This is a genomic window from Xanthobacter sp. AM11, from assembly GCF_047444035.1.
Lineage (GTDB): Bacteria > Pseudomonadota > Alphaproteobacteria > Rhizobiales > Xanthobacteraceae > Xanthobacter.
Genome location: NZ_JBLAOA010000001.1, coordinates 1,778,062 through 1,832,827 on the forward strand (window position 1 = coordinate 1,778,062; position 54,766 = coordinate 1,832,827).

Sequence of the window (54,766 nt, forward strand, 5' to 3'; positions counted from 1 at the left end):
GGTGGTCTTTTCCCTGGCCTCGGTGGCGTAGGTGATGGTGTCGCCGGCATAGACCGGCTTCAGCCATCGCAGGTTGGTGAAGCCGGAGGAGGGGCCCACGGTCGGCGCCTTCTCGCCCCGCGCCCGCTGGGCCTCGGCGGTGCGCACGTTGTAGGCGACGAAATATTTCATCCAGGTGGCGGCGGTGTGCCAGCCCGAGGCCACCAGCGCCCCGAAATGGCTGCGCCGCGCCGCTTCCGGGTCCACATGGAAGGGCTGGGGATCATAGGCGCGGGCGAAGGCCAGCATCTCCGGTTCGGTGAAGGTGTGGTGGCCCAGCACTTCCCGGTCGCCCACGGCGATGTCGTCGAAGAAGTTCATGCGAGGCGGGCTCCCGGGTTGCGGCGGCCGATCATGATGACGCAGACCTGCTCCAGCACCACGCTCTTGTCCGGCTTCAGAAGCTCGAAGCGGAAGGTGACGAGCCCCATCTCCGGCTTGCTGCGGGAGGTGCGGCTCTCCAGCACCGTGCGGCGCAGGGTGAGCGTGTCGCCGGGGCGCACCGGTTCCTTCCACTTGTTCTCGGTGACGCCGGGCGAGCCCATGCTGGCGGTGCGCAGCAGGAAGCCGTCGCAGATCAGCCGCATCAGAATGGCGCAGGTGTGCCAGCCGGAGGCCGCCAGCCCGCCCAGCAGGGAGGCCTTGCCGGCCGCCTCGTCGAGATGCATGGGCTGGGGGTCGAACTCGCCGGCGAACGCCACGATCTCCTCCCGGGAGAAGGTGTGCGAGCCGAACGTCTTCACCTCACCGATGATGAAATCTTCCAGGAAGATGTCGGGCAAGGCGGGCCTCCTGTCGTTGGAGTGCGATGGAAGGCGAGGATGACGCAAACGTCAAGGTGGGGGTGGCGGATGAGGTCATATCCCGCCCCCGTCCGGCGCCATGTGCTTCAGCTCGAAGGCCAGCACCGGCGTGCCGTCCGCCCGCCCGGCGGTGTTGCGGCGGTGAAGGATGCTCCAGCCGGGGCGGCTGCCGCTGGGGCGCATGTCCAGGATTTCGGTGAAGAAGACGATGGTGTCGCCGGCGCGCACCGGGGCGGGCCATTTGAGGCCGGTCATGCCGAATCCCACCCCCACCGGCGCGATGGCGGCGGGGTGCGCGGGCGGCAGGGCGTGCGTCGCCGGGCCGTGGGCGCGCACGAACAGTCCCATCCAGACGCACACCGTATGCCAGCCGGAAGCGACAAGGCCGCCGAAGGGCGAGCTCTGCGCCGCCGCCGCGTCCAGGTGGAAGGGCTGGGGATCAAAAGCGGCGGCGAAGCGGACGATCTCCTGCGCGGTGAAGGTGAAACGCCCGATTTCCTGCCGGCCCGCCTTTCCCGGCTGCTCCTGCCCCGCCATCTGCCCGCCCCGCCTCAGTTGGCGAAGCGGAAGTGCAGCACGTCGCCGTCGGCGACCACATAATCCTTGCCTTCCAGGCGGAAGCGCCCGGCCTCGCGGGCGCCGGCCTCGCCCTTGAACTTCACGTAATCGTCGTAGGCGATGGTCTCGGCGCGGATGAAGCCCTTCTCGAAATCCGAATGGATCACCCCCGCCGCCGCCGGCGCCCGTGTGCCCTTGGTGATGGTCCAGGCCCGCGCCTCCTTCGGCCCCACGGTGAAGTAGGTGACGAGGTGGAGCAGGTCGTAGCCGGCGCGGATCACCCGGTTGAGGCCGGGCTCGTCGAGGTCGATGGCCTCCAGATAGTCCTTCTGGTCGTCCGGCGGCAGAACCGCGATCTCGCTCTCGATCTTGGCGGAAACCACCACCGCCATGGCGCCTTCCGCTTTGGCCCGTTCGAACACCTGCGCCGAGAGGGAATTGCCCGCCTTGGCGGAGGCCTCCTCCACATTGCACACATAGAGCACCGGCTTGGCGGTCATCAGGCCGAGCTGGGCGAACAGCTTTTCCTCCTCCGCCTTCACCTCGGCGAGGCGGGCGGGCTTGCCGTCGCGCAGCAGCACCAGGGCGCGGTTCATGAGGTCGAGGATTTCCTTGGCCTCCTTGTCGCCGCCCTTGGCCTTCTTCTCGGTGGCGGTGACGCGTTTCTCCAGGCTTTCCAGATCGGCCAGCATCAGCTCGGTCTCGATGGTCTCGATGTCGTCCACGGGGGCGATCTTGCCTTCCACATGGGTCACGTCGCCATCCTCGAAGCAGCGCACCACATGGGCGATGGCGTCGCATTCGCGGATGTTGGCGAGGAACTGGTTGCCCAGCCCCTCGCCCTTGGAGGCGCCGCGCACCAGGCCGGCGATGTCCACGAAGGTGAGGCGGGTGGGGATGATGGCGCCCGAGCCGGCGATCTGCGCCAGGCTGTCGAGGCGCGGGTCCGGCACCGCCACGTCACCCACATTGGGCTCGATGGTGCAGAACGGATAGTTCGCCGCCTGCGCCGCCGCGGTCTGCGTGAGCGCGTTGAAGAGGGTGGACTTGCCCACGTTGGGAAGCCCGACGATGCCGCATTTGAAGCCCATGGAACCTTATCCGGCTAGAAGATCATTCGGGGAGACGAGGAACGGATTGATGATCCGCATATCACCGATGGCGTGCCCATGGTGGAGGTCCTCGGAGAGAAAATGGCTGCAGCCGAGCCCTTCGGCCGAGGCGAGCAGCATGCAGTCAAACCATGAAAAACGGTGGGCGGTGCGGATGGCCCAGGCCGCCCCGATCGTCTCCGGCACCGGCAGGGCGGCGCAGAAATCCGCCAGCGCCTCGCTGTCCGCGCGCACGTCGGCTTCGGTCAAATAGGGCATCTTACGCAGGGCGACGTGGCAATACTCGCTTATGACCTGGACGTTGATCACCGCGAGGCGCCGGGCCACGAGCGTCCTCAGCCATGCCGCCGCCCGCTCGCGCTTCGCCTGGGCTTTCAGGTCCCGCGTGTAGAGGATCACGTTCGTGTCGAGGAAGAAGCGCGTCATCGTAGAGGTCGGCCCGGGAGGGAATCTTGCCGCTGTCGTCCGAGAACGGGGCGAGCGGACCGGAAAGGAAGGCTTCCATGGCCTCTGCCGGCGTGCGCGTTCGCCCGAGCCGCTGGTCCACCAGCTCGGCGACGAAGCGCGACATGCTCTTGCCCTCCTGCGCGGCAGCGACGCGGGCGCGGGCGAATGTCTCCTCGGGCAGGGTGATGGTCAGGTTCTTCATGGGCCTTATCCGTGAACACGAATTTCGTGCTTTCGTGTCGAAAGGTCAAGCGCGGCCCCCTCACCCCTTCTCGCCCACCCGCTTCTGCTCGCCGAAGCCCTGCGCCTCCAGGAACAGGTGGGCGCGGTTCTGGAATTCGTCGGGGCGGCCGGCGGCCAGGAGGTCGGCGAAATCGGCGCAGGCGTCGCACACGCCGTCCACCCACGGCTTTTCGGACTTGGCGAAGTCGCCGAGCACATAGGGCATCACCATGGCCTTGTCGCCGGGATGGCCGATGCCGAGGCGGATGCGGAAATAATCGTTGCCGCACTGGGCGGTGATGGATCTCAGCCCGTTGTGCCCGGCATTGCCGCCGCCCTTCTTGATGCGCAGCTTGGCGGGGGGCAGGTCCAGTTCGTCATGGAAGACGAAGATGCGGTCGAGGGGGATCTTGTAGAAGCGCTGGGCCTCGGAAACCGCCCGCCCGCTCTCGTTCATATAGGTTTCGGGGAAAAGGGCGATCACCTTCTCGCCGCCGATCTCGCCTTCCGCCGCCATGGACTGGAAGCGCCGGCGCAGCGGGCCGAGGCGGTGGCGCCGGCAGATGGCGTCCAGCGCCATGAAGCCGATATTGTGCCGGTTGCCGGCATATTTCGGGCCGGGATTGCCGAGCCCTGCGAACAGGAACATGTGGCGCCTCCGGCCCGGAAAGGTCGTGCGTGGCTGCGGTCAGAGCAGGCGGAAGGTCAGCCCTTGGCCTCTTCGCCCGCGGCCGGCTCCTCGCCGCCCACCGGGGCGACGATGGTGGCGAGGGTGTCGTCACCCTGGCCGGCCCAGGTCACGCCCGCAGGCAGCTTGAGGCCGGAGAGGTGGAACGAATCGCCGAAGTCGGCGCCGGTGAGGTCCACCTCGATGGCCTCCGGGATGGCTTCGGCCGGGCAGTCGATCTCCACCGAATGGGCCACCACGTTCAGCGTGCCGCCGGCCTTCAGCGCCGGGGAGGCTTCCTGCTTCACGAAATGCACGGGCACTTCCACGGTCACCGTCGCGCCCTTGGAGACGCGCAGGAAGTCCACGTGGATGGGGAAGTCCTTCACCGGGTCCAGCTGGTAGTCGCGCGGGATCACGCGGTGCTTGCTGCCGTCCACATCGATGTCGAACAGCGTGGTGAGGAAGTGGCCGGCATAGATGATCTTGTTGATCTCGATATAATTGAGCGAGATCGTCACGGGTTCCTGCTTCTCGCCGTAGATCACGGCGGGCACGCGCCCGGCGCGGCGCTCGGCACGGGCGGCCCCCTTGCCGGCCCGCGGGCGCGCCACAGCCTTCAGTTCCTTGATGGCAGTCATGGCACTCGTCCTAATCTGGAGTTTCCATCGCAGCGTCCATGTGGACGCGCGATTTCGCCCTGCGGCACGCCTCCAGGGGGGCGCATGCCGAAAGCGAAGGCGCGCTTATAGCGGCGCAGCCCCTCGGATGCAAGGAAAGGGGCGTGACTGAACTTTCAATCTTGGATTTCTCTGATCTATATGTACAATCTAGGCGCGCATAGGGTCGGGGGGGGATTTATGAGTGCACAGGATATTCTCAAAATTGTTGCCGCCTGGGCGCTTCCGCTTTTGTTGGCGTGGTTAGCTGCCAACAGAGATTTCGTCACCAGACGTCCGCAGCTGCTCGCGGCCATCGTGGCGGCAGCGGTATCGGTGGCGACTATTATCACTGCGGTTCAGCTCTTTAATCCGTTGCGGGGTACGATAGTGCTTGCGCGCGAAGTCGGACCGTGCCCTTCCGGCTACTCTGATGAGGACAGGATTATATTGATCCGTTGGCGCAATGCGCCTTCCTTCTTTCAGGTGGCCGGAGACATTCCGACCCGCGGCAACTATGCGGGAAACCCGGATTGGGTAAACGACCACGCTAGGCTTTGCGTTCACCCCTAAGCCGATGGCTACCGCGGCGTGGCGGACTGGCAGGCGCCGGGCGTACCGGCGGGCGTGCCCTGGCCGAACCAGTTGCCGCACTTGTCGCAGCCGGAAACGGCGATGGCCAGCGCGGCGACGGCGGCGAGACGGATGGCGACGCGCATGGCTTCTCCTTGAAACGCGAGCGGCAGATTAGGCGATCCACCGCGGAAGGAAAGGGGCCGCGCCGCCGCGGCCCCGTCGTCCTCAATAGACGATGACGTGGCGCACCACCTCGCCGCGGTCGAGCCGGTCGAAGCCCTCGTTGATGCCGTCCAGCGGCCCGGTGGAGGACAGCAGGCGGTGCACCGGCAGCTTGCCGCGCTTGTAGAGCGCCATGAAGCGGGGAATGTCGCGGGGCGGCACGCAGCTGCCCATGTAGCTGCCCTTGATGGTGCGCTCCTCCGCCACCAGGTGCACCGGCGGCAGGGACACGCGGGCGTTGGGATTGGCGAGGCCGCCGGTGGTGGTGGTGCCGCCGCGCCGGGTGATCTTGTAGGCCAGCTCGAAGGCGGGGGCCGAGCCCGCCATCTCCACCGCATGGTCCACGCCGCCGCGGGTGGCCGCCTTCACCGCCTCCACGATGTCCGGGTCGCTGGCGAGGAAGGTGTCGGTGGCGCCGATCTGGCGGGCAAGGTCGAGCTTGGCGGGGGAGAGGTCGAGGGCGACGATCTGGTCGGCGCCGGCCGCCACCGCGCCCATCACCGCCGAGAGGCCGACGCCGCCGAGGCCCACCACCGCCACGCTCTGGCCCGGCCGCACGCCGCAGGTGTTCACCACCGTGCCCACGCCGGTCATCACCGCGCAGCCGAACAGGGCGGCGTCGATGAGGGACAGTTCCTTGTCGATCTTGATGATGGAGCGGCGCGAGACCACCGCATATTCGCCGAAGCCGGCAATGCCGCACAGGTGGTAGACATCGGTGCCGTCGTCGCAGCGCAGCCGGCGCCCGCCGCCGAGCAGGGTTCCCGCGCCGTTGGCCGCCTGGCCCGGCCCGCACAATTGGGCGCGGCCCTCCATGCAGGACGGGCAGGTGCCGCAGGTGGGCACGAAGCTCATCACCACATGATCGCCGGGAACAAGATCGTCCACCCCGGGGCCGGCTTCCACCACCACGCCGGAGGCCTCATGGCCGAGCACCATGGGCGTCTGGCGCGGCCGATCGCCGTTGATCACCGAGAGGTCGGAATGGCACAGGCCCGCCGCCGCCACCTTGATGAGCACCTCGCCCGCCTGCGGCGGCGCGAGTTCAACCGTTTCAATGCTGAGCGGGCGCGTTTCCGCATAGGGCTTGTTGACCGGGGATGTGCGGAGCACCGCGGCGCGGATACGCATGATATTTCCTCCCGATGATCGAGAATGCCGTAATGACGGGGCGCGGGGCGCAGCGTCAAGCCGGGCGGAGGGCGATTTCGGGCGGCGGAATTTGCGCCCCGCGGACGGAAAATCGCCCCCGGGGGGCCGGGAGGCCGGGCGTCTGTCGCGCCGCCGCGGCCGGGAGGCCGGGCGGGACCCTCAGGCCGCCTCCGCCGTGGCCATGCGGGCGAGCAGCAGGTCGGCGGTCTCGCCGGCCAGCAGGGCCATGTTCGTGTCCTTGGTGATCATGGCCGCGACGATGGCGCCGTCGATGAGCAGGCCCAGCTGGTGGGCGATGCCGTCCGGGTTGCGGGCGCCGGCCTCGGCGGCGAGGCGGGAGAGGGTTTCCAGCACCACCTTCTTGTGGGCGAGGGCGATCTGGCGCAGCCGGTCGTCCCGCTTGTCATGCTCGGCCACCGCATTGATGAAGGGGCAGCCGAAGAAGTGGTCGTCGCCGAACCATTCCCGCAGCACCGGGAAGATGCGGCGCAGCCGGGCCAGCGGTGTGGCCTCGCCCTTGAGCAGTTCGCCCAGGAACCAGTCGCGCCAGGCGGCGCCCTCGCGCTCCAGCACCGCCTCCACCAGGCGCTCCTTGGAGCCGAAGCTCTTGTAGAGGGTGGCCTTGGCGGTGGCGGCCTCGGCGATGACGGCATCCACCCCCACCGCATTGATGCCGTACTGGCAGAACAGCCGGGTGGCGGCCGCCAGGATGCGCTCGCGCGCCTTCAGCCCGCCGTCCCGCGCCTCGCCATCCGGCACCGGGACGTGATGGGGATTGAAGCCCCCCTGCCGGTCTGCACGCATCGTCTTCATCTGCTGCATCTCTCGTCATCACCGTGCTGCAATTGCAGGCAGCAAGACAGACCTTTCTGTCAAATCCAGGCAGGAATCATGCCGCATTTCCCGTCCGGCGGAAAGCCGAAAAGCCTTTGCGAGCTTGGGAAATAAGCGGCGGATGAGTTTTTCCCCCGGGTGACGGCGCATCTGGCACGGCACGTGCATAAGACAGACCGGTCTGTCTGCACGACCCAAGGAGATCTGGATGTCTGCGCCCCAAACCGCTTTGACCGGCTGTCTCGCCCCCGAGCCGACCACCGGCTGCCTCGCCCCCATCGACAAGGACGGCCTGCAGAAGCTGATCGCTGCCGGAATCGCCGACCCCAAGGTCATCAAGACCCTGAAATGCAAGACCGTGGCTGAAGGCCGCTTCCGCCACGCCAATTACATCCGCAACCTCGCCCCCTATATTGTGGACGAGCCCCCGGGCCTGCTCGGCGACGACACCGCGCCGAACCCCTCCGAGGCTTCCCTCGCGGCGCTGGGCTCCTGCCTCGCCGTCGGCCTCCATGCCAATGCGGTGCACCGCGGCTGGACCGTGCGCAAGCTGGAGCTCCAGCTGGAAGGCGACCTCAACATCACCGCCGTGTGGGGCACGGGCGACGTCAGCGAGAAGCCGGTGGGCTTCACCGACGTGCGCGTGAAGGTGGAAATGGAGTGCGACGGCGTGCCGAAGGAAGAGGTGGACGCCCTCATCGCCCACGTCACCAAGTGGTCGCCGGTGGCCAACACCTTCGTGCGCCCCGTGAATCTCGAAGTGACCCAGGGCTGAAGCCAAGACCCGCGCCCGGCATCCGGCCGGGCGCGTCCACCCGCTATCGAGGAAGACATGCCCGTGACTGCTGCCGTGACCGCCCTTTCGCCGCACGTCCCTTCCGCCGCCGCCCTCGATCCCGAGGCGGTGCTGGCGCAGATCGGGAAGATCGCGGCCACCGACCTTTCAGCATGGGCCCGTGCCATCGACGAGGGCACCTATCCGGCCACCCTCATGCACCGCTTCGCCGATGCCGGCGCCTTCGGCCTGCACCTGGGCGAGGGGAACCGGCTCGGCGCCGCCATCGAGGGCATGAGCCGCATCTCCGAGGTGTGCACCTCCACCGGCTTCATGGCCTGGTGCCAGAACACGCTGGTCTGGTACCTCATCAATTCCGAGAATGCGGCGGCGCGCGCCAAGTATCTGGCGGCCGCGGCGGGCGGCCATGTGCTTGGCGGCACGGCTCTCAGCAACCCCATGAAGTCCTTCTTCGGCATCGAGACGCTGAAGCTGAAGGGCACCCGGGTGGAGGGCGGCTACAAGGTGAAGGGCATTCTGCCCTGGGTCTCCAACCTCGGGCCCGACCATTTCTTCGGCGCCATCTTCGCCGTTGACGGCGCCGAGCCGGTGATGGCGCTGATCGACTGCGCCGACCCGGCGGTGACCCTGAAGCCGTGCGAGCCCTTCCTCGCCATGGATGGCACCGGCACCTATGCGGTGCAGGTGCGCGACCTGTTCGTGCCCGACGAGATGGTGCTCGCCCACGAGGCCATGGGCTTCGTGAAGAAGATGCGCGCCGGCTTCATCCTGCTGCAGGCCGGCATGGCGGTGGGGCTGATGCGCGACTGCATCGCCATGATGCGCGAGGTGGAAGGCCCCCTCGGCCATGTGAACCGCTACCTGGAGGTCCAGCCCGACCAGATGGCGGAAACCCTCGCCGACATGGAGGCCGAGGTGGCCGCCCTGTGCGAGACGCCGTTCGACCCCAGCCCGGACTACTGGCGCCGGGTGGTCGGCGCCCGCCTTCTCGCCGGCGAGAAGAGCGTGGAGGCGGCCCACAACGCCATGCTCCATTGCGGTGCGCGCGGCTATGTGCGCGCCCACCGCTGCCAGCGGCGCCTGCGCGAGGCCTATTTCGTCGCCATCGTCACCCCGGCGACCAAGCAGCTGCGCCTGATGCTGGACCAGATGCCGGCCTGAGGGCCGGCCGTGGCCGCCTGAACAACACGCGAGGGGCGCCAAGCCCCCGACCTTCCAGTGCGTCTCGCCGTCCATTCCACGAGAGGGGATCACCATGAGTGCCGTCCTGATTTCGCCGTCCGAACTCTCCACGCTGATCCTGTCCGAGCCCACCGTCGTCATCGACACCCGCGATCCCGCCAGCTACGCCGCCGGGCACATTCCCGGCGCGGTGAACCTGCACGAGATCTTCACCTTCCTCGCCACCTCCACCCCGGAGGGCTATGCCGAGCTCACCGCGAAATTCGCCGATGCCTTCGGCAAGGCCGGCCTTTCCGGCGCCGAGACGGCGGTGATCTACGAGCAGTCCATGAATTCGGGCTTCGGCCAGTCCTGCCGCGGCTATTTCCTGCTCACCTTCCTGGGCTATCCCAAGGTGAAGGTGCTGCACGGCGGCTATTCCGCCTGGGTGGCGGACGGCATGCCGGTTTCCACCGATGCGGCCGAGCCCCGGCCGGCCGTCTTCCCGGTGGATGCGGCGGCGGGCGAAGTCATCATCGACGCCGCCGCCATGCTGGCCGCCGTCGCCGACGCGGGCGTGGCCAAGCTCGACGTGCGCGACGTGGACGAGTGGATCGGCGAAAGCTCGTCGCCCTACGGCAAGGATTTCTGCCCGCGCAAGGGCCGCATCCCCGGCGCCAAGTGGATCGAGTGGTACCGCATGATGAAGCCCACGGCCGACGGGCCGCGCTTCAAGTCGGCGCCGGAGATTCTGGCCGAGTGCGCCACCGTGGGCATCTCCGCCGACACCCCGGTCTATCTCTACTGCTTCAAGGGGGCGCGGGCCTCCAACACCTTCCTCGCGCTGAAAGAGGCGGGGGTGAAGGACGTGAAGATGTATTTTGGGTCCTGGAACGAATGGTCGCGTGATCCGGCCCTGCCCATCGAGGAGGGACATCCGGCCGCGATCTGAACCTGAAGGAGCCAGCGCCCGTGTCCGAGATCACCTGTTACTTCAGCCCGCAGTCGGGCTATGCCTATCTGGGGCACGCGCGCCTCGTCGCCATGGCGCACGAGCATGGCGCCACCATTTCGTGGCGGCCCGTGGACATTCTGAAAGTCTTCGCCGAAGGCGGCTCCACCGCCCCGGCGAAGCAGTCGCCCCAGCGCAACGCCTATCGCAAGCTCGACATCGTGCGCTGGGCGAAGCGCGCGGCCATTCCCATCAAGACCGAGCCGGCCTTCTGGCCCACCGACACCCTGCCGGCCTGCCGCATGATCGCGGCGGCGCAGCTGGAGGGCATCGACCCCGCCGCCCTCATCGGCGCCTGCCTTTGCGCCGTGTGGGCGCGGGACATCCAGATTTCCGACCGGGCCAACCTCATCCGCCTTGCCGGCGAGGTGGGCCTGGACGGCGCGCGCCTCGCCGAGCTGTCGGACGCCGTGGCGGCGGCCGAGCAGGTGGCGCGCAACACCGCCGAGGCGAGCGCGGCCGGGGTGTTCGGCTCGCCGTCCTATGTGGTGGGCGGCGAATTGTTCTTCGGCCAGGACCGGCTGGATTTCGTCTCCGAGAAGCTCACCCGCATGGCGCAGGAGGCAGCACGATGAGTGCGCCCGTCGTCATCGTCGGGGCCGGGCAGGCGGCGGCGCAGGCCGTCACCTCGCTTAAGGCCGAGGGCTTCGGCGGGCCCATCGTGCTGCTCGGCGACGAGCCCTATCTGCCCTATCAGCGCCCGCCCCTCTCCAAGGCCTATCTCGGCGGCGAGATGACCGAGGACCGGCTGGAGCTGAAGGCCCCCAAATTCTATGCGGATGCCGGCGTGGAGGTGCGCCTGGGCGCCCGCGTTTCCCGCCTGCTGCCGGCCGAGGGGCAGGTGGAGCTGGCGGAAGGCGAGCGCATCGCCTACGGCGCCCTGCTCCTCGCCACCGGCACCCGTGCCCGCGCGCTGCCGGTGCCGGGCGCGGAGCTGGCCGGCGTGTTCTCCATCCGCTCCATCGACGACGTGCGGCACTTCCGCGCCATGGCCCTGCCGGGGGCGCGGCTGGTCATCGTCGGCGGCGGCTATATCGGGCTGGAGGTGGCGGCCAAGGCGCGCAAGCTGGGCCTGGACGTGACCGTGGTGGAGGGCCAGCCGCGCCTGCTCGCCCGGGTGGCCTGCGCCACCATCTCCGATTTTGCCTTGGCCCTGCACGAGGGCCAGGGGGTGCGCGTGATCACCGGCATGGGGGTGACGCGGCTTGTGGGCCCCGACCGGGTGAGCGCGGTGGAACTGGCCGACGGCCGGGTGCTGCCGGCCGACCTCGTGCTCTGCGCCGTAGGCGCGGTGCCCAATGCGGAGCTGGCGGCCGAGGCCGGGCTGGCGCTGGAGAACGGCATCCGCGTGGACGCCGCGACCCGCACCAGCGCGCCGGGCATTTTTGCGGCGGGCGATGTTGCCTCTTTTCCGAGCACACTTTATGGGCGCCGTGTGCGCCTTGAATCTGTGCAGAATGCCATTGATCAGGCCAAGGCTGCCGCGAAATCCATCACCGGAGCTGCAGTTGCATACGATCCGATCCCCTGGTTCTGGTCGGATCAATATGATGTGAAGCTTCAGATTGCCGGGCTGCTGGACGGCTTCGACCGCACCGAATGCGAGGGCGATGTGGCCGCCGGCCGTTTCTGCGTGCGGTATTTCGCGGCCGACCGGCTGCTCGCCGTGTGCTCGGTGAACGATCCGAAAAGTCACATGCTGGCCCGCAAGGCCCTCGCCCCGCCGCCGGCCCTGGTGCCCGGCTAGGCGATGGCACGTCCATTGCCCTCTCAGGGCGTCACCTCTTCCCCACCGTGACCGATCCCGCACAGGAGCATTTGATGTCGATGTTCACGAACCCGTTTTCATCAAAGTCGAAGCTCGGCCGCTGCCTGTGCGGGCGGCACGCGTCGGCAGAGGCGCACGCGGCCGCCGAACGCGCCGCCCGGCTCGACGACGAGACCCGCTACAAGGAGGTGGTCGCCTCCGGCCTCATGCGGGCCATGTTCCCGCAGGACGCCCAGCGCCGCGCCTTCCTGAAGGCCGTGGGCGCCTCCACCGCCGCCGCGGCGCTGGCCACCTTCTTCCCGCTGGACGCCGCCACCGAGGCCTTCGCCCAGACCGGCAAGCCGGAGAAGACCGACCTGAAGGTGGGCTTCATCCCCATCACCTGCGCCACCCCCATCATCATGGCCCACCCCATGGGCTTCTATAAGAAGCACGGCCTCAACGTGGAGGTGGTGAAGACTGCCGGCTGGGCGGTGATCCGCGACAAGACCATCAACAAGGAATACGACGCCGCCCACATGCTGGCGCCCATGCCGCTGGCCATCTCCCAGGGCCTCGGCTCCAACCCGATCCCCTTCGTCACCGCCGCCATCGAGAACATCAACGGCCAGTCCTTCACGCTGGGCATCAAGCACAAGGACAAAATGGATGTGAAGTCGTGGAAGGGGTTGAAGTTCGCGATCCCCTACGACTTCTCCATGCACAATTACCTGCTGCGCTACCTGCTAGCGGAAAATGGTATTGATCCCGATACCGACGTGCAGCTGCGTGTCGTTCCGCCGCCGGAGATGGTTGCGAACCTGCGGGCGGAGAATATCGACGGCTTCCTTGCCCCCGACAACGTCGCCCAGCGCGCGGTCTTCGATGGTGTGGGCTTCATCCACTCCCTGTCGAAGACCATGTGGGATGGACACCCGTGCTGTGCCTTCGCAGCGAGCCGCGATTTCATCACCACCATGCCGAATACTTACGCGGCACTGCTGCGGGCCATCGTGGATGCCACCGGCTATGCCTCCAAGGCGGAAAACCGCAAGGCCATCGCCGAAGCCATCGCCCCCGCCGCCTACCTCAATGCCCCGCCGATCGTGCTGGAGCAAGTGCTTGTGGGCAAGTATGCGGACGGCCTCGGCAACATCAAGGATGATCCCAGGCGCATCGACTTCGACCCCTTCCCCTGGGACAGCTTTGCCGTGTGGATGCTGACCCAGATGAAGCGCTGGGGCCAGATCAAGGGCGATGTGGACTATGCTTCGGTGGCCAATCAGGTGTTCCTCGCCACCGATGCCGCCAAGGTGATGAAGGAGATGGGCCTCACCCCGCCCGCCACCACCTCCAAGTCGTTTTCGGTGATGGGCAAGGTGTTCGATCCGGCAAAGCCGGCAGAATACGTCAATTCTTTCGCCATCAAGCGGAGCTGAGCTGATGAAAAGCCTCGGCGTGCGCGCCGGCCTGCTTTCGGTGCTGTTGTTCGTGCTGCTCTGCGGCCTCTGGCAGATGGCCGTCACCCCGGGCGCAGGCTCGGGGCCGGCCCTCGACCCGGAATATGCGAAGCTGATGGGCATCACCACCGCCGGCTCCCAGTCCGCCATGCCGGGGCCCCTCGACGTGGCAGGCAAGCTCTGGGACAACCTGAAGCGGCCCTTCTACGACAACGGCCCGAACGACAAGGGACTGGGCCTCCAGCTGCTTTATTCCGTCGGCCGGGTCTTCATCGGCTACGGGCTTGCGGTGCTGGTGGCGGTGCCGGTGGGCTTCCTCATCGGCATGTCGCCGCTCGCCTACCGGGCGCTGGACCCCTTCATCCAGGTGCTCAAGCCCATCTCGCCCCTGGCCTGGATGCCGCTTGCCCTTTACACCATCAAGGATTCCTCCCTTTCCGCCATCTTCGTCATCTTCATCTGCTCGGTCTGGCCCATGCTCATCAACACCGCCTTCGGCGTGGGGGCGGTGCGCAAGGAGTGGCTGAACGTGGCGCGGACCCTGGAGGTGGGGGCCTGGCGGCGGGCCTTCACGGTGATCCTGCCGGCGGCGGCGCCCACCATCCTCACGGGAATGCGCATCTCCATCGGCATCGCCTGGCTCGTCATCGTGGCGGCGGAGATGCTCGTGGGCGGAACCGGCATCGGCTACTTCGTGTGGAACGAGTGGAACAACCTGTCCATTGCCAACGTGATCGTGGGCATCCTGCTCATCGGTGTCGTGGGCATGGTGCTCGACCTCATCCTGGCGCGCCTGCAGCGGCGCGTCACCTTTCCGGAGTGAGCGCCATGGCGGACACCGCGACGCATCCAAGGTTCATCTCCATCGAGGGCATCGCCCGGCGCTATCCCGCGCCGGGGGGCGGCGCCACCACCATCTTCGAAAACCTCTGGCTGCCGGTGGCGCGGGGTGAGTTCGTCTGCATCATCGGCCATTCCGGCTGCGGCAAGACGAGCGTGCTCAATATTCTGGCCGGGCTGGAGGAGCCTTCGGAAGGCGTGGTGGTGGTGGACGGGCAGGCCATTTCCGGCCCCAGCCTCGACCGTGCCGTCATCTTCCAGGGCCACGCCCTGCTGCCCTGGCGCACCGTTCTGGGCAATGTGGCTTATGCCGTCTCCTCGCGCTGGCGCAAGGCCGGGCGCGCGGAGGTGGAGGAGCGTTCCCGGCGCTTCATCGACCTCGTGGGCCTCAAGGGCAGCGAGCACAAGAAGCCGGCCGAGCTTTCCGGCGGCATGCGCCAGCGCGTCGGCATCGCCCGCGCGCTGTCCATCGAGCCGAAGATCATGCTCATGGACGAGCCCTTCTCCGCCCTCGACGCGCTGACCCGAGGCACGCTGCAGGACGAGGTGCGGCGCATCTGCAAGTCCACCGGACAGACGGTGGTGATGATCACCCACGACGTGGACGAGGCCATCTACCTCGCCGACAAGATCGTGCTCATGACCAACGGCCCCGAGGCGATGATTGCCGAGGTGGTGGCAAATCCGCTGCCCGCCGAGCGCCATCGCGACAGCATCCACCGCGAGAAGGACTATTACACGGTGCGCAACCACCTGGTGGACTTCCTCGTGGCGCGCAGCCGCACCTTCCGCAACGAGGTGCCCGCGGGCTACGACCCGCGCCACCCGCCGCTGGTGCGGCTGGCCGACGAACCGTCGCCCCCGCCCGCCAACACCATTGCCTTCCCCGCCCTGGCCCAGGCGCGCGACTGAAAGCCCGCCCGAGCCGGCGGCGGGCCGCCCGGCGCCGGGCGGGTTCCCGGCGCACGATTCCATGGTCCCGACGCACCCCAAGGTCACGACGAAACCAAGAATGGAGACTAAAGAGCCATGAAGCGCGAACAGCTCACCGAGAAGATCCTCGACATCAAGCGCGAGAAGGGCTGGACCTGGAAGTATATCTGCGACGAGATCGGCGGCATGTCGCCGGTGCTGGTGGTGGGCGCCCTGCTCGGCCAGATGAAGCTGGTGAAGCCGCTGGCGGCGAAGGCCGCCACCCTGTTCGCCCTCTCCGAGGTGGAGGAGCGCATGCTGAACGAGGTGCCCATGCGCGGCGCCGGCACGCCCATGCCCCCCACCGACCCGCTCATCTACCGCTTCTATGAACTGGTGATGGTGAACGGCCCGGCGTGGAAGGCGCTGATCGAGGAGGAATTCGGCGACGGCATCATGTCCGCCATCGACTTCAACATGGAGATGGTGCGCGAGCCCAACCCCAAGGGCGACCGGGTGCAGATCACCATGTCCGGCAAGTTCCTGCCCTACAAATATTATGGCAACGAGCAGGGCATCCCCGACTACGGCTTCAAGGAAAGCTGAGACCAGCGGCCCGTGAGCGGTGCTCACGGGCCGCTGGTCAAGCCCGCGCGGCGCTTGAGCGAACCCGCCTGGCACCGGCAAGGACCGGGGCCGGCGGCCTCAGGCGATCGCCGCGGGTGAAGGCAATGCACAAAAAAGCCCCGCCGGTGCCAGCGGGGCTTTTTGCTTATGGGCTTGCAGGCAGGCCGGTGTGGGTGCCGGCCGCCCCGGGTCGAAGACCAGGGCCGGTGGCGTCAATCGTTGAACAGGGCGGTCTGCTCCGGCGCGGCGGCGCCGCCGTCCTCGGTTGCGCCCTCCTCGGCCCGGTCGGCCCGGGTGCGGAAGCGGCGGCGACGGCGGCCCAGGCGCCCATCGGTGCCCTCGGCAGCGTCGCCGGCCTCCTCGCGGGGGGGCTCGGCCGCGGCAGGCTCGGCTGCCCGCGGTTCGGCAGCGCGGGGTTCCGGGGTGCGCGGCTCGGGTGCGCGGGCCTCGGCGGCGCGGGGCTCCACCCGTTCCTTGATCGTGGCCGGAGCGCCGGTGATGAAGGAGGGCAGGCCCAGGTCCTGCTCCTCCTCCCGCGGCGCGCGGGGGGCACGCGCGGGCTCGGCCTCCTCGCTGCGGGAGGCGCGGGCGGCGCGGGGGGTGAAGCCTTCGCCGCTCTCGTCACGATTGCGGCGGCGGAACTCGCGCGGCTCCCGGGGCTCGCGCGGTTCGCGGGTTTCCCGCGGTTCGCGGGTTTCTCGCGGTTCTCTTGCCGACTCCCGGGGTTCGCGCGTCTCGCGGGGCTCGCGCACGTCCCGGGTTTCCCGCGTCTCGCGGGCTTCACGCGGCTCGCGCATCTCGCGCGATTCCCGCGGTTCGCGCATCTCCCGCGGTTCGCGGGCCTCGCGCGGCTGGTAGGCTTCGCCGCCGTCCTCGTCGCGGTTGCGGCGGAACTGACCCTGGCGGTTGTCCCGCTGGGGCCGGTCGTCGCCGCGCTGCTCACGGCCCTCGCGCCCCTGGTAGGGCTGGTAGGGCTGCTCGTTGCGGGCGTAGGGCTGCGGCGCGTCCAGCCCGCCGATGTCGTCCATCTCCTCGTCCTCGCCCTCGTCCTCGCGGCCGAAGCCGGGAGGGGGCGCGAACTGGCCCTGGAGCGAGGCGATGAGGCGCAGGTAATGCTCGGCGTGCTGCAGATAATTCTCCGCAGCCACGGGATCGCCGGAAGACTGGGCGTCGCGGGCGAGCTGCTGGTATTTTTCCGCAATGTGGTGCGCCGTTCCACGCACCTTCACGTCGGGCCCGTTGGAATCATACACCCGTGTCAGTGGGTTCGAGCTGCGCCGGTTGTTGTTGCGGCCGCGCATTCGCTTCTGCTGACCATTTCTCATGTGGATCGTTCTCTACTCGCTCGGCGCTCACGCCGCCGTCGGCGCCGGCGCCGCGGCGCCGGTTCAATCCGCATCCCGCCGGCCTCTTCGTCCGGTCGCGCGCAGCTGGGGTTTGCAGGGTGATGAACCGTGTCACCGCAAACGCCGCCTGCACCGGCGCCCGCGCTGGTCTGGAAGATGTGAGATCAAAAAATCCGGATCTGTCCGATCATAGAGCCCCGTTCCGCACCCCCCGGCACGGTCGCCCAGTCCATTGTCACGCCATCGGGCATTCGGCCCGCGCGCAGTCAACACCGTGAAGCGATCTCACCGGAGGACAGGCGCCAGGGCGCAGCCGATCTTGCGCGCACCCAACCGTCGCATCCACAGCGACCGAAATGTCCATCTGAATTTCGGAAGCCGCGCTCGCCCCTCAGGACCAGCGCCTCGGTTCGATTCCTGAGACAGACACTAGCCATTTCCCATAGAGGTTCCAAGCGCTTTTTTCGCAGTTGCACGCGCGGCGGGCATGGTGGTGCCCGCCCTGTGTCCATTCTGCCTCAGGGACGAAAGGCGCACAGGGCCCGGGCGATGCCGCCGAGGTCGCGCCGCGCCGGCCCGGCCAGCCGCAGGCCCGACGCGGAAAGGAGCGCCGCCACGTCCGGCTCCTGCCCGGCCCCCAGCTCCAGCACTGCGGCGCCACCCGGGGCGAGCAGGCGCGGCAGGTCGGCGGCGATGGCGCGGTAGGCGCACAGCCCGTCCGCCCCCGCCACCAGCGCGAGGGCGGGGTCGTGCCGGCCCACCTCCACCGGCAGGCCGGCCATGTGGCCGGCAGCGATGTAGGGCGGGTTGGAGACCACGAGGTCGAAGCCGCCGCGCACGCCGGTGCCCCAGTCGCCCACCAGTACGGCGGAACGCGCCCCCACGCCCAGGCGTGCCAGATTGTCGCGGGCGGTGCGGGCGGCGCCTTCCGAGCGGTCGATGCCGACGCCGGTGGCGGCGGGCCGCTCCACCAGAAGCGCCGCCAGGATCGCGCCGGTGCCGGTGCCGAGATCGAGGATGCGCAGGGGCGCGTCCCGCTGCGGGCAGCGGGCGAGCGCTTCCTCCACCACCGTCTCCGTGTCAGGCCGCGGCACCAGGGTTTCCGGCGAGAGGCGGAAATCGAGGCTCCAGAATTCCTTGGCACCCTGGATTCGGGCCACCGGCTCGCCGGCGCAGCGGCGGGCCACCAGCGCCCATGCCGCGGCCTCCGCCGCCGCGGCCACCGGCGTATCCGCCTGCGCCAGCATCTCGGCGGGGGGGCAGCCGAGGGCGAAGGCCAGCAGGAGCCGCGCGTCGAGGTCGGGGGTGTCGCAGCCGCAGGCGGCAAGGCGGGCCGCCATCTGCCGGCGCAGGCTGCCGGTGAGGAGTGCCTCAGCCATGGCGGCGGGGCAGGGGAGGTGCGACCGGATGGGCGGGCACCGGCCTCACCCCTCCTCGGCGGCGAGCAGGGCGGCCTGGTGCTCGGTCAGCAGCGGGTCGATGATGTCGTCCAGCGCCGTGCCGGCCATCACCTCGTCCAGCTTGTAGAGGGTGAGGTTGATGCGATGGTCGGTGACGCGCCCCTGAGGGAAATTGTAGGTGCGGATGCGTTCGGAGCGATCGCCCGAGCCCACCTGGCCCTTGCGTTCGGCGGCGCGGCCCGCCTCCTTCTTCAGGCGCTCCTCGTCCAGCAGGCGCGAACGCAGCAGGGCCATGGCCCGCGCCTTGTTGCGGTGCTGGGAGCGCTCGTCCTGCACCGCCACCACCGTATTGGTGGGCAGATGGGTGATGCGCACCGCGCTTTCGGTCTTGTTCACGTGCTGGCCGCCGGCGCCCTGGGCGCGGTACACGTCGATGCGCAGGTCGGATTCGTTGATGTCCACGTCCACCTCCTCCGCCTCGGGCAGGACAGCGACGGTGGCGGCGGAGGTATGGATGCGCCCGCTGGTTTCCGTGGCCGGCACCCGCTGCACCCGGTGCACGCCGCTTTCGAACTTCAGCCGCGCATAGGCGCCGCGCCCGTGCACGGCGGCGACGATTTCCTTGTAGCCGCCCATGGTGCCCTCGCTTTCCGAGAGCACTTCCACGGTCCAGCCCTTTTCCGCGGCATAGCGGGTGTACATGCGGTAGAGGTCGCCCGCGAACAGGGCCGCCTCGTCGCCGCCGGTTCCAGCGCGAACTTCCAGGATGATGCCGCGCTCGTCCATGGCATCCTTGGGCAGCAGCGCGAGGCGCACCGCCACGGCCAGCGCCGCGATGCGGCCTTCGAGCCGCTCCACCTCGGCCTCCGCCAGCGCCCGCATTTCCGGGTCGGAGGCGGAATCGGCCAGCAGCTCGCGGGCGCCGTCAAGGTCGCGCTCGGCGCCCTTCAGGGCCTGCACCTGCTCCACCAGCGGCCCCAGATCGGAGAATTCGCGGCCCAGCCGCACGAATTCATCACCCTCCACCCCGCGGGCAAGGGCCGCCTCGATCTCGGCGTGGCGCGCGACCAGCTGGTCGAGCTTGGCGATGGGCAGGGAGGTCATGAGGCTCAGGGCGTCTTCAGCAAGAGGGGCGGCCGCTTCCGGCTCTGGTCCGCAGGTTAGAGCGGCAGGCCGCAGGTGCGGGCGAAGGCGAACAGCGCGGCCCGCGGATTGGCGGTGCCGGTGCGGTCTTCCAGCAGCGGCAGCAGCACCTTGCGCGCGGCGGCGACGTCCAGCTCCAGGAGCGTGGCCTTCAGCGGCCCGATGGCGGCGGGGGAGACCGAAAGAGAGCGGTATCCGAGGGCCGCCAGCGCCACCGCCTCCAGCGGGCGCGAGGCCAGCTCGCCGCACAGGGTCACCGGCTTGCCGTGACGGATGCCGGCTTCCGCCACCATGCGGAAGGCCCGCAGCGCGGCGGTGGAGAGCGGATCGAAGCGGTCGGCGACGCGCATGTTGGAGCGGTCGGCCGCATAGAGGAACTGCACCAGATCGTTGGAGCCGACGGAGAGGAAGTCGGCGCGGGAGAGAATCTCGTCCAGCTGGAACAGGAGGGAGGGCACCTCCACCATGGCGCCCACATGGACCTTTTCCGGCAGGCCATGGCCATGCTTGCGCAGATGGGTGAGCTCGCGCTCGACGATGGCCTTGGCCTGGTCGAACTCCTCCACCGCGGCGACCATGGGGAACATCAGCCGCAGCTCGCGGCCGGCACCGGCGCGCAGCAGGGCGCGCACCTGGCTGCGCAGCAGGCCGGGGCGGTCGAGGCCGAGGCGGATGGCGCGCCAGCCCAGCGCCGGGTTCTCCTCTTCCACCGTGCGCATGTAGGGCAGCACCTTGTCGCCGCCGATGTCGAGGGTGCGGAAGGTCACCGGCCGGTCGCCCGCCGCATCCAGCACCGCGCGGTAGAGCTTCAGCTGCTCGGAGATGCGCGGGAAGGCCGAGGCGATCATGAACTGCAGCTCGGTGCGGAACAGGCCGATGCCCGCCGCCCCCGTCTCGGCGATGTGCGGCAGGTCCACCAGCAGGCCGGCATTGAGGTTGAGGTCCACATGCACCCCGTCCTTGGTGACCGACGGGCGGGTGCGCAAGGCGGCATACTGGGCCTGGCGGCGGGCGCGGTAGCGCACCTTCTCCGCATAGGCCTCCTCCACGTCGCCGGGCGGGCGCAGGTGCACCTCGCCGGCCTGGCCGTCCACGATCACCGGGTCGCCCTGGTCGGCGAGGCCGGCGGCATTCTCCACCTGGCCCACGGCGGCGATGCCGAGCGCCCGCGCCACGATGGTGACATGGCTGGTGGTGCCCCCTTCCTCCAGCACCAGCCCGCGAATGCGGGTGCGGTCATAGTCCAGGAGGGCGGCCGGGCTCATGTTGCGGGCGACGAGGATGGCGTTGTCCGGCAGCGCTTCCCGCTCGGCGCCGCGGCGGCCGGTCAGCTCGCGCAGCAGGCGGTTGGCGAGGTCGTCGAGGTCGTGCAGGCGCTCGCGCAGATAGGGGTCGGAGGCGCGCATCATGCGGGCGCGGGTGTCCGACTGCACCCGCTCCACCGCGCCCTCGGCGGTGAGACCGGAGAGCACCGCCTCCCGCATCTTGTGCATCCAGCCCCGGTCGTGGGCGAACATGCGGTAGGCTTCGAGGATGTCGCGGTGCTCGCCGGCCTTGGAGAGGCCGTCGTCCTCCAGCATCAGGTCGATGGCGTGGCGCAGCTTGCCGATGGCGGCGTCGAGGCGGGCGGTTTCCTTCACCACGTCATCGGCGATGACGTTGACCACCTGGATGCGCGGCTCGTGCAGTACCACGTGGCCAAGGCCCAGCCCGTCCGCCAGCGCCACGCCCTTCAGGTGCAGCGGCCGGCGCACCGCGGGTTCCGCGCCGGGCTTGGCCAGGGCGGTCAGCTCGCCGGAGGCGATCATCTCCGCCAGAACCATGGCGGTGGTCTGGAGCGCCTCGATCTCCTCTTCCGTATAGGTGCGGCGGGCGCGGTTCTGCACCACCAGCACGCCGAGCGTGTTGCCGCCGCGCAGGATCGGCACGCCGAGGAAGGAGTTGTAGACCTCCTCGCCGGTTTCCGGCCGGTAGGAGAATTCCGGGTGCGCGTGGGCGTCGGACAGGGCGAGGGATTCGGCCTCGCGCGCCACATGGCCGACGAGGCCCTCGTCCACGCTCATGACGGTGAGGTGAACCGCAACCCGGTTCAGGCCTTCCGTGGCGTAGAGCTCAAGGGTCTGATCGACGCGCAGCACGTAGACCGAGCAGACTTCCGCCACCATGTTGGCGGCGATCAGGACCACGATCTTGTCGAGACGGTCCTGCGCGCTGACCGGCTCCGCCATCACCTCGCGGAGGCGGCGGAGCAGCACGCGCGGACCGCCGAGCGCGCCACGCATCGGCCGCATCCTCAAAGAAATAAGCGGGTTCGGGAACCCGCGGGGCAATCGGTGAACGGCGCGCCCCCGCGGTCCGCCCTCAGCTGTCCAGCCCGTATAGCGAATGGAGAGTCCGAACCGCAAGTTCGGTATATGCCGCATCGATCAGGAAGGAGATCTTGATCTCGGACGTGGTGATGGCCCGGATGTTGATGCCCTTGCCCGCCAGCGCCTCGAACGCCTTGGCCGCGACGCCGGCATGGGAGCGCATGCCGATGCCGATCACCGACACCTTGGTGACGTCGGCGGCCCCTTCCAGCGTCTGGAAGGCGATGGTGTCGCGGGCCTTCTCGATCACCGCCTTGGCGCGCTCGAAATCGGCCGTGGGCACGGTGAAGGTGATGTCGGTGAAGCCGTCGGCGGACACGTTCTGCACGATCATGTCCACATTGATGTGGGCATCGGAGAGCGGACCGAAAACGGCGGCGGCGATGCCGGGCTTGTCGGCCACCCGGCGGATGGACACCTGGGCCTCGTCCTTGGAGAAGGCGATGCCGGTGACCACCTGCGATTCCATCTGGTTTGCCACGATCTCCTCCTCGTCGCAGATGAGCGTACCGGCCTTCTCCACCTGCGCCATCTCCGGCGCGTCGGGATCGGTGAGGCTGGAGCGCACGAAGGTGCGCACATTATGCACCATGGCGAGTTCCACCGAGCGCACCTGCAGCACCTTGGCGCCCAGCGAGGCCATCTCCAGCATCTCCTCGAAGGCGATGCGGTCCAGCCGGCGGGCCTTTTGCACCACCCGCGGGTCGGTGGTGTAGACGCCATCCACGTCGGTGTAGATGTCGCACCGCTCCGCCTTCAGCGCCGCCGCCACCGCCACCGCGCTGGTGTCGGAGCCGCCGCGGCCCAGGGTGGTGAGGCGGCCGGTGGGCAGGTGGATGCCCTGGAAGCCGGCGATCACCGCCACCTCGCCGCCGTCGATGGCATCGCCCAGCGCGCCGCCGTCGATGTCGAGGATGCGGGCGGAGCCGTGGGCGTCGTCGGTGGAGATGGGGACCTGCCAGCCCTGCCAGGAGCGGGCATTGAGGCCCATCTGCTGGAGGGTGATGGCCAGGAGGCCGGAGGTGACCTGTTCGCCGGAGGCCACCACCGCGTCATATTCGCGCGCATCGTAGAGGGGCGAGGCATCCTTGCACCACGCCACCAGCTCGTTGGTCTTGCCGGCCATGGCCGAGACTACCACCGCTACCTGGTAGCCGGCTGCCACTTCGCGCTTCACATGGCGCGCCACATTGCGGATACGTTCGATATTGGCGACCGAGGTGCCGCCGAACTTCATCACCAGCCGAGCCATCGCTCGTGCCTTTCTTCGCCTGGAAAGGGATGGGGAGACGCGGGGGAGGGGCCTGCCGCACACGCGGGGCCGCCTTCGGGCAGCGTCATTTTCGCCGGCGCATCTCTCCGGGGCGCGCCGTGGCGCGCGGAACGGGGCGGGTGGAGGTGGCGGAGCGAAACATCCCGAAAGTCCTTCCGCGCAGGTTCTTGGTGGGTGGCGCGGGTGTTGGGGCGCCTGCATAGCCGCAACGGGAGCCCGGAGCAACCGTCCGCATTCAGGCCGCGGCCGCGAGGGCCGGCCCGGCAGGGGCTTGCCGGCCGCCCCCGCCATCCGCGAAGAAGGCGCACCACAGCGAGGCCGCCATGACATCGCACGCCCCATCCCCCGCCGCTCCCTTCCGCCTCGACCCCCGCCTTGAGGCGGACGGCCCGGCGCTGGGCGATCTGGCCCTGAGCCACCTGCGCCTCGTGGACGATGCGCGATTCTTATGGGTGGTGCTGGTGCCACGCCGGCCGGGCCTGGTGGAGATCATCGACCTGCCGGCAGCGGAAAGGGCGGTGCTGATGGAGGAGATCGCGGCCGTCTCGCAGGCGGTCAAGGCGGCCGGCGGCTGCGCCAAGCTGAATGTGGCGGCGCTGGGCAATATGGTGCCGCAGCTGCATGTGCACGTGGTCGGGCGCAATCCCGGCGACGCCGCCTGGCCCGGGCCGGTGTTCGGCGCCGGGGTGCGCGCGCCGCTGGACCCGGCCGAGCAGGCGGCGCGGATCGCCGCGCTGCGGCATCGCCTGGGGCTCGGCTGACGCGCCGGGCAGAATCGCGGGTGGCCGTGCCGGCGGCCCGCGACGCCTTGCCACCCCGCCGGCCCCATGCCACCGTCGCCAGCGAGCCCGCGTGACGATCGTCACCGCCGCGGTCGTCACGCCACCTGCCGCTTTCGAGGACCTCCGCTCTCCCCATGCCCCTCCTCACCCGCCCCGACCTCGGCGCGTGGCCGGACCTCGGCTATGTCGCCAGCCCCCTCGACCGGGCCGCCCACCAGCGCGCACACGCGCCGGACCTCCTGGAGGATGCCGCGGCCCGCTTCTACCTCGTCGGTGGCGAACTGGTGGCCCTGACCGGGGCAGGCCCGTTGCTCGATCCCCTGTTCGCCCGTGCTGACGCCACTGCCTGGAGCGTGCGCGAGCCGCTCTTCCTCGGGCTGGAGAACGGCGCGCCGCGCTTCGCGCTGGCGTTCGATCCCGGCCGGCGCGAGGCCCTGGAAGGGGCGGGGCTCATCGTCACGGACCTGCGCTCCATCGCCGTCGGCGGCCTTGTGGCGGCCGGCCATCTCGGGCCGCTCGCCTGCGGCAAGGCCCTGTTCGCCTGGCACGGCCGGCACGGCTTCTGCGCCAATTGCGGCAGCCCCTCGCGCATCGTGGAGGCCGGCTGGCGCCGCGATTGCCCCTCCTGCGGCGCGCAGCATTTCCCGCGCACCGATCCGGTGGTGATCATGCTGACGGCGGCGGGTGAGCGGTGCCTGATGGGGCGCCAGCCGCATTTCGCGCCGGGCATGTGGTCCTGCCTCGCCGGCTTCGTGGAGCCCGGCGAGACGGTGGAGGAGGCGGTCCGCCGCGAGACGCTGGAAGAGGCGGGAATCCGCACCGGCCGCGTCGCCTACCGGGCGAGCCAGCCCTGGCCCTTCCCCATGTCGCTGATGATCGGCTGCCTGGCCCAGGCCGAAAGCGAGGATATCGTGATCGACCCGAGCGAGCTTGAGGCCGCCCGCTGGTTCAGCCGGGACGAGGCGGCGCTGATGCTGGCCCGGACCCACCCGGACGGGCTGTTCGTGCCGCCGCCGGTCGCCATCGCCCACCACCTCATCCGCGCCTTCGTCGAGGGCGCGCATGCCTGAGGCGACGCCCCCCGCCGCCGTGCGGCCGTCATCCCGGCTCCGCGGCCTGCGGCGCCTGCTGGACCGCTTCTTCCCCGATCCCGGGCGCAGCCTGCGGGTGGAGCGCCGGCCGCCGTCGCTGGTCTACGGCCTCGACGACCGGGTCCCGGCGTCGGCTTTGATTCCCCTGGCGGCCCAGCACGCCATGCTGGCGGTCACCTTCCTGATCTATCCGGTGCTGGCGGCCACCGAGGCGCGGCTGCCGGCGGACCAGACCTCCGCCATGCTCTCCGCCTGCGCCATGAGCATCGGCATCGCCACCATCATCCAGTGCCTGCGCACGCGCATCGGTTCGGGCTATCTGGCGGTCCACATCCCGGCGCCGGGCGCCATTCCGCTGGCGGTGCAGGCGCTCAGCCTCGGCGGGCTCGGCCTCATGGCCATGACCACGCTTTTGGTGGGCATCAGCCAGCTGTTCATCGCCCGGCTGGTGCGGCCGCTGCGCGCGCTGCTGCCGCCGGAGGTGTGCGGTGTCGCGGTGAGCATGCTCGGCGTGTCCCTCGCCAGCCCGGCGCTGCGGCGGGCGCTGGGCCTCGACCACGGGGCGATGGTGGAGGAGAATGCGACGCTGGCGAGCCTTGCCACGGTGGGCATCATCGTTGCCATCACCGTGTTCGCGCCGCGCCGGCTGAAGCTGTTCGCGGTGTTCGCCGGGGCGAGCGTCGGCTGGATCGTGGCCCTCGTGCTCGGCGCAGGGCAGCCTGGCGCCCAGGAGGCCGTCGCCGCGGCGCCCATCCTGGCCTGGCCGACCCTGACCCTGCCGTCCTTCCAGTTCGCCCCGGCGCTGTTCCCGCTCATGGCGCTGCTGGTGGTGATGAACCTGGTGGATGTCCTGTCCGTCACCGTCTCGCTGGAGAAGATGAACGATGCCGACTGGCGCCGCGCCCACATGCCGGCGGCGCAGCGCGCCGTGACCACCTGCGGCATCGGCAACATTCTCAACGGCCTGACCTCGGGCTTCCAGTCGGGCCTGTCCTCCTCCTCGGTGGGGCTCGCCTTCGCCACCCAGTCCACCGCGCGGGTGATCGGCGTGACGGCCGGTGTCATGATATTCGCCATCGCCTTCGTGCCGAAGGCCATCGTGGCACTGACCCTGATACCATCTCCGGTGATCGGTGGCATCCTGCTCTACACCTCCGCTTATCTGGTGGTGGCGGGCATGGACCTGGTGACCTCCCGCCGCCTCAGCGAGCGGCGGGTGTTCGTGGTGGGGCTGTCGGTTCTGGCCGGGCTGTCGGTGGCGTTGCTGCCGCTGACCCGGCAGATGCCCTTGGCCCTCCAGCCCCTGTTCTCGACGCCCCTCACCGTGGGCGCGCTTACCGCCATCATCCTCAACCTGTTGTTCCGCATCGGCATCGCCCAGGAGGCGAGCGCGGCGGTGCCGGACGGGGCGCACGCTTTCCCCTTCGTGCGCGACTTCCTGGAGGAGCAGGGCGACAATTGGGGCGCGCGGCGCGATGTGATCGCCGCCGCCATCCCCATCGTGGCGCAGGCGCTGGAGCTGGTGGCCGACAGCGGCATCGCCGAAGGCCCCATCGAATTGCGGGCGCGCTTCGACGAGACCCATCTGGACGTTTCCGTCGTCTATGACGGCGAGGTCATGGAGGCGCCGAAGGAGCGGCCCTCGCCCGAGGCCCTTCTGGGCGACGCCCGGGAGCAGGCCTCCTTCGCCGCCTACATGCTCACCCACCTCTCCGATCACGTCAGCTTCGGCCGCGCCGGCGGCCGCGCCCGCATTCTGCTGCGGTTCGACCACTGAGGCGGCCGCGCGCCAGGCGGGGCCGCCCGCCGGCCTGCCCGGTCAGTAGCTTTCGGCGGAGGCGGGAAAGCGGGCGCGGTAGGGGTGCGCCGGATAGACCCCGAGAATGCGCATCTCGCGGGAGAAGAAGGCGAGTTCCTCCAGCGCCAGCTTCACGTTGCGGTCGTCCGGGTGGCCGTCCACGTCGGCATAGAACTGGGTGGCGGTGAAGTGCCCGTCCATCTGGTAGGATTCCAGCTTGGTCATGTTCACGCCGTTGGTGGCGAAGCCGCCCAGCGCCTTGTAGAGGGCGGCGGGAACGTTGCGCACCCGGAACACGAAGGTGGTGATGACCGGGCCGTTGCCCGCCGGCGCCCATTCGCCATCGCGGGAGAGGATGATGAAGCGGGTGGTGTTGTGCGCCTCGTCCTCGATATTTTCCGAAAGGATATCAAGGCCATAGATCTCGGCGGCCAAGCGGGAGGCGATGGCCGCGCGGGTGATGTCGCCGGCCTCGGCGATCTCCCGGGCGGAGCCGGCCGTGTCCGCCCCGATCACCGGGGTGAGGTTGAGCGCGCGGATGGCCTTGCGGCACTGGCCCAGCGCCATCACATGGCTCTGGACCGTGCGCAGGGTGGCGAGGCGCGCGCCCTTCACCGCCATGAGCTGGTGGGAGAGGGGCAGGAAATGCTCCCCCACGATGTTGAGGGCGGAATGGGGCATGAGGTGGTGGATGTCCGCCACCCGGCCCGCCACGGAATTCTCGATGGGAATCATGGCGAAGGCCGCGGCCCCGCCTTCCACCGCCGCGAACGCGTCCTCGAAGGTGGGGCAGGGCACCGCCTCGTCGTCGGGAAACACCTCGCGGCAGGCGATGTGGGAATTGGCGCCCGGCTCGCCCTGGAAGGTGATGCGGCGGATCATGGCGTGTTCACTCCGTTTCCTGCGGCTGGGCCGGCGCGGCTTCCCGGGCCAGGATCTGCCGCGCCCGTTCGAGGTGGGCGGGGGTATCCACCCCGAGGGGCACCGTGTCCACCACCGCCACGTCGATGCGCATCCCCGCTTCCAGGGCGCGCAGTTGCTCCAGCCGCTCGCGCCGCTCCAGCACCGACGGCGGCAGGGCGACGAACCGTTCCAGCGCGGCGCGGCGATAGGCGTAGAGGCCGATGTGATGATAGAGCGGCCCCTCGCCGTGGGGGGCGGTGGCGCGGGTGAAATAGAGCGCGCGCAGCAGCCCCTCGCCGTGGGGCGAGCCCACCACCTTCACCACGTTGGGGTCGGTGCGCTCGTGCGCGTCGCGGATCTCGGCAGCGAGGGTGGCGATGTCCACGGCCGGGTCGGCGAGGGGCGCAAGGGCGCGGCGGATGGTGGCGGGGGCGATGGTGGGCAGGTCGCCCTGCACGTTCACCACCACCTCCACCTCGCCGCTGCCGTCGAGCGCCGACAGCGCCTCGAAGATGCGGTCGGAGCCGGAGGGGTGGTCCGGCCGCGTCATCACCGCGTGGCAGCCGGCGGCGCGCACGGCGTCGGCGATCTCGGCGGCGTCGGTGGCCACCGCCACCCGGCCGATGCCGGCTGCGACCGCGCGCCGCGCCACCTCCACGATCATCGGCCGCCCGCCCACGTCGGCCAGGGGCTTGCCCGGCAGGCGGGTGGCGGCCATGCGCGCGGGAATCAGCACGAGCACACGGCTGGCGGGCATGATGGGGGCGTCCTTCGCAAGGCGCGCCGGACGGGCGCGGGGAGTGGCATTGGGGCGCGCCTTATACGGGTTGCTTCGCCGCGATCAAAGTGGTTAGTGTCGCCGCCGGTGTGCGGGGCTCCTCGCGCGCCACTTACCGACATGCTTGCACGTCCGGCCGCACCCTTCGTTTTTGCGCCGCGGCGGGCGTGGACCAAGGGCTCCGAGGGGCGAAGCGCCGATGGACAGTTTTGAATTGAACAAGATCGCAGGTGCGGTTCTAGCTACTCTGCTTCTCACCTTCGGCCTTGCTGCCGTGTCGGAGATTCTGTTCAAGCCGGAAGCGGCGGCCAAGCCCGGCTTCGACATCGTGGTGCAGGAAGGCGCCGGCGCCGCAGCGCCCGCCAAGGCCGCCGCCATCCCGATCGAGCAGCTGTTCGCCGCCGCCTCGCCGGAGAAGGGCGCCAGCGTCGCCAAGAAGTGCGCCGCCTGCCACAATTTCCAGGAAGGCGCCGGCGCCAAGGTCGGCCCGGACCTCTATGGCATCGTCGGCCGCCCGGTGGCGTCCGCCTCCGGCTTCGGCTATTCCGCGGCCATGAAGGCCAAGGGCGGCACCTGGACCCCGCAGGCGCTGAACGCCTTCATCACCAATCCGAAGGCCGACCTGCCCGGCACCGCCATGGCGTTCGCCGGCATCGGCAAGGAGACGGAGCGGGCGGACCTCATCGCCTATCTCAATACCCTCTCCCACGATCCCAAGCCCCTGCCCACCGCCGCGGCGCCTGCTGCTGTGCCGGAGCCGGCCAAGGCCAACTGATCGCGGACAGGCGTGCGGTCGCAGGCTCCCGAGGCCTGCCGGCGTAGCCTGGGAACGGGATTTCACGCCATTGTCATCCGCCGGATGACGCTGGGAACAAGACGCGCCGGCCCTGCACGGGCCGGCATTTTCATGCGCCCGCCGCCCCGTCCCGGGACTGGCGGCGGCCCGGCCCGGCTCCGGCGGAGGCGGGAGCGGAGGCGGCGCCATGTTTCTGCCGTCGCAGGCGGTGCCATAATCGGCTATCCCGATCCCCACAGGATTCTGCCGGAGCCGCCGATGCCCTTCTCCCTCGTCCGCCCCTTTGCGCTGTTCGCCGCGCTCCTTTGCGCCGGCCTTCCGGCCTTGAGCCTGGCGCAGGTGCCGGAGGCCGGGGCAGGCGGGCAACCGGTGTTCCGCCACGGCCTGTCGCTGATGGGGGCGCCGAAATATCCCGAAGGCTTCAAGGCCTTCGACTATGTGAACCCGCAGGCGCCCAAGGGCGGCCTTGTCCGCCTCGCCGAAGACGGCACCTTCGACACCTTCAACTTCGTGGTGCCCCGCGGCACCCCGGCGGCGGGCGTCAACCTGCTCTACGACACCCTCATGGTCCCGGCCTATGACGAGGTGTCCACCGAATACGGGCTGATCGCGCAGGGGGTGAGCTACCCGGCCGACTTCTCCTCCGCCACCTACCGCCTGCGCGTCGACGCCCGCTGGCACGACGGCGCCCCCATCACCCCGGCCGACGTGGTGTTCTCCTTCGAGGCCCTGACCAAGAACAACCCCAACCAGAAATTCTATTACAGCCACGTGGTGAAGGCGGAGCAGACCGGCCCGCGCGACGTCACCTTCACCTTCGACCAGTCGGGCAACCGCGAGTTGCCGCAGATCGTCGGCCAGCTCACCATCCTGCCGAAGCACTGGTGGACGGGCACGGACGCCAACGGCAAGGCGCGCGACATCTCCCAGGGCAGCCTGGAGGTGCCGCTGGGCTCCGGCGCCTATCGCATCAAGGGGTTCATCGCCGGCCGCTCCATCACCTACGAGCGGGTGAGGGACTATTGGGCAAAAGACCTCAACGTGAATGTGGGCAAGGACAATTTCGACGAGATCCGCTACGAGTACTTCCGCGACGACACGGTGATGCTGGAGGCGTTCAAGGCCGACCAGTATGATTTCCGCGTGGAATCTTCCGCCAAGAACTGGGCCACGGCCTACGACTTCCCGGCCAAGGTGGACGGCCGGGTGATCCTTGAAATGTTCGAGAACCGCGCCTCCGGCGTGATGCAGGCCTTCGTGCCCAATCTGCGGCGCGACAAGTTCAAGGACCCGCGGGTGCGCCGGGCCTTCAATTATGCGCTGGATTTCGAGGGCATGAACCACACCTTGTTCTTCGGCCAGTACAAGCGCATCGATTCCTATTTCTCCGGCACCGAGCTTGCTTCCTCCGGCCTGCCCCAGGGGCGCGAGCTGGAGATCCTCGATAAGGTGAAGGACAAGGTGCCGCCACAGGTGTTCACCACCGCCTTCACCAATCCGCAGAGCGGCACCGAGGAGGCGCGCCGGGCGAACCTGCGCGAGGCCGCCCGCCTGCTGAAGGAGGCCGGCTGGGAGGTGCGCAGCCGCAAGCTGGTGAATGCCAAGGGGGAGCCCTTCACGGTGGAGATCCTCATCTCCAGCCCGGCCATGGAGCGGGTGGCGGTGTTCTACAAGCCGGCGCTGGAGCGCCTCGGCATCGAAGTGTCGGTGCGCATCGTGGATTCCTCGCAATATGTGAACCGGGTGCGGGCGCGCGACTTCGACATGATCGTCTCCGGCTGGGGCCAGTCGCTCTCGCCGGGCAACGAGCAGCGCGATTTCTGGGGCTCCCCGGCGGCGGACCGGGAGGGCTCGCGCAATCTCGGCGGCATCCGCGACGCGGCGGTGGACGCGCTCATCGACAAGGTGATCTATGCCACCGACCGGGCCGACCTGGTGGCCGCCACCCACGCCCTTGACCGGGTGCTGCTGTGGAACGAATACGTCATTCCCGCCTGGACGCTGAACTATACCCGCACCGCCCGCTGGAACCGCTTCTCCCATCCGCCGGTGCTGCCCGCTTATTCCTTCGCCTTCCCCGACATCTGGTGGTTCGACGTGGCGAAGGCGGAGAAGATCGGGGCCGGCCGATGAGCATCAGCCGCCGCACCGTGCTGCGTATCGGCGCCGCCTCCGCATTCACCCTTCTGCCCGCGGTCGCCCGCGCCCAGGGGCCGGGTGCGGCCGCCCCGCCCGCCGCCGGGGAAGCGGCCGCCGCGGAGGGCGGCGTCTCCCCCGCCGCCGTGGAGCGCCATGGCATCTCCTTCTTCGGCGACCTCGCCTATCCGAAGGACTTCCGGCATTTCACCTATGTGAATCCGGACGCCCCCAAGGGCGGCCCGTTCTCGCAGATGGGCCGCGCCACCTTCTACAACCAGTCGCTGAACACCTTCGACACCCTCAATCCCTACAACCAGCGCGGCAACGGCGCCCAGGGCATCGAGCTGATCTACGATACGCTGATGACCGCCGCCGGCGACGAGAAGAGCGCCATGTATGGCCGGCTCGCCTCCGCCGTGGAGATTGCCGACGAGGGCCTGACCTACCGCTTCCGGCTGCGGCCCGAGGCGCGCTTCCACGATGGCTCGCCGGTGACGGCGGCGGACGTGGCGGCCTCGTTCGAGGCGTTCAAGGCGGAGGGCTACGAGACCATCCGCATGGCCCTGCGCGACCTGACTGCGGTGGAGGCGGACGGCGACCATGGGGTGGTGATGCGGTTTCGCCCCGGCCGGGCGCGCGACGTGCCCCTCACCGCCGCGGGCCTGCCCATCTTCTCGAAGGCCTTCCTGGCCAAGCACCCGTTCGGCCAGTCCTCGCTGGAGGTGCCGCTGGGCTCCGGGCCCTACAAGGTGGCGCGCTTCGAGCAGGGCCGCTTCATCGAATATCACCGCATCGCCGATTACTGGGGCCGCGACCTGCCGGTGATGAAGGGGCGGTTCAATTTCGATACGGTGCGCTACGAATATTTCCGCGACCGCATCGCCGGCCTGGAGGGCTTCAAGGGCCGGGCCTACCTGTTCCGGGAGGAGTTCACCGCCCGCGAATGGGCCACGGCCTATGATTTTCCCGCCGTTCGCGAAGGCCGGGTGAAGGTGGAAACCCTGCCGGACGAGAGCTTTTCCGGTGTGCAGGGCTGGTTCTTCAACACCCGCAGGCAGAAATTCTTCGATCGCCGGGTGCGCGAGGCGATCGGGCTGCTGTTCGATTTCGACTGGACGCGCAAAAATCTGATGTACGACAGCTACACCCGCACCGTCTCCTTCTTCCAGAATTCGGAGATGATGGCGCAGGGCCGGCCTTCGCCCGCGGAGCTGAAGCTGCTGGAGCCGTTCCGCGACCGGCTGCCGGAAGAGGTGTTCGAGGAGCCCTATGTTCCCCCCGTCTCCGACGGCTCGGGAGAGGACCGCAACCTGCGCCGCCAGGCCCTGAACCTCCTGAAGGATGCCGGCTACACGGTGCAGCAGGGCCGGCTGGTGGACCCGCGGGGCGAGGCCTTCACCATGGAGTTCCTGGACGACGACGGCTCCATGGAGCGCCACACCTCGCGCTTCATCGGCCACCTGAAGAAAGTGGGCATAGAGGCCACCTTCCGCATCGTGGACCCCGCCCAGTTCCAGATGCGGCTGCAGAATTTCGATTTCGACCTGGTGGTGCGGCGCTACAGCTTCGCGCCCTATCCCGGCGACGAGCTGCGCGCCTATTTCTCCACCGAGGCGGCGCGCACCCGCGGGTCCTACAATGTGGCGGGCATCGCCGACCCGGCGGTGGATGCCCTCATCAATGCGGCGCTGGCGGCGCCGGATGCCGCCAGCCTGGTCATCGCCTGCCGGGCGCTGGACCGGGTGCTGCGCGCCGGGCGCTACTGGATTCCCCAATGGTATTCCGGGGTTCACCGCATCGCCTATTGGAACCAGTTCGATCGCCCGGCCACCAAGCCGCGCTACGAACTGGGGGTGCTGGACACCTGGTGGAGCGCGGGCAGCGAACCGGCCCGGGGTGGTTGACCGCCAGCTTCATGAACATGCGGGGCGGTTGACGCCCCGCCGGCTTGCCTGCACCGTCGTGCCGGAACGGGAGACGAGATGCTCGCTTACATTCTCCGCCGCATTGCGCTGATGGTGCCGACCATTCTCGGCATCATGCTGGTGTCGTTCGTGGTCATCCAGTTCGCTCCCGGGGGGCCGGTGGAGCGGGTGATCGCCCAGCTCACCGGCGAGGACGTGTCGGCCACCTCCCGCGTTTCCGGCTCGGGCGGCGACTTCTCCGGCGCGGGGGCGGCGGCGCAGGCGGGCGCGGCGGCGGAAATGTCCTCCAAGTATCGCGGCGCGCAGGGGCTGGACCCCGCCTTCATCAAGCAGCTGGAGCAGCAGTTCGGCTTCGACCGGCCGGCCCACGAGCGCTTCTTCAAGATGATTGCGAATTATGCCACCTTCGATTTCGGCCGCTCCTATTTCCGCGACATCACCGTCATCGACCTGATCGCGGAGAAGATGCCCGTCTCCATCTCGCTCGGCCTGTGGATGACGCTCATCACCTATCTCATCTCCATTCCCCTCGGCATCGCCAAGGCCATGCGCGACGGCTCGCGCTTCGATGTGTGGACCTCGGCGGTGATCATCGTCGGCTATGCCATCCCGTCCTTCCTGTTCGCCATCCTGCTCATCATCCTGTTCGCCGGCGGCTCGTTTCTCGATCTGTTCCCGCTGCGCGGGCTCACCTCCGAGAATTTCTGGCAGATGACGTGGCCGCAGCGCATCGCCGATTATGCCTGGCACCTGGTGCTGCCGCTCACCTCCATGGTGCTCGGGGCATTCGCCACCATGACGCTTCTGACCAAGAATTCGTTCCTGGAGGAGATCCGCAAGCAATATGTCACCACCGCGCGGATGAAGGGCCTTTCGGAACGCCGGGTGCTCTACGGCCATGTGTTCCGCAACGCCATGCTCATCGTCATCGCCGGCTTTCCGGGGGCCTTCATCTCCGCCTTCTTCTCCGGCTCGCTTTTGATCGAGACCATCTTCTCCCTCGACGGGCTGGGCCTTCTGGGCTTCGAGAGCGTGCTCAACCGCGACTATCCGGTGGTGTTCGCCACCCTCTACATCTTCTCGCTGGCGGGCCTGGTGGTCGGCCTGCTCTCGGATGTCACCTACATGCTGGTGGACCCACGCATCGACTTCGAGACGCGGGAGGTCTGAGCCATGGATGCGGTCCCCCTGCTGCAGCCCGGCGAGCCCACCGACGTGCCCGCCGCCCGCGACCTGCCCCACGGCGCGCTCCAGCCGCCGGGCGCGGCCAAGCCGCGCGGGCGCTTCTCCCTGTCGCCCCTCAACCGGCGGCGGCTGGCGAATTTCCGCGCCAACGGCCGGGGCTACTGGTCGTTCATCGTCTTCATGGTGCTGTTCGTGCTCAGCCTCGGCGCCGAGTTCATCGCCAACGACAAGCCCATCCTCGTTTCGTATGACGGCGGCTATTACTTCCCCGTGGTGCGCGCCTATCCCGAGACCGCCTTCGGCGGCGATTTCGAGACCGATGCGGACTATCGCGACCCGTTCCTGAAGACGCTGATCGCGCAGAAGGGGGGCTGGATGATCTGGCCGCCCATCCGCTTCTCCTATTCCACCCACAATCTCGATTTGCCCACCCCCGCCCCCTCGCCCCCCACCTGGATGCTCACCGAGGCCCAGTGCAAGGCGGCCGCGCAGAAGAAGGGGGTTGCCGGCTGCGCCGGGCTGGAAATGAACTGGCTCGGCACCGACGACCAGGGCCGCGACGTGGTGGCCCGCCTCATCTACGGCTTCCGCATCTCGGTGCTGTTCGGCCTTGCCCTCACCCTCGTCTCGTCCGTCGTCGGCGTGGCGGCCGGCGCGGTGCAGGGCTATTTCGGCGGCTGGGTGGATCTGCTGTTCCAGCGCTTCATCGAGATCTGGACCGCCATTCCCTCGCTCTACCTGCTGCTCATCATCTCCTCGGTGCTGGTGCCCGGCTTCTGGGTGCTGCTGGGCATCCTCCTCCTGTTCTCCTGGGTGTCGCTGGTGGGGCTGGTGCGGGCGGAATTCCTGCGCGCGCGCAATTTCGAATATGTGCAGGCGGCGCGGGCGCTGGGGGTGGGCAACCTCACCATCATGACGCGGCACATGCTGCCCAACGCCATGGTGGCGACGCTGACCATGCTGCCCTTCGTCCTCTCCTCCTCGGTGATGACGCTCACCGCCCTGGATTTCCTCGGCTTCGGCCTGCCCCCCGGCTCGCCCTCGCTGGGCGAACTGCTCTCCCAGGGCAAGAACAACATCCAGGCGCCCTGGCTCGGCCTCACCGGCTTCTTCACCGTAGCGGTGATGCTGAGCCTGCTCATCTTCGTCGGCGAGGCGGTGCGCGACGCCTTCGACCCGCGCAAGACGTTCGGGTGAGGTGTGGTAGGATTAAAGTAGACTGATCGGGTGAAGGCGATGAACAGGATCGTGCGCGAGCACTACCCGGTGGAGAAGCTGCCGGAGGATTTGCGGGGGGGGCCTTGCAGTGGGCCAGACCGTGACCATCACGGTGGAGGAAGAGGCGCAGCTCGATGCGGAGAGCTTCGACGCCAAGGTCGCGGACATCTTGAGCCACCCGCAGCCGATGACGCTCCGAGAAGTCAGGGCTTTGGTGGGGCCTCGGAACGTGACGTCGGAGGAGGCCGTCGCCCGCATTCGGGCTTTGCGCGACGAATGGGACTGACAGATCGTGCGGCTTTATTTCGATACAAATGCGATCATTCAGGCCGTGGAAGGCGCGGATATTCCATCAGGCCGTTTCTCGGCTGTCGTCGATGCCGCGGCCAAGACGGGGCTGAAGGTTGTTACCAGCGAACTGTCGTTGGCTGAACTCCTCGTCAAACCGCTGCGCGAGCAGGATTTCAAGCTGATAGTCATCTATAATAACCTCCTCGCGGGTACGAGAGAAAGCCAGTTGGAGACGTTGCCCGTCTCTCGTGAAATTCTGGGTCTTTCGGCGCGCATTCGCAACAGAAAGCCGAAGATCAAGTTGCCGGATGCGATCCACATCGCGACCGCCGAGCATGCCGGATGTGAATTCATCTTGACGGGTGACAAACGTTTAGAAGGGGCTGCGGCTCTCGGTTTGGTGGACCCCAGCAGCAGCGACATCAACGCCTTTATCGAGATGATGTCATGACCCAACCGCTCCTCTCCGTCGAAGATCTCTCCGTCGCCTTTCGCCGGGTTGATGATCCCAGCGGCACCGGGCAGGCGCTGGCGGTGAAGAATGTCTCGTTCGACCTGGCCAAGGGCGAGACGCTGGCGCTGGTGGGCGAATCGGGCTCCGGCAAGTCGGTCACCGCCCTCTCCATCCTGAAGCTGCTGCCCTATCCGGCGGCGAGCCATCCCTCGGGGCAGATCCTGTTCGAGGGGCGCGACCTGCTGACCGTGCCCGAGCGCGAGCTGCGCGGCGTGCGCGGCAACAAGATCACCATGGTGTTCCAGGAGCCCATGAGCTCGCTGAACCCGCTGCACACCATCGAGCGGCAGGTGGGGGAGATGCTCACCCTGCATCGCGGCATGGGGCAGGCGGCGGCCCGGGCGCGCACGCTGGAGCTGCTCGCCGAGGTGGGCATTCCCAAGCCGGAGGAGCGGCTTTCCGCCTTCCCGCACCAGCTTTCCGGCGGCCAGCGCCAGCGGGTGATGATCGCCATGGCGCTCGCCAACGAGCCGGACCTTTTGATTGCCGACGAGCCCACCACGGCGCTGGATGTGACCGTGCAGGCGCAGATCCTGAAGCTGCTCAAGGAGCTGCAGGCCCGCCTCGGCATGGCCATGCTGTTCATCACCCACGACCTGGGCATCGTGCGCAAGATCGCCGATCGGGTGTGCGTGATGCAGAAGGGCGAGATCGTGGAGCAGGGCGGGGCGGAGGACACCTTCCGCCACCCGCGCCATCCCTACACCCAGGCGCTGCTGCACGCCGAGCCCAAGCCCGATCCCGCCCCCGCGGCCGCCGCCGCGCCGGTGGTGGTGGAGGCGAGCGACCTGAAGGTGCATTTTCCCATCAAGCGCGGCTTCTTCCGCAAGACCGTGGGCCATGTGAAGGCGGTGGACGGGGTAAGCATCGCCATCCGCCGCGGCGAGACGCTGGGGGTGGTGGGCGAATCCGGCTCGGGCAAGACCACGCTGGGCCTTGCCCTTCTGCGCCTCATCTCCAGCCGCGGGCCGGTGGCCTTCCTCGGCCGGCGCATCGACGGGCTCGGCTTCAAGGCCCTGCGCCCGCTGCGCTCGCAGATGCAGATCGTGTTCCAGGACCCGTATGGCGCGCTGTCCCCGCGCATGTCGGTGGCCGACATCGTGGGCGAGGGGCTGCTGGTCCACCAGCGCGGCCTGAGCGCGCAGGAGCGCGACGCGCGGGTGATCGCGGCGCTGTCGGACGTGGGGCTCGATCCGCAGAGCCGGCACCGCTACCCGCACGAGTTTTCCGGCGGCCAGCGCCAGCGCATCTCCATCGCCCGGGCCATGGCCCTGGAGCCCTCCTTCGTGGTGCTGGACGAGCCCACCAGCGCCCTCGACATGATCGTGCAGGCGCAGATCGTGGACCTGCTGCGGGCGCTCCAGCGCAAGCGCGACCTCACCTTCATGTTCATCTCGCACGATCTGCGGGTGGTGTCGGCGCTGGCCAGCCACATCCTTGTCATGCGCGACGGCAAGATGGTGGAGGAGGGCCCGGCGCGCACGGTGTTCGAGCATCCGCGGGAAGACTACACCCGCGCCCTGTTCGCCGCGGCGTTCGCGCTCGAAACCGCCAGCCAGGGAGTGGTGCGCCAGTGACGACCAGGGACATGACCAAGGACATGACCAAGGACATGGCCGGGAATATGGCCGGGGATATGCCGGCGCAGGTGGATCTGGAGGGCCCGGAATTGCTGGCGCGGGGCTTCCGCCCCTATGAGCGCTACCGCCTCATGCTCCATCATGGCGACGGCACGCGCGATGCGCAGGTGCGCGACATCGTGCGCGTGGGCGGCGTGGTGGGCGTGCTGGGCTACGATCCCCTGCGTGACCTCGTGGTGCTCATCCGCCAGTTCCGCCTCACCTCCCATCTGGCCGAGAACCGCGGTGGCCTGGTGGAGATCGTGGCCGGCCTGGTGGAGCCGGGCGAGCAGCTGGAGGCGGCCGCCATCCGCGAATGCATCGAGGAGGCCGGCGTTGCGCCGCGCCAGCTTGTGCCCATGCTGCACTTCATGCCCTCGCCGGGCGTCAGCGACGAAGTCGCCTGGCTCTATCTCGGCATCGTCGATGCGGGCGCGCTGCCGGAGCGGGCGGGCGCGAGCCATGAGACCGAGACCACGCATCCCTTCGCAGTGACGCTGGAGGCGGCGCTGGCGGCCGTTGCCGATGGCCGCTGCGTCAACGGCTATCTCATCATGGCGCTGCATTGGCTGGCGCTGAACCGCGCCCGCCTGCCGCAGCTGCTGGCCGAAGCCGCGGCGGTGTAAGGCGCGCCTGGCCCGCGGCCGCCCGGCAGCGCCGTTGCCCTTCGATGGGACGGAGCCGGCGACGCCCTTATGCCAAAGGCCGTTCAAGGCCCTTGATCCCGGCCCGTGGGCACCTACCCCGCGGCCAAGCCCGCGGCCAAAAGCCCCCCTCTGACCAAGCCTGCGGCCAAGCCCGCGCGGTGCCGCGGCGCACCCTCTCGGCACCGGTCCAGGGCCGGGGCCGGTGGCATCAGGCGTGGGGTTCGAGCCGGGCGAGGTCGAAGGCGGCCACGTCCTTCAGCAGATCCACGAAAGCGCGGGCGCCGAACTCGAACGCCGCCTCGCCCTTCAGCGCGGTGGCGCCCCGAGGATCGCCCATGGCGCCGTCGGGGCTCAGGTCCTCGGCGAGCCAGCCGAAGCCCACCGGGTGGTTGGCGCGCAGCCGGGAAAACTCGGTCTCCATGGCCACGCTGTAGGGCACGAAGTCCCCGGCGTGGGTCAGGTCCACCAGTTCCGGGCGGAAGGCCAGCAGGAGCGAGGTCTCGATCTCGCCGCCATGGATGCCGTGGGCGCGCTCATGGTCGCCGAACAGGCCCACGGGATAGCCGAAGCGGTGCATGGAGCAGGTGACGGCCAGCATCCGGTGCTCCACGCGCAGGGTGCGGGCCACGAGGTCGATGACCGGCACGTTGCCGCCATGGGTGTTCATGAGCACCAGCCGGCGCACCCCGGCCCGCGCCAGGCTCTTGCCCAGCTCCACCCATGCCGCCAGCGCCGTGGCGGGGGAGAAGGTGAGGGTGCCGGCAAAGGAGATGTGTTCGTCCGACTTGCCCACGGCCTGCACCGGCAGGAACACCGCATCCACGTCGCGCGGCACCAGCGGGGCGATGCGCTCCACATAGCCTTCGGCGATGAAGAGGTCGGTTCCCAGCGGCAGATGCGGGCCGTGCTGCTCCACCGCCGCCACGGGCAGCACGGCCACCAGCCGGGTCTTGTCGAGGGCGGCCAGGGCCGGCGAGGCAAGTTCTGCCCACTTCAGGAACACCGTTCGCCCCTCCCTTTCCCCGCGCCTTCCCGGGCGGCATGCCACCCGCAGATACCAGATGGACAGCGCGCTTCCGTCGGCATCATCGCCTTTCCATGGGGCCGAAAAGCCGCATGAAGTCAAGGGGCTACCGCGCGCGACGGCGGATGCGGCCAGTGTTCTGCGCCGCCGGGCCGGGCAAAGCGCCGACGGCGCCGCCCGGGGAACACATGCAGATCGGGCGGGCGGCAGCGATTCGCGCACGGTTCGTTCCGGCCTGTTCCCGCCCGGTCCCGCCCGCTGTACCGAAACGGGACGCGGCCGCCGCCGGGGGGAACGGGCGGTGAACAGGGCCGCGGTAGCGATTCGCGCATGGTTCGTTCCGGCCTGTTCCCGCCCGGTCCCGCCCGCTGTGCCGAAACGGGACGCGGCCGCCACCGGGGGAACGGGCGGTGAACAGGGCCGGGGCAGCGATTCGCGCACGGTTCGTTCCGGCCTGTTCCCGCCGCGCCGCGGGCGGGGTCCCGCATTGGCACAGGCCGGCACCGGCGAACGGGAGGGGAACCGGGCGCGCCGGCCGATTCGCGCACGTTTTGTTCGCGCCACGTTCGCCTGCCCCCTTTCGCCATCGCCCCCGCGTGCCGATATGATACAGACGACCCCGAGATGGGCGGACCTGCGCGAGAATCGATGGACGACGTCACCCAATGGGCCGTACTGCCGCGCTCGGTTCGATCGCGGGGGGTGAGCGCGGTTCTCGGTCCCACCAACACCGGCAAGACCCACCTCGCCATCGAGCGGATGCTCGGCCACGAGAGCGGCATCATCGGCCTGCCCCTGCGGCTCCTGGCGCGCGAGGTATACCAGCGCATCGTCGAGCGGGTGGGCGCCGACAAGGTGGCCCTCGTCACCGGCGAGGAGAAGATCAAGCCGAAGGACCCCAGATACTGGGTGGCCACGGTGGAGGCCATGCCGCGCGACCTCGACGTGGCGTTCGTGGCCATCGACGAGATCCAGATCGCCACCGACCTCGACCGCGGCCATGTCTTCACCGACCGGATGCTGAACCGGCGCGGGCGGCACGAGACGCTGCTGCTCGGCTCCGCCACCATGCGCCCGCTCATCGAGAAGCTGTTGCCGGGGGTGAACGTGGTGGTGCGCCCGCGCCTCTCCACCCTCACCTTTGCCGGCGAGAAGAAGATTTCCCGCCTGCCGCGGCGCTCGGCCATCGTCGCCTTCTCGGCCGAGGAGGTCTATTCCATCGCCGAGTTCATCCGCCGCCAGCGCGGCGGGGCGGCGGTGGTGATGGGGGCGCTGTCGCCGCGCACCCGCAATGCGCAGGTGGAGCTCTACCAGTCCGGAGACGTGGATTATCTGGTGGCCACCGACGCGGTGGGCATGGGCCTCAACCTCGACGTGGACCATGTAGCCTTCGCCTCCGACCGCAAGTTCGACGGCTGGCAGTTCCGCAAGCTCAACCCCGCCGAGATGGCCCAGATCGCCGGGCGCGCCGGCCGCGCGACGCGCGACGGCACCTTCGGCACCACCGGCCGCTGCCCGCCGTTCGAGGAAGAACTTGTGGAGCGGCTGGAGGCCCATGTCTTCGACACCGCGAAGGTGTTGCAATGGCGCAACGCCGTGCCCGATTTCAGCTCCGCCGCCGCCCTTCTGGCCAGCCTGTCGCAGGTGCCGCGGGAGGACGGATTGACCCGCGCGCCCACCGCCGACGACGTGGCGGTGCTGGAAATCATGAGCCGGGACATGGAGGTGACGCGGCGTCTCGCCACGCCCGCCGACGTGGAACGGCTGTGGGATGCGTGCCAGGTTCCCGATTATCGCAAGGTGTCTCCCGGGGCCCATGCGGACCTCGTGGCAACGCTTTTCGGGCATCTTGGAGGGGGTGGGCGCATCCCCGATGATTGGTTCGCGCGTCAAATCGCCTTGACCGATCGCGCAGAAGGCGACATCGACACGTTGTCGAACCGGATCGCGCAGGTGAGAACCCTTACCTTCGTGGCCAACCGGCCCGACTGGCTCAAGGATCCGGGGCACTGGCAAGGCGTCACGAGAGGGGTCGAGGACAAGCTGTCGGACGCACTTCACGAAAGGCTCGCACAGCGTTTCGTGGACCGGCGGACCAGCGTGCTCATGCGGCGCCTGCGAGAGAACACGATGCTCGAAACTGAAATCAGCAAGACCGGTGACGTCACCGTTGAAGGCCATGTCATCGGCCACCTCCATGGCTTCCAGTTCGCGCCGGACCCGGCTGCGGGCGGCGAAGAGGCCAAGGCCCTGCGTTCCGCAGCCCAGAAGGCGCTGTCGGGCGAGATCGAGCAGCGCGCCGGGCGGCTTGCCCAGGCGGTGGACGAGGCGTTCGTCCTCACCATCGACGGCACGATCCGCTGGACCGGCGAGGCGGTGGCCAAGCTCATTCCCGGCGACGAGGTGCTGAAGCCGCGCTTCAAGGTCATCGCCGACGAGCACCTCACCGGCCCCGCGCGGGACCAGGTGGAGGCACGCATCGCTTTGTGGCTGTCGGCCCATATCGAAAAGCTCATGGGCCCGCTGATGAAGCTCGGCGCGGCCGAGGATGTCACCGGCATCGGCCGCGGCATCGCCTTCCAGATCGTCGAGGCCCTGGGCGTGCTGGAGCGCGCCCGGGTGGCCGAGGAGATGAAGGGGCTAGACCAGGCCGCCCGCGCCACCCTGCGCGGCTATGGCGTGCGCTTCGGCGCCCATCACATCTACCTGCCGGTGCTGCTGAAGCCGGCGCCGCGGGCGCTGGCGGTGGAGCTGTTCGCCCTGAAGCATGGCGGCCTTGCCCAGAAGGGGCTGGACGAGCTGCCGCACCTGGCGGCATCCGGCCGCACCTCCATCCCGGTGGATCACGAGATCCAGAAGGGGCTCTACCGGGCGGTGGGCTTCCGCGTGTGCGGTGAACGCGCCGTGCGCGTGGACATTCTGGAGCGGCTCGCCGACCTCATCCGCCCGGCGCTGGCCTGGCGCCCCAACTCGCCCGGCCCGAAGCCGGCGGGGGCGGTGGACGGGCGCGGCTTCACCGTGACCGTCGGCATGACCTCTCTGGCCGGCTGCTCGGGGGAGGATTTCGCCTCCATCCTGAAGTCGCTGGGCTATCGCATGGAGCGCCGCCCGCCGCCGCCGCCGGAGCCCGTGGCCGCCGAGCCGGCGGCGCCGGAAGCCGTGGAGCTGGCGCCGCTGCCGGAAGGAGCCATCGAGGCCGACCTGCTGTTCGACGCCCCCGCCGCGCCGCTGCCCGATGACACCTTGCCGGAGGCATCCGCCGAAGGGGTGGACGCCGCCGCGGAGGCCGACGAGATGGAGGCCGCCGCCGCCATCGAGGTGCTGGAGGAAACCGGCGATCCCACCACGGCCGAAGTGGCCGCGGAAGTGGAGGCGCCTGCCGCCCCCGGCGGCCCCGAAACGCTTGAAGCCGCCTTCGAGGCGGTGGCCGAGGCGGCCGCCCCCGAGACCGCCGCTGAAGATGTCGCCGCTGGCGATCCGGGCGCGCCCGAGGCCGTGGCCGCTGGCGAGGAGGCCCCGGAGGCCGCCGCCGTCGCGGCCGAGGTGCCGGCCGAGCCCGAGCTGATCGAGGTCTGGCGTCCCGGCCGTCCGCCCGGCGCGCCGCGCCGCGAGCGCCCGGCCCATGAAGGCCGCCGCTTCGGCGAGCGCAAGGAAGGCGCCCCCCCCCGCGAGGGCGAGCGCAAGGAGGGGGACCGCCGGGGCGATCGCCGCGACGGCCGCCCGCCCCATCGCCGCCCCGAGACTGCTCCCGCGGCCGAAGCCGGAGCGCCTGCTGCCGGTGCGCCCGAGGGCGAGCGCGGGCCGCGTCCGCCCCGCAACGACCGCCCGTTCCGCGGCCCGCGGGAGGGCGAAGGCCATCGCGGCCCGCGGCCGGAGCACCGGGCCGACCCGCGCCCGGCGCCCCAGGAGCGCCGGCGCGAGAAGCCGGTGGACCCGGACAGCCCGTTCGCCGCCCTGGCCGCGCTGAAGGCGCGCATGGAGGCGGAGAAGAAGGGCAATTGAGGTGGCGGACCCGGCGGAGCGGCAGAGGCTCGACCGCTGGATCTGGCATGCCCGCGTGGTGCGCACCCGCTCCGCCGCCGCAGATCTGGTCCGCGCCGGCCACGTGCGCCTCGACGGGGCGCGGGTGACGAGCCCGGCCCAGGCGGTGAAGGGCGGGCAGGTGCTCACCATCGCCCTTGACCGGCAGGTGCGCGTGTTGCGGATCGTCGGCTTTTCCGAGCGGCGGGGAGATGCTACATCCGCTCATGAGCTTTTTGAGGAAATAACAGAGACGTGACGGGTAATGCGGGGCGCGGCTTTGCGCGCGCTTGCTTCAGGCGCCAGCCTGCGCTACCCGAGCGCCTCGAAAGGGATCGTCCATGACCTACGTCGTCACCGAGAACTGCATCCGCTGCAAGTACATGGATTGCGTGTCCGTGTGCCCGGTGGACTGTTTCTACGAGGGCGAGAACATGCTCGTCATCCACCCCGACGAATGCATCGACTGCGGCGTCTGCGAGCCGGAATGCCCGGCCGAGGCCATCAAGCCCGATGCCGAGCCGGGGCTGGAGAAGTGGCTCGCGCTCAACGCCGAATATGCCAAGGCCTGGCCCAACATCACGCTGAAGCGCGACCCGCCGGCCGATGCCAAGGAATGGGACGGCAAGCCCGGCAAGGAAGAGCTGTTCTCGCCGGAGCCCGGCCAGGGCGATTGAGCCGAGGCCGCCGGTGGGGGCCTCGCCCCTGAGCCCGGGTGCGCCGTGCGCGGTCCGCCGTTCAGCGCCGGATTTCCCGCCATGGGCGGATTCGTCTTTATTCAATAAGTTGGGGGGCGATTCCCCGGGCAAATTGATTCAATTTGATCGGCGCGTGCTCTAGAGCCTGATCCGATCAGGTTGAATCAACCTGATCGGTGAATCAGTCTCTAAATTATTGATAGAGAACGTTTTACCGCTCAGCTTGCGATGCAAGCTGAGCGGAACGTGCTCTAGCGATCGCATTGCGCGGCGGCGCGCTGGCGCAGGAAGCCGGCTCCGTGTCGGCTCAGCCCGCGCGGCAGCGGGCCGGTGAGGTCGAGCCGCAGCCCCTGCGGGGCGAAGCGGACCGCGCCGGGGCGGTGGCCGCTTTCAAAGGCGGCGAAGCGCGCGGCCGCCTGCCTGTTGCGGAACACGCCGCCGATCTGCCCGTCCAGGTCGCGCACCAGCCAGCGCCCCTGGCTGTCCTGGCCAATGATGAAGCTGGGCAGCGGGCATAGGTTCGGGTCCGGGTCGGCCGCAGCCGTCGTGATCATCATCTCGCATGTCCTTCAGGAGAGAGGCATGGCGCTGCCGGCGCGGCCGGCGGCCGGATTGCTGCGGGTTCAGTGGAGGAAGGCCACCGCCCGCAGGCCGATGGCGAGGGCCACCATGGCGGTGAGAAGGGCGATCTCGGGCAGGACGCGGCGCACGGACCAACGGGGCCGGGCCGGCGCTGGCGCCGCGGTCCGCGCATGTCCCCGGCCGGCCGGTGCTGCCGCTGCATCATCTTTCATGGCTGTATGTTCGCAAGGAACACCCCCTGTTTGCCACGTGAAGATAGGGGGGTGCGGATAGGGAACCCAGACCGGAGAACAAGAGAAAATATAGATCTTCATATATAAGTCGGTCTTTATATTTCCGGCCGATTTTCACTATGAAATCTCTATTTGACCCGTTCGCCCCACAGGGAGAGTGTCGCGGCCGTCTCCTGGAAAGGGCTGCCGCGGATGCATGCGATATACAATCGTCGAGCGCGCAGGCGTGCGCTGATGCTGCGCTTTGCTGTTGTCGAGCTGCTGGTGGCGGGCAGCCTGGTCCTCGCCCTCGGGCTGCCGCGCGCCAGCGGCCCACAGGGCATGGGGGAAGGTGGCGCCGGCGCCGGCGTGCCACAGGCGCATCGCGGATGAGGCCGCCCGGTCCGCCGCTTTCCGGCCGCCACGGCGCCGGCATGGACCCGGCCTCCCGCGCGCTGGTGGTCCGCTTCCTGTTCAAGCCGCCGGTGGCGGTGCTGCTGGCGAGCCTCCTCGGCGGGCCGATCCTGGCCCAGGTGGCGGCGCTGCTGCTGCTCTACGCCATCGTCACCATGCTGGGCGCCTTCCTGCTGCGCCAGCGCCTGTTCGAGCGCGGCTTCACCTTGTGGGATGAAACCAGCTGGCTGGTGGGCCTCGCCCTCGGCCTGCGCATGGTCGCCTGACGGCCGGCTCGCCCCGGCGATTCCGCATGGGCGGATCGGGCCTATGGCAAAGCGGCGAGCTGCTCGTACTGGGAGAGCACCACCTTGCCGTCCGCATCCAGCCAGGCGCGGCCGAACCGGGAGGCGGTGAGGGTTTCCACGGGCTGGTAGATGGTGCCGCCGATGGGCGGGGAGGCATCCTTGCGGGCGCAGGGTACCGCGATCTGCACCTTCTGGCCCGCGGTGAAGGCATCGCCACGCTCCACCACGCGCACCGTGCCGCTCACGGTGCAGGCGCCGAACTCGCGCCGGGGCACCTCAACCCCCTCCACGGCCAGAACGATGACGCTGCGGGCATCGCGCCGTGCGGACTCATAGACATAAGGCGGCATGAGCGCGAGGGCGGGGCCGGTCAGCGCCAGGAGCGCGAGCATAGAGCCCGCCAGCCGGGCGGGGCGCGTGCCCCGTGCTGCGGTGCCGATGGCCTTCATCATCCGTGGTCCTCCCCGACCCTTCCTCTTTGGCCCGCATCCTAGAGCGCGATTCGCGCAAATTGAATCAATTTGCGCGCAGGGCGGCGGCGCAGGCGGGCGCGGCAGAGGGAGTGGCGCGGTCCGGTCGTTGGATGAGACAAAGTATTGATACAAAATATGTTTTTTCGGATCGTCCGCGGCCGGCTGCGCGCCGGGTGCGGGCCGCGGGGAGCGGCGACTGCGCGGGCTGCCGGAGCCGCCTACCCCTCCCATGGGCGGGCCCTCCGCATTCGGTCTCCCGGTGGGCGCGAACCGCCTTGAGCGGCGGGCGGCTTCCCGCTTTTATCTGGACTGGAAGGGGGGCCCATGCAGCGCTGCCATCGGATGTTCGATCCCGTGCCCCGCCCCGCCCGCGGCGGCGCCACGCGGCCGCAGGCGGAGGGCTGAGGCCATGCGGCTCGTGTGTCTGCCGCATGCGGGTGGCGCTTCTGCCGCCTTCCGGCCATGGAAGGCGGCGCTGGCCGGCGTCGCCACGGTGGATAGCCCGGAGCTGCCCGGCCGTGGCGCGCGCTTCGGCGCGCCGTTCGCCGCATCCCTGTCCACCCTCGCCGAGGATCTGGCCGCGCCCCTCGGCCAGCGGGTGGGACCGCTGGTGCTCTATGGCCATTCCATGGGCGCGCTGCTGGCCTTCGAGGTGGCGCGGGCGCTGGCGCGGCAGGGTGTGGCCGTGGCCGGGCTGGTGGTGTCCGGCCGCGCCGCGCCGCAACTCGCGCCGCCCCCCATGGCCCGCCATCTGCTGCCCGATGCCGAGCTGGCGGCCGAGCTGGAGCGCATGGGCGGCACGGCGGCGGGCGTGCTGGCGCAGCCGGAGCTGCGGGCGGTGGCGCTGCAACTGGTGCGGGCCGATTTCCGCCTGGTGGAGACCTATGTCTACGCCCCCGGCCCGCCGCTGCCGGTGCCGGCAGTCATCCTCGGCGGCGCGCAGGACCCCGCGACCTCGCCGCAGAGCCTTGCCGCCTGGGCCGAGGTGATCAGCGGGCCGGTGGCGGTGGAAAGCTGGCCGGGCGGGCATTTCTTCGTCCGCCTGCACGAGCGCCGGCTTCTGGACCTGCTGCGCCGCACCCTCCCCGCCTGGCAGGCGGGGCCGACGATCGTTCCCGGCGGGTGAGGGCATGGCGGTTGCCGGCCTCGATGTGCCGCCGCTGGGTCCCGGCGAAAGCCTGGTGGCGGCGGCGCGGGTGGCCGACCTGGCGCAGGATGGCGCCTTCGCCTTCGCCCTCCCGCCGCCGGACGAGGCCCGCATCGCCCGGTTCGTCCATGGGCCCGACCGCGCCGCCCGCCGCACCGCCTGGCGCCTCGCCCGCCTGCTGGCGGGGGCGGTGCTGCGCCAGCCGCCGGCGCTGCTGGAGATCCGGCGCGACGCGCGCGGCCGCCCCCATCTTGCCGGCGGCCACGGGCTGGACCTGAACCTGAGCCACGGCGGCGGCTGGGTGGCGGTGGGCCTTGCCCGCGGCGGGCGCATCGGGGTGGATGTGGAAGGCCCGCGCCCGCCGGCCCTGTGGCAGGACCTCGCCCGCTTCTTCCTTGGCGGGCTGGAGCACGCCGCGTGGTCCGCCCTGCCGCCGCACGCGCAGCCGGCGGCGGCGCTGTCCCTGTGGTGCCGCAAGGAGGCGGTGCTGAAGGCCACCGGCGAGGGCCTCGCCGGCGATGCCCGCACGGTGCGGCTGCCGCCCGGCGATGGCATCCACCACCGGCAGGGACTGGCGCTGCATGTGGCGGCGCTGGATCTGCCCGCCGCGGCGCCGTACGCGCCGGGTGCCCTTCCGGCCTGCCTTGCCTTCGCGGTGGAGGGCACGCGCCCGCCGCTGCTGCTGCTTCCCGGCGGCTGACGCGTCCTCTCGCCGCTGCGGGTGCGGCATGTGCCCGGCCGTGCCGCTGTGCTATCGAGGCTGTTCGCGGGTGCCCTGCGGGGCCGTTGCGGGAGCAGCACGCCATCGCCACGCTTGCCGACAAGAAGCGCCTGACCGCCTTTCTCGCCCGCTACAAGGCGCCGGCGCGGCGCAGCCTGTCCCTGGCCTATGCCTGCGCCATCGCCGCGGGCCTTCTGGTCATCGCCCAGGCGGCCCTGGTGGCGGGGCTCATCCAGGGCGTGGTGTTCGAGCGCCGGGCGCCGGACGGCGCCGGGGCCGCCATCGCCGCGCTGGTGGCGGTCATCCTCGCCCGGGCCCTGTGCGCCTATGGGGCGGAGCGATTCGGCTTTGCCGCCGCGGTTCAGGTGATGCGGGCCATGCGCGGCGCGCTGCTCGACCATGTGGAGCGCATCGGCCCGGCCGGGCTTTCCGCCGTCGGCACTGGGGAGATGGTGGCCGCCATTTCCTCCGGCGTGCGGGCGGTGGAGCCCTTCTATGCGCGCTACCTGCCGGCCTCGGTGCTGGCGGTGGCGCTGCCCCTCGCCATCCTGTGCGTGGTGTTTCCGCTGGACTGGCTCTCCGGCCTCATCTTCCTCGCCACCGCGCCGCTGATTCCGCTGTTCATGATCCTGGTGGGCAAGGGGGCGGAGGCGCTGAACCAGCGCCAGTGGCGCGGGCTCGCCCGCATGTCCGGCCACCTGCTGGATGCGGTGCAGGGCCTTGCCACCCTGAAGGCGTTCGATGCCGCCGGCCGCATGGTCCAGCAGGTGGGCGAGGTGGCCGACACCTATCGCCGCGACACCATGGCGGTGCTGCGGGTGGCCTTCCTCTCTTCGCTGGTGCTGGAATTTTTCGCCACCGTCTCCATCGCCCTGGTGGCGGTGCTCATCGGCTTCCGGCTGCTGTGGGGCAGCATGGATTTCTTCGACGGCCTGTTCATCCTGCTGCTGGCGCCGGAATTCTTCCAGCCGCTCAGGGCCATGGGCACCGCTTACCACGCCCGCATGGAAGCGGTGGGCGCCGCCGAGCGCCTGGTCGCCCTGGCCGACACGCCCACCTTGTCCGAGCCCGGCGGCGATGCGCCGGTTCCCGCGCCCCGGCATATCGCGCTGCGGTTCGAGGCGGTGTCGCTGACCTACCCGGACGGGCGGCGCGCCCTCGACGGGGTGACGCTGGAGGTGCCGGCGGGCGCCGTGGTGGCGCTGGTGGGGGCGTCCGGCGCGGGCAAGTCCTCGCTGCTGGACCTCGCCTGCGGCTTCGTGCGCCCCGGCGCCGGGCGGGTGCTGGCCAATGGCGTGCCGCTGGGCGATCTCGACCGGGCCGGCTGGCGCGGCTGCATCGCCTATGCCCGCCAGCGACCGCGGCTGTTTTCCGGCACCCTCGCCGACAATATCGCCCCCGGGGAGGCGGCGCCCGACCCGGCGCGCCTGGCCGCCGCCGTGGCCGCCGCCGGCCTGACCCAGGCGGTGGAGCGCCTGCCCGGCGGCCTCGCGGCGCGGGTGGGCGAAGGCGGCGCCGGCCTCTCCGGCGGGGAAGGGCACCGGCTGGCCCTGGCCCGCGCCTTCTACCGCGACGCGCCGCTGGTGGTGCTGGACGAGCCCACCGCCCATCTCGACCGCGCCACCGAGGCGGCGGTGGAGGCGGCCCTTGCGCGCCTCGCCGCCGGCCGCACGGTGCTTTTGGCGGCGCATCGCCTGGCTCAGGCGGCGCGCGCCGACCTGGTGGTGGTGCTGGAAGCCGGCCGCATCGTGGAAAGCGGGCGGCCGGCGGACCTGCTGGCCCGGGGCGGAGCCTATGCCCGCCTCGTCGCCGCAGGGGCGCCCGGGCCGGGCACGGTGGAGGCCGGCGCATGAGGGACCTTCTGCGCCTCCTCCGCCTCATGCGGCCGCAGGCCGGCTGGATGGCCCTTGCGGTGCTGCTCTCGGCCGCCGCCAGCCTGGCCCATGTGGGGCTGATGGCGGCCTCCGGCTGGTTCATCACCGCCATGGCCCTGGCCGGCGCGGCGGGGGTGGCCATGGACCCCTTCACCACCTCGGCCGCCATCCGCGGCTTCGCGCTGCTGCGCACCGGGGCACGCTATGGCGAGCGCCTGGTGGGCCATGAGGCGACGCTGAAATTCGTGGCGCGGCTGCGCCCCTGGTTCTTCGCCCGGCTGGTGCCGCTGGCCCCCGCCGCCCTGGAGGACGAGGCGAGCGGCGACCTGCTCGCCCGCCTGAAGGGCGACATCGACCGGCTGGAATTCGCCTTCCTGCGCATTCTCTCGCCGGTGCTCGCGGCGGTGCTGGTGGTGGCGGTGGCGGTGGGTGTCGCCGCTTATTATGCCGGCGCGGCGGCGCTGGTGCTCGGGGCCTTCGCGCTTCTCGCCGGGGCCGGCCTGCCGGCGCTGGTGCACCGGCTGGGGGCGCCCGCGGCCCGCCGCGTGGCCCATGATACGGGCGCGTTCGAAGCGGCGCTGGTGGACCATCTGGAGGGGCGGGCCGAGCTGGACATCTATGATCCCGCCGGCCGCCACCGCCGGCAGGTGGATGCGGCGAGCGATGCCCTGCTGGCCGACGAGGCCAGCCTTGCCCGCCTCGCCGGCGCTTCCGCCGCCGGGGTCGGCCTCGCCGCCCAGGGGGCGCTGCTGGCGGTGCTGCTGATCGCCGGGCCGCTGGTGCTGGCCGGCCGGCTCGCCGGGGCGGACCTGCCGCTGCTGGCCTTCCTGGCGCTCGCCACCTTCGATGCCGTCGCCCCGCTGCCGCTCGCCTTCCAGACCCTGCCCGGCACCCTGGCTTCGGCCCGCCGGCTGTTCGCGCTGGTGGACCGTGCCCCGCCGGTGCCCGAGCCCGGCAGCGCCCGCCCGGTGCCGGCGGAAGGCGCCCTCGTCTTCTCCCGGGTGGGCCTCACCTATCCCGGGGCCGACCATGCGGCGCTGGCCGATTTCGACCTCGTGCTGACGCCGGGTCGCCATGTGGCGCTGGTGGGGCCGAGCGGCTCGGGCAAGTCCTCCGTGGTGGCTCTCGCCCTGCGCTTCCGCGCCGCCGGGGCCGGAAGCATCAGCTTTGCCGGCACGCCGGTGGAGGCCTTTTCGCCCGATGCCCTGCGCCGGCGCATGGCGGTGCTGGGGCAGAAGGACCACCTGTTCGCCGCCACCATCGGCGACAACCTGCGCATGGCCGATCCCGCGGCCACGCCGGACCGCTGCGCCCAGGCCCTCGCCACCGCCGGCATCCTGCCCTTCGTCGCGGCCCAGCCGGAGGGGCTGGAGACCTTCGTGGGCGCCCATGGCACCAGCCTGTCGGGGGGCGAGGCGCGCCGCGTGGCCCTGGCCCGCACGCTGCTGAAGGATGCCCCCGTCCTCATCCTCGACGAGCCCACCGAGGGGCTGGATGCGCACACGGAGCAGGCGGTGATGGCGGCGGTGCTGGATGCGGCACGGGGCCGCACGCTGCTGCTGGTGACCCACCGCACGGCCGGCCTCGCGCGCATGGACGAGATCGTGGTGATGGATGGCGGGCGCGTGGTCGCCCGCGGAACGCCGGGCGAGATGCTGGGCCATCCCCTGCTGGCCGCGCTGCCTTAGAGGATCAAGGCGTTGTGGTTCGACCTGGTCGCGACAGATGGGTTCCATCTGCCGCGGTCGAACCACTAGAGGGCGATCGGCTCATAGGGGGCCGATCGCCCACGCTTGAACAACGCGGTTGCCCCCCGGTCCTGACCGCCAAAGCGCGAGGGGCGATTGCCGCCGGCCGGGGCAATGATGCAAAATGAGCCATGCTCAAATCCGCGCCACCTCCACGATCGCCCTCCGATTCGTCCGCAGCCTCCGCCGGTGCGTCGTCCGGCGGCGGGGCGCTGCGCCGGCGGGCCGTTTTAGCCTTTGCGGGCTGGTGGCCGGGCTGGCGCAGGCTGGCGCTGTGGGCCTGGCAGGGGCTTGGCGGCGCCCTTGCCGTGGGGGTCATGGAGATCGCCGCCTGGCTGGGCGAGACGCCGCTGGCGCTGATTCCCTTCGCCACCTCCATCGTGCTGGTGCTGGGCATGCCAGAGGCGGAGGCGGCGCAGCCGCGGGCGCTGGTGGGCGGGCATGTCGTCTCCACCCTGGTGGGCTTCGCCATGCTGGCGCTGTTCGGCTCCTCCGAGCCGGCGGCGGCGGCGGCGGTGGGCCTTGCCATGGTGGCCATGCGGGCCACCGGCACCATGCATCCGCCCGCCGCCATCAACCCCATCATCGTGGTGGTGGAGGCGATGAAGCCCGGCTTCGTGCTGGTCCCGGTCGGCCTCGGGGCGGTGCTGCTCGCCGCTTATGCCTTCGGCTGGCACAATCTGGCGCGGCGGGGCAGCTGGCCGGTGCGCTGGTGGTGAGCCTCTCCGGCGCCCGCCTCCCTCAGGCCGGCTGAAGCGCGGGCGGGCCGGCGGGGGCGAGGGTGCGCGGCGCCTGCGTGCCCGAAAGGTGCAGCACCCGCTGGTGCAGCGGCCGCAGGGTGGCGCGGTGGCCGATGGAGATGATGGTGGCCTGCGGCAGCCGCTGGGCGATCAGCCCGTAGAGCATGGCCTCCGCCGGCTCGTCCAGGGCCGATGTGGCCTCGTCCAGCAGCAGCACGTCCGGCGGGTCGAGCAGCGCGCGGGCGATGGACAGCCGCTGCTGTTCGCCGAGGGAGAGCACATGCGGCCACAGGGCCTCCTCGTCCAGCCGCCGGGCGAGGGGCTCCAGCCCCACCGCGGCCAGCACCTGCGCCATGAGCGCGGGGGGCACCTCGGCGGCCGGCCGCGGATAGGCGAGGGCGACATCCAGCCGCCCGGCCGGCACATAGGGCTTCTGCGGCAGCACCATGAGCCGGTGCCCGGCGCGCCGGTGCACGGTGCCGGAGCCGTAGGGCCACACGCCGGCGATGGCGCGCAGCAGCGTGGTCTTGCCGGCGCCCGAGGGGCCGGTGACGAGCACCCGCTCGCCGGGCGCGATGGAGAGCGCCGCGCTGGCGATGAGCGGCGCGCCGCCGGGCAGGCGCACCTCCAGGTCGTGCAGGGCGAGGGCCGGGCCCTCCGCATGGGCCGCGCCGGCGAAGGCGTCGCGCCCCTGTCCCGACCGGGCGGCGGCGATGGCGGCCTCGAAGCCGGTGAGGCGCTGCACCACGGACGCCCATTCGGCAAGGCTGACATAGCTGGTGATGAAGAAGGAGAAGGCGCTCTGCACCGAGGAGAAGGCCGAGGCCGTCTGCATCAATTGCCCGAGCTGGATCTGGCCGGCGAAATAGGCCGGCGCCACCACCACATAAGGAAAGATGATGGAAATCTGGCCATAGCCGGAGGTGAACCAGGTGAGGCGCTTCTGCGCCCGCATCACGCCGAAGAAATTGGTCCAGATGTGGGAGAAGCGCCCGTCCAGCTTGCGCTCCTCCGCGCCGGCGCCGTCGAGCAGGGCGATCTGCTCGCCATTCTCGCGCACCCGCACCAGATCCACCCGGAAATCGGCCTCGTAGCGTTGCTGGTCGTAATTGAGCTTCACCAGCGGCCGGCCGATGAAATGGGCCACCAGGGTGCCGAAGGCGGCATAGAGAAGGGCGGCCCAGAACAGGTAGCCCGGCACGTTCAGGTCCCGTCCGAACAGGTTCAGCGCCAGCGGTCCCGACAGGTTCCACAGGATGATGGAGAAGGAGAGGAGGGAAACCACCGACCCTAAAAGCCCGATGCCGAGGGAGATGGTGCGCCCCACGAACAGCTGCACGTCCTCGGAGATGCGCTGGTCGGGATTGTCCGCCGCATCGCCGGTCAGGCGCAGGCGGTAATGCACATCGTCCGAGAGCCAGGCATCCAGATAGCGCCGGGTGAGCCAGCGGCGCCAGCGGATCTCCAGCCATTGCTTCAGGTAGATCTGGTACACCGCCACCACGATGGCGCCCGCCGCAAGGCCGCAGAACACCAGGATCTGCGTCTGGAAGGCGGGGAAGTCCTTGTCCTGGATGGCGTTGTAGAAGGCGACGTTCCACTCGTTGATGAGCACGGTGGCGCCGACCCAGGCCAGCTCCAGCGCAACCACGGCCGCCAGGAGGCCGATGGCGCTCCAGCGCTCCTCGCTTCTGAAATAGGGCAATGCGAGCCGGCGGATGTCGCCGACGAGGGAGAAAAGGGCACGCAAGGGCACGTCTCCG

54 protein-coding genes (1 of these 54 cut by a window edge) are annotated in these 54,766 nt (G+C 69.8%); 32 read left to right on the forward strand and 22 right to left on the reverse strand.

The window, feature by feature from the left end; all coding sequences use genetic code 11:
* The 7 genes from ACI7BZ_RS08240 to ACI7BZ_RS08270 form a co-directional block, all read right to left on the reverse strand.
* Positions 1-360, reverse strand: the 5' portion of a protein-coding gene (locus tag ACI7BZ_RS08240; RefSeq protein WP_414116676.1) for a MaoC family dehydratase. The gene continues 114 nt to the left of window position 1, outside the view; 360 of the gene's 474 nt are visible here — the first part of the coding sequence; its start codon is at positions 358-360; its stop codon lies off the left edge, out of view.
* Positions 357-821: a MaoC family dehydratase gene (locus ACI7BZ_RS08245; RefSeq protein WP_414116677.1), complete on the reverse strand. Its 465-nt coding sequence runs from the start codon at positions 819-821 to the stop codon at positions 357-359. The genes ACI7BZ_RS08240 and ACI7BZ_RS08245 overlap by 4 nt, the downstream gene beginning before the upstream one ends.
* Before the next feature lie 75 nt (positions 822-896).
* Positions 897-1,379 (reverse strand): MaoC/PaaZ C-terminal domain-containing protein, encoded by a 483-nt coding sequence (locus ACI7BZ_RS08250; protein ID WP_414116678.1) that lies wholly within the window; start codon positions 1,377-1,379, stop codon positions 897-899.
* A 14-nt stretch (positions 1,380-1,393) separates the two neighbouring features.
* Positions 1,394-2,491, reverse strand: a complete 1,098-nt coding sequence (ychF, locus tag ACI7BZ_RS08255; RefSeq protein ID WP_414116679.1) for a redox-regulated ATPase YchF — start codon at positions 2,489-2,491, stop codon at positions 1,394-1,396.
* Between the two features lie 6 nt (positions 2,492-2,497).
* Positions 2,498-2,938 (reverse strand): PIN domain-containing protein, encoded by a 441-nt coding sequence (locus ACI7BZ_RS08260; protein WP_414116681.1) that lies wholly within the window; start codon positions 2,936-2,938, stop codon positions 2,498-2,500.
* A 283-nt stretch (positions 2,939-3,221) separates the two neighbouring features.
* Entirely contained in the window at positions 3,222-3,830 is a 609-nt protein-coding gene (gene pth, locus ACI7BZ_RS08265) for an aminoacyl-tRNA hydrolase (RefSeq protein ID WP_414116682.1), read from the reverse strand.
* A 56-nt stretch (positions 3,831-3,886) separates the two neighbouring features.
* Complete coding sequence (locus tag ACI7BZ_RS08270; RefSeq protein ID WP_414116683.1) at positions 3,887-4,489, reverse strand: 50S ribosomal protein L25/general stress protein Ctc; 603 nt, start codon at positions 4,487-4,489, stop codon at positions 3,887-3,889.
* Positions 4,490-4,708: 219 nt separating this feature from the next.
* On the opposite strand from ACI7BZ_RS08270, the gene ACI7BZ_RS08275 reads away from it, so the two are divergent.
* The gene (locus tag ACI7BZ_RS08275; RefSeq protein ID WP_414116684.1) at positions 4,709-5,080 is read left to right on the forward strand and encodes a hypothetical protein; all 372 of its coding nucleotides are present in this window, start codon (positions 4,709-4,711) and stop codon (positions 5,078-5,080) included.
* A gap of 8 nt (positions 5,081-5,088) precedes the next feature.
* Here ACI7BZ_RS08275 and ACI7BZ_RS08280 read toward each other — a convergent pair whose 3' ends face one another.
* The 3 genes from ACI7BZ_RS08280 to ACI7BZ_RS08290 form a co-directional block, all read right to left on the reverse strand.
* Complete coding sequence (locus ACI7BZ_RS08280; protein ID WP_414116685.1) at positions 5,089-5,226, reverse strand: hypothetical protein; 138 nt, start codon at positions 5,224-5,226, stop codon at positions 5,089-5,091.
* 82 nt (positions 5,227-5,308) lie between these two features.
* The gene (locus tag ACI7BZ_RS08285; protein ID WP_414116686.1) at positions 5,309-6,436 is read right to left on the reverse strand and encodes a zinc-dependent alcohol dehydrogenase family protein; all 1,128 of its coding nucleotides are present in this window, start codon (positions 6,434-6,436) and stop codon (positions 5,309-5,311) included.
* Positions 6,437-6,616: 180 nt separating this feature from the next.
* Complete coding sequence (locus tag ACI7BZ_RS08290; protein WP_414116687.1) at positions 6,617-7,270, reverse strand: TetR/AcrR family transcriptional regulator; 654 nt, start codon at positions 7,268-7,270, stop codon at positions 6,617-6,619.
* Between the two features lie 229 nt (positions 7,271-7,499).
* On the opposite strand from ACI7BZ_RS08290, the gene ACI7BZ_RS08295 reads away from it, so the two are divergent.
* The 9 genes from ACI7BZ_RS08295 (at position 7,500) to cynS (ending at position 15,825) form a co-directional block, all read left to right on the forward strand.
* Positions 7,500-8,066, forward strand: a complete 567-nt coding sequence (locus ACI7BZ_RS08295) for an OsmC family protein (protein ID WP_414116688.1) — start codon at positions 7,500-7,502, stop codon at positions 8,064-8,066.
* A 75-nt stretch (positions 8,067-8,141) separates the two neighbouring features.
* On the forward strand, positions 8,142-9,248 hold the full coding sequence (locus tag ACI7BZ_RS08300; RefSeq protein WP_414119116.1) for an acyl-CoA dehydrogenase family protein: 1,107 nt from the start codon (positions 8,142-8,144) through the stop codon (positions 9,246-9,248).
* Between the two features lie 94 nt (positions 9,249-9,342).
* Entirely contained in the window at positions 9,343-10,200 is an 858-nt protein-coding gene (locus ACI7BZ_RS08305) for a sulfurtransferase (protein ID WP_414116689.1), read from the forward strand.
* Positions 10,201-10,220: 20 nt separating this feature from the next.
* The gene (locus ACI7BZ_RS08310) at positions 10,221-10,835 is read left to right on the forward strand and encodes a 2-hydroxychromene-2-carboxylate isomerase (RefSeq protein ID WP_414116690.1); all 615 of its coding nucleotides are present in this window, start codon (positions 10,221-10,223) and stop codon (positions 10,833-10,835) included.
* Positions 10,832-12,007 (forward strand): NAD(P)/FAD-dependent oxidoreductase, encoded by a 1,176-nt coding sequence (locus ACI7BZ_RS08315; protein ID WP_414116691.1) that lies wholly within the window; start codon positions 10,832-10,834, stop codon positions 12,005-12,007. Before ACI7BZ_RS08310 ends, ACI7BZ_RS08315 begins: the two co-directional genes overlap by 4 nt.
* Positions 12,008-12,081: 74 nt before the next feature.
* Complete coding sequence (locus ACI7BZ_RS08320; RefSeq protein ID WP_414116692.1) at positions 12,082-13,446, forward strand: CmpA/NrtA family ABC transporter substrate-binding protein; 1,365 nt, start codon at positions 12,082-12,084, stop codon at positions 13,444-13,446.
* Between the two features lie 4 nt (positions 13,447-13,450).
* On the forward strand, positions 13,451-14,290 hold the full coding sequence (ntrB, locus tag ACI7BZ_RS08325) for a nitrate ABC transporter permease (RefSeq protein ID WP_414116693.1): 840 nt from the start codon (positions 13,451-13,453) through the stop codon (positions 14,288-14,290).
* A 5-nt stretch (positions 14,291-14,295) separates the two neighbouring features.
* The gene (locus ACI7BZ_RS08330; protein ID WP_414116694.1) at positions 14,296-15,219 is read left to right on the forward strand and encodes an ABC transporter ATP-binding protein; all 924 of its coding nucleotides are present in this window, start codon (positions 14,296-14,298) and stop codon (positions 15,217-15,219) included.
* 117 nt (positions 15,220-15,336) lie between these two features.
* Complete coding sequence (cynS, locus tag ACI7BZ_RS08335; RefSeq protein WP_414116695.1) at positions 15,337-15,825, forward strand: cyanase; 489 nt, start codon at positions 15,337-15,339, stop codon at positions 15,823-15,825.
* 233 nt (positions 15,826-16,058) lie between these two features.
* On the opposite strand, the gene ACI7BZ_RS08340 is transcribed toward cynS, so the two are convergent.
* The 5 genes from ACI7BZ_RS08340 to ACI7BZ_RS08360 form a co-directional block, all read right to left on the reverse strand.
* A complete protein-coding gene (locus tag ACI7BZ_RS08340) occupies positions 16,059-17,147 on the reverse strand; it encodes a DUF4167 domain-containing protein (protein ID WP_414116696.1) in 1,089 nt (362 codons plus the stop codon).
* A gap of 563 nt (positions 17,148-17,710) precedes the next feature.
* Complete coding sequence (gene prmC / locus ACI7BZ_RS08345) at positions 17,711-18,571, reverse strand: peptide chain release factor N(5)-glutamine methyltransferase (protein WP_414116697.1); 861 nt, start codon at positions 18,569-18,571, stop codon at positions 17,711-17,713.
* 45 nt (positions 18,572-18,616) lie between these two features.
* Positions 18,617-19,696, reverse strand: coding sequence for a peptide chain release factor 1 (prfA, locus tag ACI7BZ_RS08350; protein WP_414116698.1), 1,080 nt, complete (start codon positions 19,694-19,696; stop codon positions 18,617-18,619).
* A gap of 56 nt (positions 19,697-19,752) precedes the next feature.
* Positions 19,753-22,017 carry a phosphoenolpyruvate--protein phosphotransferase gene (ptsP, locus tag ACI7BZ_RS08355; RefSeq protein ID WP_414116699.1) on the reverse strand — a complete coding sequence of 755 codons (2,265 nt, stop codon included), beginning with the start codon at positions 22,015-22,017 and terminating at the stop codon, positions 19,753-19,755.
* 79 nt (positions 22,018-22,096) lie between these two features.
* Positions 22,097-23,356: an aspartate kinase gene (locus ACI7BZ_RS08360; protein ID WP_414116700.1), complete on the reverse strand. Its 1,260-nt coding sequence runs from the start codon at positions 23,354-23,356 to the stop codon at positions 22,097-22,099.
* A 344-nt stretch (positions 23,357-23,700) separates the two neighbouring features.
* Here ACI7BZ_RS08360 and ACI7BZ_RS08365 point away from each other — a divergent pair, with 344 nt between their 5' ends.
* The 3 genes from ACI7BZ_RS08365 to ACI7BZ_RS08375 all read left to right on the forward strand — a co-directional run bounded on the left by ACI7BZ_RS08365 (position 23,701) and on the right by ACI7BZ_RS08375 (position 27,027).
* The gene (locus ACI7BZ_RS08365; protein ID WP_414116701.1) at positions 23,701-24,138 is read left to right on the forward strand and encodes an HIT family protein; all 438 of its coding nucleotides are present in this window, start codon (positions 23,701-23,703) and stop codon (positions 24,136-24,138) included.
* A gap of 155 nt (positions 24,139-24,293) precedes the next feature.
* Positions 24,294-25,229 (forward strand): NAD(+) diphosphatase, encoded by a 936-nt coding sequence (gene nudC, locus ACI7BZ_RS08370; RefSeq protein ID WP_414116702.1) that lies wholly within the window; start codon positions 24,294-24,296, stop codon positions 25,227-25,229.
* Entirely contained in the window at positions 25,222-27,027 is a 1,806-nt protein-coding gene (locus tag ACI7BZ_RS08375) for a uracil-xanthine permease family protein (RefSeq protein WP_414116703.1), read from the forward strand. Before nudC ends, ACI7BZ_RS08375 begins: the two co-directional genes overlap by 8 nt.
* A gap of 42 nt (positions 27,028-27,069) precedes the next feature.
* On the opposite strand, the gene ACI7BZ_RS08380 is transcribed toward ACI7BZ_RS08375, so the two are convergent.
* The gene (locus tag ACI7BZ_RS08380) at positions 27,070-27,930 is read right to left on the reverse strand and encodes a prephenate dehydratase (protein WP_414116704.1); all 861 of its coding nucleotides are present in this window, start codon (positions 27,928-27,930) and stop codon (positions 27,070-27,072) included.
* A gap of 7 nt (positions 27,931-27,937) precedes the next feature.
* The gene (locus ACI7BZ_RS08385; protein WP_414116705.1) at positions 27,938-28,708 is read right to left on the reverse strand and encodes a 3-deoxy-manno-octulosonate cytidylyltransferase; all 771 of its coding nucleotides are present in this window, start codon (positions 28,706-28,708) and stop codon (positions 27,938-27,940) included.
* A 220-nt stretch (positions 28,709-28,928) separates the two neighbouring features.
* On the opposite strand from ACI7BZ_RS08385, the gene ACI7BZ_RS08390 reads away from it, so the two are divergent.
* The 9 genes from ACI7BZ_RS08390 (at position 28,929) to ACI7BZ_RS08430 (ending at position 39,042) form a co-directional block, all read left to right on the forward strand.
* Positions 28,929-29,504, forward strand: coding sequence for a c-type cytochrome (locus tag ACI7BZ_RS08390; protein WP_414116706.1), 576 nt, complete (start codon positions 28,929-28,931; stop codon positions 29,502-29,504).
* Between the two features lie 279 nt (positions 29,505-29,783).
* Complete coding sequence (locus tag ACI7BZ_RS08395) at positions 29,784-31,658, forward strand: extracellular solute-binding protein (protein ID WP_414116707.1); 1,875 nt, start codon at positions 29,784-29,786, stop codon at positions 31,656-31,658.
* Positions 31,655-33,568 carry an extracellular solute-binding protein gene (locus ACI7BZ_RS08400; protein ID WP_414116708.1) on the forward strand — a complete coding sequence of 638 codons (1,914 nt, stop codon included), beginning with the start codon at positions 31,655-31,657 and terminating at the stop codon, positions 33,566-33,568. Before ACI7BZ_RS08395 ends, ACI7BZ_RS08400 begins: the two co-directional genes overlap by 4 nt.
* 78 nt (positions 33,569-33,646) lie before the next feature.
* Positions 33,647-34,759 carry a microcin C ABC transporter permease YejB gene (locus ACI7BZ_RS08405; protein ID WP_414116709.1) on the forward strand — a complete coding sequence of 371 codons (1,113 nt, stop codon included), beginning with the start codon at positions 33,647-33,649 and terminating at the stop codon, positions 34,757-34,759.
* A 3-nt stretch (positions 34,760-34,762) separates the two neighbouring features.
* Positions 34,763-35,971 (forward strand): ABC transporter permease, encoded by a 1,209-nt coding sequence (locus ACI7BZ_RS08410; protein ID WP_414116710.1) that lies wholly within the window; start codon positions 34,763-34,765, stop codon positions 35,969-35,971.
* A gap of 121 nt (positions 35,972-36,092) precedes the next feature.
* On the forward strand, positions 36,093-36,278 hold the full coding sequence (locus tag ACI7BZ_RS08415; RefSeq protein WP_414116711.1) for a hypothetical protein: 186 nt from the start codon (positions 36,093-36,095) through the stop codon (positions 36,276-36,278).
* A gap of 6 nt (positions 36,279-36,284) precedes the next feature.
* Complete coding sequence (locus ACI7BZ_RS08420) at positions 36,285-36,734, forward strand: type II toxin-antitoxin system VapC family toxin (RefSeq protein ID WP_414116712.1); 450 nt, start codon at positions 36,285-36,287, stop codon at positions 36,732-36,734.
* Positions 36,731-38,374, forward strand: coding sequence for an ABC transporter ATP-binding protein (locus tag ACI7BZ_RS08425; protein ID WP_414116713.1), 1,644 nt, complete (start codon positions 36,731-36,733; stop codon positions 38,372-38,374). Before ACI7BZ_RS08420 ends, ACI7BZ_RS08425 begins: the two co-directional genes overlap by 4 nt.
* Positions 38,371-39,042: an NUDIX domain-containing protein gene (locus ACI7BZ_RS08430; protein ID WP_414116715.1), complete on the forward strand. Its 672-nt coding sequence runs from the start codon at positions 38,371-38,373 to the stop codon at positions 39,040-39,042. The genes ACI7BZ_RS08425 and ACI7BZ_RS08430 overlap by 4 nt, the downstream gene beginning before the upstream one ends.
* A 229-nt stretch (positions 39,043-39,271) precedes the next feature.
* Here the strand turns inward: ACI7BZ_RS08430 and ACI7BZ_RS08435 are convergent, their stop codons facing one another.
* A complete protein-coding gene (locus tag ACI7BZ_RS08435) occupies positions 39,272-40,066 on the reverse strand; it encodes a creatininase family protein (protein ID WP_414116716.1) in 795 nt (264 codons plus the stop codon).
* A 669-nt stretch (positions 40,067-40,735) separates the two neighbouring features.
* Between ACI7BZ_RS08435 and ACI7BZ_RS08440 the strand changes: the two genes are divergently transcribed.
* The 3 genes from ACI7BZ_RS08440 (at position 40,736) to fdxA (ending at position 44,784) form a co-directional block, all read left to right on the forward strand.
* A complete protein-coding gene (locus tag ACI7BZ_RS08440) occupies positions 40,736-44,089 on the forward strand; it encodes a helicase-related protein (protein WP_414116717.1) in 3,354 nt (1,117 codons plus the stop codon).
* Position 44,090: 1 nt separating this feature from the next.
* Positions 44,091-44,366 (forward strand): RNA-binding S4 domain-containing protein, encoded by a 276-nt coding sequence (locus ACI7BZ_RS08445; protein ID WP_414116718.1) that lies wholly within the window; start codon positions 44,091-44,093, stop codon positions 44,364-44,366.
* 82 nt (positions 44,367-44,448) lie between these two features.
* A complete protein-coding gene (fdxA, locus tag ACI7BZ_RS08450) occupies positions 44,449-44,784 on the forward strand; it encodes a ferredoxin FdxA (protein ID WP_138401338.1) in 336 nt (111 codons plus the stop codon).
* A 272-nt stretch (positions 44,785-45,056) separates the two neighbouring features.
* On the opposite strand, the gene ACI7BZ_RS08455 is transcribed toward fdxA, so the two are convergent.
* Together ACI7BZ_RS08455 and ACI7BZ_RS08460 are read right to left on the reverse strand one after the other, a co-directional pair.
* Positions 45,057-45,362: a hypothetical protein gene (locus tag ACI7BZ_RS08455; RefSeq protein WP_414116719.1), complete on the reverse strand. Its 306-nt coding sequence runs from the start codon at positions 45,360-45,362 to the stop codon at positions 45,057-45,059.
* Positions 45,363-45,428: 66 nt separating this feature from the next.
* Positions 45,429-45,599, reverse strand: a complete 171-nt coding sequence (locus ACI7BZ_RS08460) for a hypothetical protein (protein WP_414116720.1) — start codon at positions 45,597-45,599, stop codon at positions 45,429-45,431.
* A 255-nt stretch (positions 45,600-45,854) separates the two neighbouring features.
* Here ACI7BZ_RS08460 and ACI7BZ_RS08465 point away from each other — a divergent pair, with 255 nt between their 5' ends.
* Together ACI7BZ_RS08465 and ACI7BZ_RS08470 are read left to right on the forward strand one after the other, a co-directional pair.
* On the forward strand, positions 45,855-45,992 hold the full coding sequence (locus ACI7BZ_RS08465; protein WP_414116721.1) for a hypothetical protein: 138 nt from the start codon (positions 45,855-45,857) through the stop codon (positions 45,990-45,992).
* Positions 45,989-46,279, forward strand: coding sequence for a hypothetical protein (locus ACI7BZ_RS08470; RefSeq protein WP_414116722.1), 291 nt, complete (start codon positions 45,989-45,991; stop codon positions 46,277-46,279). The genes ACI7BZ_RS08465 and ACI7BZ_RS08470 overlap by 4 nt, the downstream gene beginning before the upstream one ends.
* Before the next feature lie 41 nt (positions 46,280-46,320).
* Here ACI7BZ_RS08470 and ACI7BZ_RS08475 read toward each other — a convergent pair whose 3' ends face one another.
* Complete coding sequence (locus ACI7BZ_RS08475) at positions 46,321-46,752, reverse strand: hypothetical protein (RefSeq protein ID WP_414116723.1); 432 nt, start codon at positions 46,750-46,752, stop codon at positions 46,321-46,323.
* A gap of 430 nt (positions 46,753-47,182) precedes the next feature.
* Here ACI7BZ_RS08475 and ACI7BZ_RS08480 point away from each other — a divergent pair, with 430 nt between their 5' ends.
* The 5 genes from ACI7BZ_RS08480 to ACI7BZ_RS08500 all read left to right on the forward strand — a co-directional run bounded on the left by ACI7BZ_RS08480 (position 47,183) and on the right by ACI7BZ_RS08500 (position 52,982).
* Positions 47,183-47,899 carry a thioesterase II family protein gene (locus ACI7BZ_RS08480; protein ID WP_414116724.1) on the forward strand — a complete coding sequence of 239 codons (717 nt, stop codon included), beginning with the start codon at positions 47,183-47,185 and terminating at the stop codon, positions 47,897-47,899.
* A 4-nt stretch (positions 47,900-47,903) separates the two neighbouring features.
* Positions 47,904-48,620: a 4'-phosphopantetheinyl transferase family protein gene (locus ACI7BZ_RS08485; RefSeq protein ID WP_414116725.1), complete on the forward strand. Its 717-nt coding sequence runs from the start codon at positions 47,904-47,906 to the stop codon at positions 48,618-48,620.
* A gap of 86 nt (positions 48,621-48,706) precedes the next feature.
* Complete coding sequence (cydD, locus tag ACI7BZ_RS08490) at positions 48,707-50,494, forward strand: thiol reductant ABC exporter subunit CydD (protein WP_414116727.1); 1,788 nt, start codon at positions 48,707-48,709, stop codon at positions 50,492-50,494.
* Positions 50,491-52,203, forward strand: a complete 1,713-nt coding sequence (gene cydC, locus ACI7BZ_RS08495; RefSeq protein ID WP_414116728.1) for a thiol reductant ABC exporter subunit CydC — start codon at positions 50,491-50,493, stop codon at positions 52,201-52,203. The genes cydD and cydC overlap by 4 nt, the downstream gene beginning before the upstream one ends.
* A 191-nt stretch (positions 52,204-52,394) precedes the next feature.
* On the forward strand, positions 52,395-52,982 hold the full coding sequence (locus tag ACI7BZ_RS08500) for an HPP family protein (RefSeq protein WP_414116729.1): 588 nt from the start codon (positions 52,395-52,397) through the stop codon (positions 52,980-52,982).
* 22 nt (positions 52,983-53,004) lie between these two features.
* On the opposite strand, the gene ACI7BZ_RS08505 is transcribed toward ACI7BZ_RS08500, so the two are convergent.
* Complete coding sequence (locus tag ACI7BZ_RS08505; RefSeq protein WP_414116730.1) at positions 53,005-54,753, reverse strand: ABC transporter ATP-binding protein/permease; 1,749 nt, start codon at positions 54,751-54,753, stop codon at positions 53,005-53,007.
* Positions 54,754-54,766 lie beyond the last annotated feature (13 nt).

Excerpts from the sequence above, each read along its gene's own strand:
- ACI7BZ_RS08250 (WP_414116678.1), bottom strand. The coding sequence starts at position 1,379 with ATGGCGGGGCAGGAGCAGCCGGGAAAGGCGGGCCGGCAGGAAATCGGG.
- ychF (WP_414116679.1), bottom strand. The coding sequence starts at position 2,491 with ATGGGCTTCAAATGCGGCATCGTCGGGCTTCCCAACGTGGGCAAGTCC.
- ACI7BZ_RS08260 (WP_414116681.1), bottom strand. The coding sequence starts at position 2,938 with ATGACGCGCTTCTTCCTCGACACGAACGTGATCCTCTACACGCGGGAC.
- pth (WP_414116682.1), bottom strand. The coding sequence starts at position 3,830 with ATGTTCCTGTTCGCAGGGCTCGGCAATCCCGGCCCGAAATATGCCGGC.
- ACI7BZ_RS08270 (WP_414116683.1), bottom strand. The coding sequence starts at position 4,489 with ATGACTGCCATCAAGGAACTGAAGGCTGTGGCGCGCCCGCGGGCCGGC.
- ACI7BZ_RS08275 (WP_414116684.1), top strand. The coding sequence starts at position 4,709 with ATGAGTGCACAGGATATTCTCAAAATTGTTGCCGCCTGGGCGCTTCCG.
- ACI7BZ_RS08280 (WP_414116685.1), bottom strand. The coding sequence starts at position 5,226 with ATGCGCGTCGCCATCCGTCTCGCCGCCGTCGCCGCGCTGGCCATCGCC.
- ACI7BZ_RS08285 (WP_414116686.1), bottom strand. The coding sequence starts at position 6,436 with ATGCGTATCCGCGCCGCGGTGCTCCGCACATCCCCGGTCAACAAGCCC.
- ACI7BZ_RS08290 (WP_414116687.1), bottom strand. The coding sequence starts at position 7,270 with ATGAAGACGATGCGTGCAGACCGGCAGGGGGGCTTCAATCCCCATCAC.
- ACI7BZ_RS08295 (WP_414116688.1), top strand. The coding sequence starts at position 7,500 with ATGTCTGCGCCCCAAACCGCTTTGACCGGCTGTCTCGCCCCCGAGCCG.
- ACI7BZ_RS08305 (WP_414116689.1), top strand. The coding sequence starts at position 9,343 with ATGAGTGCCGTCCTGATTTCGCCGTCCGAACTCTCCACGCTGATCCTG.
- ACI7BZ_RS08315 (WP_414116691.1), top strand. The coding sequence starts at position 10,832 with ATGAGTGCGCCCGTCGTCATCGTCGGGGCCGGGCAGGCGGCGGCGCAG.
- ACI7BZ_RS08320 (WP_414116692.1), top strand. The coding sequence starts at position 12,082 with ATGTCGATGTTCACGAACCCGTTTTCATCAAAGTCGAAGCTCGGCCGC.
- ntrB (WP_414116693.1), top strand. The coding sequence starts at position 13,451 with ATGAAAAGCCTCGGCGTGCGCGCCGGCCTGCTTTCGGTGCTGTTGTTC.
- ACI7BZ_RS08330 (WP_414116694.1), top strand. The coding sequence starts at position 14,296 with ATGGCGGACACCGCGACGCATCCAAGGTTCATCTCCATCGAGGGCATC.
- cynS (WP_414116695.1), top strand. The coding sequence starts at position 15,337 with ATGAAGCGCGAACAGCTCACCGAGAAGATCCTCGACATCAAGCGCGAG.
- ACI7BZ_RS08340 (WP_414116696.1), bottom strand. The coding sequence starts at position 17,147 with ATGCGCGGCCGCAACAACAACCGGCGCAGCTCGAACCCACTGACACGG.
- prmC (WP_414116697.1), bottom strand. The coding sequence starts at position 18,571 with ATGGCTGAGGCACTCCTCACCGGCAGCCTGCGCCGGCAGATGGCGGCC.
- prfA (WP_414116698.1), bottom strand. The coding sequence starts at position 19,696 with ATGACCTCCCTGCCCATCGCCAAGCTCGACCAGCTGGTCGCGCGCCAC.
- ptsP (WP_414116699.1), bottom strand. The coding sequence starts at position 22,017 with ATGCGTGGCGCGCTCGGCGGTCCGCGCGTGCTGCTCCGCCGCCTCCGC.
- ACI7BZ_RS08360 (WP_414116700.1), bottom strand. The coding sequence starts at position 23,356 with ATGGCTCGGCTGGTGATGAAGTTCGGCGGCACCTCGGTCGCCAATATC.
- ACI7BZ_RS08365 (WP_414116701.1), top strand. The coding sequence starts at position 23,701 with ATGACATCGCACGCCCCATCCCCCGCCGCTCCCTTCCGCCTCGACCCC.
- nudC (WP_414116702.1), top strand. The coding sequence starts at position 24,294 with ATGCCCCTCCTCACCCGCCCCGACCTCGGCGCGTGGCCGGACCTCGGC.
- ACI7BZ_RS08375 (WP_414116703.1), top strand. The coding sequence starts at position 25,222 with ATGCCTGAGGCGACGCCCCCCGCCGCCGTGCGGCCGTCATCCCGGCTC.
- ACI7BZ_RS08380 (WP_414116704.1), bottom strand. The coding sequence starts at position 27,930 with ATGATCCGCCGCATCACCTTCCAGGGCGAGCCGGGCGCCAATTCCCAC.
- ACI7BZ_RS08385 (WP_414116705.1), bottom strand. The coding sequence starts at position 28,708 with ATGCCCGCCAGCCGTGTGCTCGTGCTGATTCCCGCGCGCATGGCCGCC.
- ACI7BZ_RS08390 (WP_414116706.1), top strand. The coding sequence starts at position 28,929 with ATGGACAGTTTTGAATTGAACAAGATCGCAGGTGCGGTTCTAGCTACT.
- ACI7BZ_RS08395 (WP_414116707.1), top strand. The coding sequence starts at position 29,784 with ATGCCCTTCTCCCTCGTCCGCCCCTTTGCGCTGTTCGCCGCGCTCCTT.
- ACI7BZ_RS08400 (WP_414116708.1), top strand. The coding sequence starts at position 31,655 with ATGAGCATCAGCCGCCGCACCGTGCTGCGTATCGGCGCCGCCTCCGCA.
- ACI7BZ_RS08405 (WP_414116709.1), top strand. The coding sequence starts at position 33,647 with ATGCTCGCTTACATTCTCCGCCGCATTGCGCTGATGGTGCCGACCATT.
- ACI7BZ_RS08410 (WP_414116710.1), top strand. The coding sequence starts at position 34,763 with ATGGATGCGGTCCCCCTGCTGCAGCCCGGCGAGCCCACCGACGTGCCC.
- ACI7BZ_RS08425 (WP_414116713.1), top strand. The coding sequence starts at position 36,731 with ATGACCCAACCGCTCCTCTCCGTCGAAGATCTCTCCGTCGCCTTTCGC.
- ACI7BZ_RS08440 (WP_414116717.1), top strand. The coding sequence starts at position 40,736 with ATGGACGACGTCACCCAATGGGCCGTACTGCCGCGCTCGGTTCGATCG.
- fdxA (WP_138401338.1), top strand. The coding sequence starts at position 44,449 with ATGACCTACGTCGTCACCGAGAACTGCATCCGCTGCAAGTACATGGAT.
- ACI7BZ_RS08455 (WP_414116719.1), bottom strand. The coding sequence starts at position 45,362 with ATGATGATCACGACGGCTGCGGCCGACCCGGACCCGAACCTATGCCCG.
- ACI7BZ_RS08460 (WP_414116720.1), bottom strand. The coding sequence starts at position 45,599 with ATGAAAGATGATGCAGCGGCAGCACCGGCCGGCCGGGGACATGCGCGG.
- ACI7BZ_RS08465 (WP_414116721.1), top strand. The coding sequence starts at position 45,855 with ATGCTGCGCTTTGCTGTTGTCGAGCTGCTGGTGGCGGGCAGCCTGGTC.
- ACI7BZ_RS08470 (WP_414116722.1), top strand. The coding sequence starts at position 45,989 with ATGAGGCCGCCCGGTCCGCCGCTTTCCGGCCGCCACGGCGCCGGCATG.
- ACI7BZ_RS08475 (WP_414116723.1), bottom strand. The coding sequence starts at position 46,752 with ATGATGAAGGCCATCGGCACCGCAGCACGGGGCACGCGCCCCGCCCGG.
- ACI7BZ_RS08480 (WP_414116724.1), top strand. The coding sequence starts at position 47,183 with ATGCGGCTCGTGTGTCTGCCGCATGCGGGTGGCGCTTCTGCCGCCTTC.
- ACI7BZ_RS08485 (WP_414116725.1), top strand. The coding sequence starts at position 47,904 with ATGGCGGTTGCCGGCCTCGATGTGCCGCCGCTGGGTCCCGGCGAAAGC.
- cydC (WP_414116728.1), top strand. The coding sequence starts at position 50,491 with ATGAGGGACCTTCTGCGCCTCCTCCGCCTCATGCGGCCGCAGGCCGGC.
- ACI7BZ_RS08500 (WP_414116729.1), top strand. The coding sequence starts at position 52,395 with ATGCTCAAATCCGCGCCACCTCCACGATCGCCCTCCGATTCGTCCGCA.